The 55,462-nt window shown below is 58.9% G+C and carries 60 protein-coding genes and 2 tRNA genes (2 of these 62 cut by a window edge); 14 read left to right on the plus strand and 48 right to left on the minus strand.

Annotated elements, in window-relative coordinates; translation table 11 throughout:
• On the minus strand, nt 1-699 hold the 5' portion of the coding sequence (gene dinB / locus AC1DIG_RS23865; protein ID WP_477769279.1) for a DNA polymerase IV. The gene continues 363 nt to the left of window position 1, outside the view; the window shows 699 of its 1,062 coding nt (coding positions 1-699); it begins with the start codon at nt 697-699; its stop codon lies beyond the left edge, outside the window.
• Between the two features lie 299 nt (nt 700-998).
• Here dinB and AC1DIG_RS23870 point away from each other — a divergent pair.
• The 4 genes from AC1DIG_RS23870 to AC1DIG_RS23885 all read left to right on the plus strand — a co-directional run bounded on the left by AC1DIG_RS23870 (nt 999) and on the right by AC1DIG_RS23885 (nt 5,579).
• Nucleotides 999-1,075 (plus strand) — tRNA-Met (locus AC1DIG_RS23870).
• Nucleotides 1,076-1,287: 212 nt separating this feature from the next.
• Nucleotides 1,288-1,364, plus strand: a tRNA-Met gene (locus AC1DIG_RS23875).
• A gap of 277 nt (nt 1,365-1,641) precedes the next feature.
• Complete coding sequence (gene mprF / locus AC1DIG_RS23880) at nt 1,642-4,284, plus strand: bifunctional lysylphosphatidylglycerol flippase/synthetase MprF (protein WP_477769280.1); 2,643 nt, start codon at nt 1,642-1,644, stop codon at nt 4,282-4,284.
• Nucleotides 4,284-5,579, plus strand: coding sequence for a virulence factor family protein (locus tag AC1DIG_RS23885; protein ID WP_477769281.1), 1,296 nt, complete (start codon nt 4,284-4,286; stop codon nt 5,577-5,579). Before mprF ends, AC1DIG_RS23885 begins: the two co-directional genes overlap by 1 nt.
• Nucleotides 5,580-5,785: 206 nt before the next feature.
• Here the strand turns inward: AC1DIG_RS23885 and AC1DIG_RS23890 are convergent, their stop codons facing one another.
• The gene (locus tag AC1DIG_RS23890) at nt 5,786-7,627 is read right to left on the minus strand and encodes a potassium transporter Kup (RefSeq protein WP_477769329.1); all 1,842 of its coding nucleotides are present in this window, start codon (nt 7,625-7,627) and stop codon (nt 5,786-5,788) included.
• Between the two features lie 385 nt (nt 7,628-8,012).
• Here AC1DIG_RS23890 and rimO point away from each other — a divergent pair, with 385 nt between their 5' ends.
• The 5 genes from rimO (at nt 8,013) to tsaA (ending at nt 12,210) form a co-directional block, all read left to right on the plus strand.
• Nucleotides 8,013-9,347 carry a 30S ribosomal protein S12 methylthiotransferase RimO gene (gene rimO / locus AC1DIG_RS23895; protein WP_145017377.1) on the plus strand — a complete coding sequence of 445 codons (1,335 nt, stop codon included), beginning with the start codon at nt 8,013-8,015 and terminating at the stop codon, nt 9,345-9,347.
• Between the two features lie 115 nt (nt 9,348-9,462).
• The gene (locus tag AC1DIG_RS23900) at nt 9,463-9,936 is read left to right on the plus strand and encodes a GNAT family N-acetyltransferase (RefSeq protein ID WP_477769282.1); all 474 of its coding nucleotides are present in this window, start codon (nt 9,463-9,465) and stop codon (nt 9,934-9,936) included.
• 82 nt (nt 9,937-10,018) lie between these two features.
• The gene (locus tag AC1DIG_RS23905; protein WP_477769283.1) at nt 10,019-10,729 is read left to right on the plus strand and encodes an rRNA pseudouridine synthase; all 711 of its coding nucleotides are present in this window, start codon (nt 10,019-10,021) and stop codon (nt 10,727-10,729) included.
• A 67-nt stretch (nt 10,730-10,796) separates the two neighbouring features.
• Entirely contained in the window at nt 10,797-11,264 is a 468-nt protein-coding gene (locus AC1DIG_RS23910; protein WP_477769284.1) for a YehS family protein, read from the plus strand.
• Between the two features lie 247 nt (nt 11,265-11,511).
• Nucleotides 11,512-12,210, plus strand: a complete 699-nt coding sequence (gene tsaA, locus AC1DIG_RS23915) for a tRNA (N6-threonylcarbamoyladenosine(37)-N6)-methyltransferase TrmO (protein ID WP_103315475.1) — start codon at nt 11,512-11,514, stop codon at nt 12,208-12,210.
• A 204-nt stretch (nt 12,211-12,414) separates the two neighbouring features.
• Here tsaA and fpr read toward each other — a convergent pair whose 3' ends face one another.
• Nucleotides 12,415-13,194: a ferredoxin-NADP reductase gene (fpr, locus tag AC1DIG_RS23920; RefSeq protein WP_003189055.1), complete on the minus strand. Its 780-nt coding sequence runs from the start codon at nt 13,192-13,194 to the stop codon at nt 12,415-12,417.
• A 136-nt stretch (nt 13,195-13,330) separates the two neighbouring features.
• Between fpr and AC1DIG_RS23925 the strand changes: the two genes are divergently transcribed.
• A complete protein-coding gene (locus tag AC1DIG_RS23925; protein ID WP_024264819.1) occupies nt 13,331-14,257 on the plus strand; it encodes a LysR family transcriptional regulator in 927 nt (308 codons plus the stop codon).
• On the opposite strand, the gene AC1DIG_RS23930 is transcribed toward AC1DIG_RS23925, so the two are convergent.
• The 3 genes from AC1DIG_RS23930 to AC1DIG_RS23940 all read right to left on the minus strand — a co-directional run bounded on the left by AC1DIG_RS23930 (nt 14,254) and on the right by AC1DIG_RS23940 (nt 16,327).
• The gene (locus AC1DIG_RS23930) at nt 14,254-14,616 is read right to left on the minus strand and encodes a diacylglycerol kinase (RefSeq protein ID WP_123582450.1); all 363 of its coding nucleotides are present in this window, start codon (nt 14,614-14,616) and stop codon (nt 14,254-14,256) included. The two genes, AC1DIG_RS23925 and AC1DIG_RS23930, sit on opposite strands and share 4 nt — an antisense overlap.
• 75 nt (nt 14,617-14,691) lie before the next feature.
• Nucleotides 14,692-15,342 carry a response regulator transcription factor ErdR gene (gene erdR / locus AC1DIG_RS23935; protein WP_054595971.1) on the minus strand — a complete coding sequence of 217 codons (651 nt, stop codon included), beginning with the start codon at nt 15,340-15,342 and terminating at the stop codon, nt 14,692-14,694.
• Between the two features lie 226 nt (nt 15,343-15,568).
• The gene (locus AC1DIG_RS23940; protein ID WP_477769285.1) at nt 15,569-16,327 is read right to left on the minus strand and encodes a tRNA-uridine aminocarboxypropyltransferase; all 759 of its coding nucleotides are present in this window, start codon (nt 16,325-16,327) and stop codon (nt 15,569-15,571) included.
• 190 nt (nt 16,328-16,517) lie between these two features.
• On the opposite strand from AC1DIG_RS23940, the gene AC1DIG_RS23945 reads away from it, so the two are divergent.
• Nucleotides 16,518-16,943, plus strand: a complete 426-nt coding sequence (locus AC1DIG_RS23945; protein ID WP_019692124.1) for a PA3611 family quorum-sensing-regulated virulence factor — start codon at nt 16,518-16,520, stop codon at nt 16,941-16,943.
• Nucleotides 16,944-16,952: 9 nt separating this feature from the next.
• Here AC1DIG_RS23945 and AC1DIG_RS23950 read toward each other — a convergent pair whose 3' ends face one another.
• The gene (locus AC1DIG_RS23950; RefSeq protein ID WP_477769286.1) at nt 16,953-17,147 is read right to left on the minus strand and encodes a FitA-like ribbon-helix-helix domain-containing protein; all 195 of its coding nucleotides are present in this window, start codon (nt 17,145-17,147) and stop codon (nt 16,953-16,955) included.
• Between the two features lie 504 nt (nt 17,148-17,651).
• On the opposite strand from AC1DIG_RS23950, the gene AC1DIG_RS23955 reads away from it, so the two are divergent.
• Nucleotides 17,652-18,773 carry an LOG family protein gene (locus AC1DIG_RS23955; protein ID WP_477769287.1) on the plus strand — a complete coding sequence of 374 codons (1,122 nt, stop codon included), beginning with the start codon at nt 17,652-17,654 and terminating at the stop codon, nt 18,771-18,773.
• Nucleotides 18,774-18,815: 42 nt separating this feature from the next.
• Here the strand turns inward: AC1DIG_RS23955 and recX are convergent, their stop codons facing one another.
• The 40 genes from recX to AC1DIG_RS24155 all read right to left on the minus strand — a co-directional run bounded on the left by recX (nt 18,816) and on the right by AC1DIG_RS24155 (nt 50,777).
• Nucleotides 18,816-19,283, minus strand: a complete 468-nt coding sequence (recX, locus tag AC1DIG_RS23960; RefSeq protein WP_054595967.1) for a recombination regulator RecX — start codon at nt 19,281-19,283, stop codon at nt 18,816-18,818.
• 8 nt (nt 19,284-19,291) lie between these two features.
• On the minus strand, nt 19,292-20,344 hold the full coding sequence (gene recA, locus AC1DIG_RS23965; protein ID WP_477769288.1) for a recombinase RecA: 1,053 nt from the start codon (nt 20,342-20,344) through the stop codon (nt 19,292-19,294).
• Nucleotides 20,345-20,427: 83 nt separating this feature from the next.
• Nucleotides 20,428-20,928, minus strand: a complete 501-nt coding sequence (locus AC1DIG_RS23970) for a CinA family protein (protein WP_477769289.1) — start codon at nt 20,926-20,928, stop codon at nt 20,428-20,430.
• A gap of 82 nt (nt 20,929-21,010) precedes the next feature.
• Entirely contained in the window at nt 21,011-21,547 is a 537-nt protein-coding gene (locus AC1DIG_RS23975; protein ID WP_477769290.1) for a lysis system spanin subunit, read from the minus strand.
• Complete coding sequence (locus AC1DIG_RS23980) at nt 21,529-22,092, minus strand: glycoside hydrolase family 19 protein (protein ID WP_477769291.1); 564 nt, start codon at nt 22,090-22,092, stop codon at nt 21,529-21,531. Before AC1DIG_RS23980 ends, AC1DIG_RS23975 begins: the two co-directional genes overlap by 19 nt.
• Before the next feature lie 15 nt (nt 22,093-22,107).
• Nucleotides 22,108-22,755: a tail fiber assembly protein gene (locus AC1DIG_RS23985; RefSeq protein ID WP_477769292.1), complete on the minus strand. Its 648-nt coding sequence runs from the start codon at nt 22,753-22,755 to the stop codon at nt 22,108-22,110.
• On the minus strand, nt 22,724-23,815 hold the full coding sequence (locus tag AC1DIG_RS23990; protein WP_477769293.1) for a phage tail protein: 1,092 nt from the start codon (nt 23,813-23,815) through the stop codon (nt 22,724-22,726). The genes AC1DIG_RS23985 and AC1DIG_RS23990 overlap by 32 nt, the downstream gene beginning before the upstream one ends.
• A 21-nt stretch (nt 23,816-23,836) precedes the next feature.
• Complete coding sequence (locus AC1DIG_RS23995; RefSeq protein ID WP_477769294.1) at nt 23,837-24,277, minus strand: hypothetical protein; 441 nt, start codon at nt 24,275-24,277, stop codon at nt 23,837-23,839.
• A gap of 12 nt (nt 24,278-24,289) precedes the next feature.
• The gene (locus AC1DIG_RS24000; protein WP_477769295.1) at nt 24,290-25,501 is read right to left on the minus strand and encodes a carbohydrate-binding protein CenC; all 1,212 of its coding nucleotides are present in this window, start codon (nt 25,499-25,501) and stop codon (nt 24,290-24,292) included.
• A gap of 78 nt (nt 25,502-25,579) precedes the next feature.
• Complete coding sequence (locus AC1DIG_RS24005; protein WP_477769296.1) at nt 25,580-25,798, minus strand: hypothetical protein; 219 nt, start codon at nt 25,796-25,798, stop codon at nt 25,580-25,582.
• Nucleotides 25,799-25,810: 12 nt separating this feature from the next.
• Complete coding sequence (locus tag AC1DIG_RS24010) at nt 25,811-26,779, minus strand: hypothetical protein (protein WP_477769297.1); 969 nt, start codon at nt 26,777-26,779, stop codon at nt 25,811-25,813.
• 10 nt (nt 26,780-26,789) lie between these two features.
• Nucleotides 26,790-27,389 carry a YmfQ family protein gene (locus AC1DIG_RS24015; RefSeq protein ID WP_477769298.1) on the minus strand — a complete coding sequence of 200 codons (600 nt, stop codon included), beginning with the start codon at nt 27,387-27,389 and terminating at the stop codon, nt 26,790-26,792.
• Nucleotides 27,377-28,417: a baseplate J/gp47 family protein gene (locus tag AC1DIG_RS24020; protein WP_477769299.1), complete on the minus strand. Its 1,041-nt coding sequence runs from the start codon at nt 28,415-28,417 to the stop codon at nt 27,377-27,379. Before AC1DIG_RS24020 ends, AC1DIG_RS24015 begins: the two co-directional genes overlap by 13 nt.
• Nucleotides 28,407-28,805 carry a phage GP46 family protein gene (locus AC1DIG_RS24025; protein WP_054595959.1) on the minus strand — a complete coding sequence of 133 codons (399 nt, stop codon included), beginning with the start codon at nt 28,803-28,805 and terminating at the stop codon, nt 28,407-28,409. The genes AC1DIG_RS24020 and AC1DIG_RS24025 overlap by 11 nt, the downstream gene beginning before the upstream one ends.
• A complete protein-coding gene (locus tag AC1DIG_RS24030) occupies nt 28,805-29,314 on the minus strand; it encodes a phage baseplate assembly protein V (RefSeq protein WP_477769300.1) in 510 nt (169 codons plus the stop codon). The genes AC1DIG_RS24025 and AC1DIG_RS24030 overlap by 1 nt, the downstream gene beginning before the upstream one ends.
• 125 nt (nt 29,315-29,439) lie before the next feature.
• The gene (locus tag AC1DIG_RS24035; RefSeq protein WP_477769301.1) at nt 29,440-30,483 is read right to left on the minus strand and encodes a phage baseplate assembly protein; all 1,044 of its coding nucleotides are present in this window, start codon (nt 30,481-30,483) and stop codon (nt 29,440-29,442) included.
• 3 nt (nt 30,484-30,486) lie between these two features.
• Nucleotides 30,487-31,725 (minus strand): DNA circularization protein, encoded by a 1,239-nt coding sequence (locus AC1DIG_RS24040; protein WP_477769302.1) that lies wholly within the window; start codon nt 31,723-31,725, stop codon nt 30,487-30,489.
• Nucleotides 31,712-33,598 carry a phage tail tape measure protein gene (locus tag AC1DIG_RS24045; RefSeq protein ID WP_477769303.1) on the minus strand — a complete coding sequence of 629 codons (1,887 nt, stop codon included), beginning with the start codon at nt 33,596-33,598 and terminating at the stop codon, nt 31,712-31,714. Before AC1DIG_RS24045 ends, AC1DIG_RS24040 begins: the two co-directional genes overlap by 14 nt.
• A 130-nt stretch (nt 33,599-33,728) precedes the next feature.
• On the minus strand, nt 33,729-34,025 hold the full coding sequence (locus AC1DIG_RS24050) for a phage tail assembly protein (RefSeq protein ID WP_054595954.1): 297 nt from the start codon (nt 34,023-34,025) through the stop codon (nt 33,729-33,731).
• Complete coding sequence (locus tag AC1DIG_RS24055) at nt 34,022-34,369, minus strand: phage tail tube protein (RefSeq protein WP_054595953.1); 348 nt, start codon at nt 34,367-34,369, stop codon at nt 34,022-34,024. Before AC1DIG_RS24055 ends, AC1DIG_RS24050 begins: the two co-directional genes overlap by 4 nt.
• Nucleotides 34,370-34,435: 66 nt before the next feature.
• On the minus strand, nt 34,436-35,932 hold the full coding sequence (locus AC1DIG_RS24060) for a phage tail sheath subtilisin-like domain-containing protein (protein ID WP_477769304.1): 1,497 nt from the start codon (nt 35,930-35,932) through the stop codon (nt 34,436-34,438).
• Complete coding sequence (locus AC1DIG_RS24065; RefSeq protein ID WP_477769305.1) at nt 35,932-36,114, minus strand: DUF2635 domain-containing protein; 183 nt, start codon at nt 36,112-36,114, stop codon at nt 35,932-35,934. The genes AC1DIG_RS24060 and AC1DIG_RS24065 overlap by 1 nt, the downstream gene beginning before the upstream one ends.
• Nucleotides 36,111-36,695, minus strand: a complete 585-nt coding sequence (locus AC1DIG_RS24070) for a phage tail terminator protein (RefSeq protein ID WP_477769306.1) — start codon at nt 36,693-36,695, stop codon at nt 36,111-36,113. The genes AC1DIG_RS24065 and AC1DIG_RS24070 overlap by 4 nt, the downstream gene beginning before the upstream one ends.
• A gap of 205 nt (nt 36,696-36,900) precedes the next feature.
• Nucleotides 36,901-37,917 (minus strand): phage late control D family protein, encoded by a 1,017-nt coding sequence (locus AC1DIG_RS24075; RefSeq protein WP_477769307.1) that lies wholly within the window; start codon nt 37,915-37,917, stop codon nt 36,901-36,903.
• A 9-nt stretch (nt 37,918-37,926) separates the two neighbouring features.
• Nucleotides 37,927-38,139 (minus strand): tail protein X, encoded by a 213-nt coding sequence (locus AC1DIG_RS24080; protein WP_477769308.1) that lies wholly within the window; start codon nt 38,137-38,139, stop codon nt 37,927-37,929.
• Complete coding sequence (locus tag AC1DIG_RS24085) at nt 38,132-38,515, minus strand: phage tail protein (protein ID WP_477769309.1); 384 nt, start codon at nt 38,513-38,515, stop codon at nt 38,132-38,134. The genes AC1DIG_RS24080 and AC1DIG_RS24085 overlap by 8 nt, the downstream gene beginning before the upstream one ends.
• Nucleotides 38,515-40,716 (minus strand): phage tail tape measure protein, encoded by a 2,202-nt coding sequence (locus AC1DIG_RS24090; protein ID WP_477769310.1) that lies wholly within the window; start codon nt 40,714-40,716, stop codon nt 38,515-38,517. Before AC1DIG_RS24090 ends, AC1DIG_RS24085 begins: the two co-directional genes overlap by 1 nt.
• A gap of 128 nt (nt 40,717-40,844) precedes the next feature.
• Nucleotides 40,845-41,432: a phage tail assembly protein gene (locus AC1DIG_RS24095; RefSeq protein ID WP_477769311.1), complete on the minus strand. Its 588-nt coding sequence runs from the start codon at nt 41,430-41,432 to the stop codon at nt 40,845-40,847.
• A gap of 93 nt (nt 41,433-41,525) precedes the next feature.
• Nucleotides 41,526-42,032 carry a phage major tail tube protein gene (locus tag AC1DIG_RS24100; RefSeq protein WP_477769312.1) on the minus strand — a complete coding sequence of 169 codons (507 nt, stop codon included), beginning with the start codon at nt 42,030-42,032 and terminating at the stop codon, nt 41,526-41,528.
• Nucleotides 42,032-43,198: a phage tail sheath protein gene (locus AC1DIG_RS24105; protein ID WP_477769313.1), complete on the minus strand. Its 1,167-nt coding sequence runs from the start codon at nt 43,196-43,198 to the stop codon at nt 42,032-42,034. The genes AC1DIG_RS24100 and AC1DIG_RS24105 overlap by 1 nt, the downstream gene beginning before the upstream one ends.
• A 2-nt stretch (nt 43,199-43,200) precedes the next feature.
• On the minus strand, nt 43,201-43,407 hold the full coding sequence (locus AC1DIG_RS24110; protein ID WP_477769314.1) for a hypothetical protein: 207 nt from the start codon (nt 43,405-43,407) through the stop codon (nt 43,201-43,203).
• 102 nt (nt 43,408-43,509) lie between these two features.
• The gene (locus AC1DIG_RS24115) at nt 43,510-43,929 is read right to left on the minus strand and encodes a phage tail protein (protein WP_477769315.1); all 420 of its coding nucleotides are present in this window, start codon (nt 43,927-43,929) and stop codon (nt 43,510-43,512) included.
• Between the two features lie 9 nt (nt 43,930-43,938).
• Entirely contained in the window at nt 43,939-45,906 is a 1,968-nt protein-coding gene (locus tag AC1DIG_RS24120; protein ID WP_477769316.1) for a phage tail protein, read from the minus strand.
• Complete coding sequence (locus AC1DIG_RS24125; RefSeq protein ID WP_477769317.1) at nt 45,907-46,542, minus strand: phage tail protein I; 636 nt, start codon at nt 46,540-46,542, stop codon at nt 45,907-45,909.
• Entirely contained in the window at nt 46,539-47,534 is a 996-nt protein-coding gene (locus AC1DIG_RS24130) for a baseplate J/gp47 family protein (RefSeq protein ID WP_477769318.1), read from the minus strand. The genes AC1DIG_RS24125 and AC1DIG_RS24130 overlap by 4 nt, the downstream gene beginning before the upstream one ends.
• Complete coding sequence (locus AC1DIG_RS24135; protein ID WP_216741021.1) at nt 47,531-47,863, minus strand: phage baseplate protein; 333 nt, start codon at nt 47,861-47,863, stop codon at nt 47,531-47,533. The genes AC1DIG_RS24130 and AC1DIG_RS24135 overlap by 4 nt, the downstream gene beginning before the upstream one ends.
• A 10-nt stretch (nt 47,864-47,873) precedes the next feature.
• Nucleotides 47,874-48,485 (minus strand): phage baseplate assembly protein V, encoded by a 612-nt coding sequence (locus tag AC1DIG_RS24140; protein ID WP_477769319.1) that lies wholly within the window; start codon nt 48,483-48,485, stop codon nt 47,874-47,876.
• Nucleotides 48,486-48,505: 20 nt separating this feature from the next.
• A complete protein-coding gene (locus AC1DIG_RS24145; RefSeq protein WP_477769320.1) occupies nt 48,506-49,030 on the minus strand; it encodes a hypothetical protein in 525 nt (174 codons plus the stop codon).
• 158 nt (nt 49,031-49,188) lie between these two features.
• On the minus strand, nt 49,189-49,536 hold the full coding sequence (locus tag AC1DIG_RS24150; protein WP_477769321.1) for a phage holin family protein: 348 nt from the start codon (nt 49,534-49,536) through the stop codon (nt 49,189-49,191).
• A 506-nt stretch (nt 49,537-50,042) separates the two neighbouring features.
• The gene (locus AC1DIG_RS24155) at nt 50,043-50,777 is read right to left on the minus strand and encodes an XRE family transcriptional regulator (RefSeq protein ID WP_477769330.1); all 735 of its coding nucleotides are present in this window, start codon (nt 50,775-50,777) and stop codon (nt 50,043-50,045) included.
• A 200-nt stretch (nt 50,778-50,977) separates the two neighbouring features.
• On the opposite strand from AC1DIG_RS24155, the gene mutS reads away from it, so the two are divergent.
• Nucleotides 50,978-53,557, plus strand: coding sequence for a DNA mismatch repair protein MutS (mutS, locus tag AC1DIG_RS24160; protein ID WP_477769322.1), 2,580 nt, complete (start codon nt 50,978-50,980; stop codon nt 53,555-53,557).
• 142 nt (nt 53,558-53,699) lie between these two features.
• Nucleotides 53,700-54,023 carry a ferredoxin FdxA gene (gene fdxA, locus AC1DIG_RS24165; RefSeq protein WP_427544614.1) on the plus strand — a complete coding sequence of 108 codons (324 nt, stop codon included), beginning with the start codon at nt 53,700-53,702 and terminating at the stop codon, nt 54,021-54,023.
• Nucleotides 54,024-54,537: 514 nt separating this feature from the next.
• Here fdxA and rpoS read toward each other — a convergent pair.
• Nucleotides 54,538-55,462, minus strand: partial view of an RNA polymerase sigma factor RpoS gene (gene rpoS / locus AC1DIG_RS24170; RefSeq protein ID WP_477769323.1) — the 3' portion only. The gene runs 80 nt beyond the window's last position; only the last 925 of its 1,005 coding nucleotides appear in the window; its start codon lies beyond the right edge, outside the window; its stop codon occupies nt 54,538-54,540.

The following is a 55,462-nucleotide window of genomic DNA, read 5'->3' on the forward strand; positions in this document are numbered from 1 at the left end:
ATCATCGATCCCACGCGCCAGACTCCACAGACGCTCGCCAAAACTGCCAAATTCGCGCACCAGCGCCAACTTGTTCCAGTCACGCAACTGCAGGCAATCGGCAATACCGAGCTTCGCCAGCTTGTCGGCAGTGACTTTGCCGACACCATGCAGCTTGCTTACCGGTAACTGCGAGACAAAGTCCTCGACCTGATCCGGCGTGATCACAAACAATCCGTTGGGCTTTTTCCAGTCACTGGCGATCTTCGCGAGAAACTTGTTCGGCGCCACACCCGCCGAGACGGTGATATGCAGCTGATTGGAGACCCGGCGCCGAATGTCCTGGGCAATTCGCGTGGCACTGCCAGCGAAATGCGTACTTTCGGATACGTCGAGGTACGCCTCATCCAGCGACAGTGGCTCGATCAGGTCGGTGTAATCACGAAAAATCGCCTGAATCTCTTTCGATGCCTCTCTATAGGCCTCCATTCGCGGCTTGACGATGACCAGATCCGGGCACAGCTTCAAGGCGTGCCGTGAGGACATGGCCGAGCGTACTCCGTAAGCCCGGGCCTCATAGTTGCACGTCGCGATAACCCCGCGATGATCCGCCGAGCCACCCACCGCCAGCGGCTTGCTCGCCAGAGTCGGGTCGTCACGCATCTCGATGGCGGCATAGAAGCAGTCACAATCGACGTGGATGATTTTGCGCTGCGTCATATAAGGCGGTGTTCAATGAAGGAAAAGGGACTGCGGCGAACCGGATCGCCAGTATCTCACTGACAACTGTATATAGCACCAGTGCTTTGATTCTTCTCTACTAGTGGTAGGAAACGCCTTCACTGGATTTATTTTTTCAATCGACCCTAACCTGCCAATAGAGCTGAAAGCCTTATACAGCAAGCCCTCAAGCCCTATTCGACCTCCCAGCTGATACGCTAAGCGATTGAACAGGAACAGATTTTTCTGAATTAGCAATTGACAGCCCGGCGATCCTCTGTAGAATGCCGACACACAGACGCGGGATGGAGCAGTCTGGTAGCTCGTCGGGCTCATAACCCGAAGGTCGTCGGTTCAAATCCGGCTCCCGCAACCAAACATCAAAAAAGGCTACTCGAAAGAGTGGCCTTTTTTGTGCGCGCCTGTTTTTCACCCCCCTCTCGTCGCCAGAGCCAAGAAAAACCCTTTGCGCTTCTTATACTTAACTTAAGACCAGCGTCCGCTTGAGGCTAATTAACGTTAATTTGATCAAGCGAACCATTAACGGTTGACACTCAGGCGATCGCCTGTAGAATGCCGCCACACAGACGCGGGATGGAGCAGTCTGGTAGCTCGTCGGGCTCATAACCCGAAGGTCGTCGGTTCAAATCCGGCTCCCGCAACCAAACATCAAAAAAGGCTGCTCGAAAGAGCGGCCTTTTTTGTATCTGTAGAAAAGTCCTTTCGCAACAATGATCTGGCAATGTTCACGAACCTTTGGCGCCCTTCAGGGTCCACCAGATCAGGCTATGCTGAGTCGCAGGCAAGCCTCTCTACGATTGAATGTGCGTAATCCCCAATGCTCGGTGATACGCGTTAATATTTGTGATTATTTTTTTCTACAGGGATTGGTAACTTGGCTGGATACCCCCATCCTGTCGCGCACAATCCAAGAGGTGATTGATGCGCGCCAACTCGTCTGATTTACAAGACACCGTCACAGCGACACAACCGATCACGGCCACCCGTCTGCACTGGCTGGATCTGGTCAGCAAGTACCGTCAACCCATTGGCCTGGCGGTCACGCTGCTATTGTTCGCTATCGCGTTGATTGCCTGTCGCCATCTATTAAGCGAGCTGGATCTCTACGCCCTGCACGACTCGATTCTGGAAGTGCCGAAGCCGGCCCTGCTCGGCGCATTGGCTGCAACCATTGCAGGCTTCATCATCTTGCTCGGCTATGAATGGTCAGCCACGCGTTACGCTGGCGTGAACCTGCCGCCGCGCACCATGATTCTGGGTGGTTTCACCGCATTCGCCATCGGTAACGCCATTGGCCTTTCGCTGCTGTCCGGCGGTTCTGTGCGTTACCGCCTGTATGCACGTCACGGGCTCGGGGCAGCGGAAGTCGCCCACATGACATTGTTTGCCAGCCTGTCATTGGGCTGTGCTTTGCCGCCGCTCGCAGCCCTGGCGACACTCAGCAACCTGCCTGCCGCCTCTACCGCGCTGCACTTGTCACAACCGTTGCTGGGCACCATTGCAATTGCCGTGTTGCTGCTCTGCTCGGTATTGGCCATCGGCCTGTACCGCCGCCGCCTGCCAGAACAACCGTATACGGACAATCTGCTGGTTCGCATCGGACGACGCACGCTCCGCTTGCCGGGTCGTCGCCTGACCTTCCTGCAATTGGTGATTACCGCACTGGACGTGGCAGCCGCCGCGACCGTGCTGTATCTGCTGCTGCCGGAAGCGCCACCGTTCGGCGCCTTCCTGTTGGTCTATCTGCTGGCCCTGGCCGCTGGCGTGCTCAGCCACGTACCGGGCGGCGTCGGGGTATTCGAAGCGATTCTGCTGGCGGCCTTCGCCGATAAACTCGGCGCTGCGCCACTGGCCGCCGCCCTGCTGCTGTATCGCCTGATCTATGTGGTTCTGCCGCTATTGGTCGCTTGCGTCCTGCTGCTGATCAATGAAGCACAACGCCTGTTCAACACCCGTCAATCGCTGCGCGCCGCCTCGGGCATGGCCGCACCGGTACTGGCGATCCTGGTGTTCCTGTCTGGCGTGGTGTTGCTGTTCTCCGGTGCAACACCGGAAATCGACACCCGCCTGGAACACATCGGCTTCCTGATCCCCCATCGCCTGGTCGATGCCTCGCACTTTGGTGCCAGCCTGATCGGCGTGCTCTGCCTGCTGCTGGCTCAAGGTCTGCGCCGTCGCCTCTCTGCCGCGTGGATGCTGACCACCATTCTGCTGATGATCGGCGCCGTGCTCTCGCTGCTCAAAGGGTTCGACTGGGAAGAAGCCTGCCTGATGATCCTGACCGCCAGCCTGCTGGCGATCTTCCGTCGCTCCTTCTACCGCCCAAGCCGTTTGACCGAAGTGCCGTTCTCGCCGCTGTACCTGGTGGCCAGCCTGTGCGTGTTGGGCGCCTCGATCTGGCTCCTGCTGTTCGCCTATCAGGATGTGCCGTACAGCCATCAACTGTGGTGGCAGTTCACCCTTGACTCCGATGCCCCGCGCGGTCTGCGCTCGTTGCTCGGCGCGGCAGTCTTGCTGGTGGTAGTGTCCCTGACCTGGCTGCTGCGCACCGCGCGCCCGGTGATTCATCAGCCCGACGCCGCAGAACTGGATAAGGCGCTGAAGATCCTGATGGCCTCGTCGCAACCGGACGGTGGCCTCGCCCTGACCGGTGACAAGGCATTACTGTTTCACCCTAACGACGAAGCGTTCTTGATGTATGCGCGTCGTGGCCGCAGTCTGGTAGCCCTGTACGACCCGATCGGCCCGACCCAGCAACGCGCGGAAATGATCTGGCAGTTCCGCGACCTCTGCGACCTGCATCACGCCCGTCCGGTGTTCTATCAGGTACGCGCCGAAAACCTGCCGTACTACATGGACATCGGCCTGACCGCGATCAAACTGGGCGAAGAAGCCCGGGTTGACTTGCATCGCTTTGATCTCGAGGCCAAGGGCAAAGAGATGAAGGACCTGCGCTACACCTGGAACCGTGGCACCCGCGATGGCCTGTCGCTGGAAATCTACGAACCGGGCCAAGCCCCCATGGAGGAGCTGAAGGTCATTTCCGATGCCTGGCTGACCGGCAAGAACGTTCGCGAAAAAGGCTTCTCCCTCGGCCGTTTCAGCGACGATTACCTTAAGCACTTCCGTATTGCGATCATTCACTTTGAGGGTCGCCCGGTGGCATTCGCCAACCTGCTCGAGACGTATAGCCACGACCTGGCCAGCCTCGACCTGATGCGTGCCCACCCGGACGCACCCAAGCTGACCATGGAGTTCATGATGGTCGGCCTGATTCAACATTATAAAAATCATGGATATGCACGTTTCAGTCTGGGCATGGTGCCGCTGTCGGGTCTGCAACCCCGTCGTGGCGCGCCACTGACCCAACGCCTCGGCTCGATGGTGTTTCGCCGTGGCGAGCAGCTCTATAACTTCCAGGGGCTGCGCCGCTTCAAGGACAAATTCCAGCCTGACTGGGAACCTCGTTACATGGCCGTGCCCGCCGGACTCGATCCGCTGGTGGCACTGGCCGATACCGCCGCCCTGATTGCGGGCGGCTTGACTGGATTGGTGAAACGCTGATGATTCAACGCTCCTGGCGGTATGTATTGGCCACTCTGGTGGTGCTGGCTGTGATCCTCGGTGGCGGTTACTGGTACTGGAACCGCCCGGCACCAGAGCCCACCCTCGAACTGCTGACGCCCATTGATGGCCCGGCAATGACCCGTGTCATTCCCGGCACCACGCCGCGCGCCCAGGTGGTTGTCGCGGTGAACGAAGATCAGAAGCTCAGCGACAAGCAACTGATGACCCTGAGCCGTGGCGGTGCCGCGCAAATCGTTCAGGTGGTCCTGCCCACGGACTGCACCCAACAAGGCAATGCCCTGCAGGCAGCCTTCCAGCAGCTCAAGGGCCCTGCGACCCTGGTCAGCGGTATCGGCCCTGGCGCCATCCTGGCCTGGCGCTGGCTGGCCGAGCAGAAAGATGACAAGTCCCAGGCCGTTTCAGTAGACCTGGCGCTGGAAAAACCCGGCTGCACCCACTCGCTGCCAAAAAGCGCAGCTCATGGTCACTGGCTGGTCGCTTGGAACGATAACCCGGACGACACCAGCGCCGGCTTCGTGCGCGATCAACCCAATGCCGAAACCAGCATCAGCGACTACGACATCAACCTGCCGCAAGTCCTCAACAACGAACTGCGCAAGCTCCTCGTCGGCGCTGACAAGGGCAACGGTGGCCTGAACATTCCGGTGGTCGAAGTGCCTGCCGGCCAGGCCAAGGACACCGTCACCCTGTTCCTTTCCGGTGACGGCGGCTGGCGTGACCTGGACCGTGACGTAGCCGGTGAAATGGCGAAGATCGGTTACCCGGTGGTCGGCATCGACACCCTGCGCTACTACTGGCAGCACAAGAGCCCTGAGCAAAGCGCCATTGACCTTACCGAACTGATGCAGCACTACCGTCAGAAATGGGGCACCAAACGCTTCATCCTCACGGGCTATTCGTTCGGCGCCGACGTCTTGCCAGCGATCTACAACCGCATGCCGGAAAGCGAACAGCAGCGGGTCGATGCAATCATCCTGCTGGCCTTTGCCCGTACTGGCAGCTTCGAAATCCAGGTCGAAGGCTGGCTCGGCAATGCCGGCAAAGAGGCCGACACCGGCCCGGAAATGGCCAAGCTGCCCGCCGACAAGGTGCTGTGCATCTATGGCGCAGAAGAAATCGCCGAGAGTGGCTGCACCGACAAGACCGCTGTTGGTGAAGCCTTGAAGCTGCCGGGCGGCCACCACTTCGACGAGAACTACCCGGCCCTGGCCAAACGTCTGGTCAATGCGATCGAGAAACGTCAGAACAAGGACAAGGTCGCAGAACAGTGACCTGATCCGAGTTCAACAAAAAGCCCCCGCTGCCGCAAGGTAACGGGGGCTTTTTTCATGTCACGCCCGGCTCGACCGGACGGCACAGTTCACCTGTGGGAGCGAGCTTGCTCGCTCCCACATTGGATATCCATTGTCTTGACGCAATGCGCTCCCCCAAAGAAAAGCCCCCGCTGCCGCAAGGCAACGGGGGCTTTTTGTGAGGCTTACATTTCTACCTGTGTACCCAGCTCAATCACCCGGTTCACCGGCAACTTGAAGAACCGCAAGTTGCCGTTGGCGTTTTTCAGCATGAAGGCGAACAACACTTCGCGCCAGCGGGCCATGCCGACGAGCTTGGAAGTGATGACCGTCTCGCGACTGAGGAAGTACGTCGTACGCATCGGGCTGAAGTCCAGCTCATCGAGATGGCACAGCTTCAGCGCTTGCGGCACATCCGGTTCGTCCGTAAAGCCGAAGTGCAGGATCACCCGGTAGAAGCCCTCACCGTAAGAGTCGACCTCAAACCGCCGCTGCGTCGGTACCCGCGGAATATCCTCGTAAACCACCGTCAGCAACACCACCTGCTCATGCAGCACCTGGTTGTGCAGCAAGTTGTGCAACAACGCGTGGGGTACCGCATCCGGCCGTGCGGTCAGGAACACCGCCGTACCCTGGACCCGGTGAGGTGGCTGAACGCGAATACTGCTGATGAAAATCGGCAACGGCAGACCGCCCTCATCCAGCCGATCCACCAGCAGCTCTTTACCGCGTTTCCAGGTGGTCATCAGGATAAACAGCACAATCCCCGCCAATACCGGGAACGCACCGCCCTGCACGATTTTAGGCACGTTGGCAGCGAAGTACAGCCCGTCCACCAGCAGGAAGCCGACCAGGATCGGCACTGTCAGGACCGGTGACCATTTCCACAACAACAGCATGACCGCCGCCACCAGAATACTGGTGATCAACATGGTCCCGGTGACCGCCACACCGTAAGCCGAGGCCAGGGCGTTGGACGACCCGAAGCCCAGCACCAGCAAAATAACGCCAACCATCAGCGTCCAGTTCACCGCGCCGATGTAGATCTGACCTTGCTCGGCACTTGAGGTGTGCTGAATGTACATGCGCGGGATGTAACCGAGCTGAATCGCCTGACGGGTCAGGGAGAACGCACCGGAAATCACCGCCTGGGAAGCGATCACCGTTGCCAGCGTCGACAACACCACCAATGGAATCAACGCCCAGCCCGGTGCCAGCAGATAGAACGGGTTACGCGCGGCGTCCGGATTTTCCAGCAGCAAGGCGCCCTGGCCAAAGTAGTTGAGCACCAGTGCCGGCAGCACCAACGCGAACCAGGCACGGGCAATCGGCTTGCGACCAAAGTGACCCATGTCCGCATACAACGCTTCAGCACCGGTCAACGACAGCACCACCGCGCCAAGGATCGCGATACCTATGCCAGGATGAACCTCGAAAAACCGAACCCCCCAGACCGGATTCAACGCTTGCAACACTTCCGGATACCGGGAAATACCAAGCGCTCCCATGACACCCAGCACCACGAACCACAACACCATCACCGGACCGAACAACTTGCCGATACGGTCAGTGCCGTGTTTCTGGATCAGGAACAACCCCACCAGCACGATCAGCGACAACGGCACGACCCAGCGTTCGAGGCCCTCGAATGCCAGCTCCAGGCCTTCCACCGCCGACAATACGGAGATCGCCGGGGTGATCATGCTGTCGCCGTAGAACAACGCAGCGCCAATCAGACCGAGGATCACCAGTACCGATTGCAGCCGCGGATACGATGCCGAGGCTCGCCGCGCCAACGCGGTCAGGGCCATGATCCCGCCTTCGCCCTGGTTGTCGGCGCGCAGAATGAACAACACGTACTTGATCGAGACGACCCAGATCAGCGACCAGAAAATCAGCGCCAGAATCCCGAATACTCCGTCATGGTTGGCTTGCACCCCATAGCCACCGGTAAACACCTCTTTGAGGGTATAGAGCGGGCTGGTACCGATATCGCCATAAACCACCCCGACCGCCGCCACCAGCATTCCCAAGGGCTTTGCTGCCCCGGAATGCGCTGAGCCTACTGCCTGACTACTTGCCTGACCCATCAACCACTCCTGCCACCAAGACCGGGGCTTCATGTAAAAAGCACGACACGAACAAGCGCCTGAGCTTTGCCAATCTGCGCAGACTGCCGTGCAGCATGCGCTGTTTTACTTATTGATACAGGCGATTTATTGACTGAAAAAATACGCCTGGGTGTAACGGCGCGAAGCATAGCGCAGCACTCGTCGTATTTCCCTCCATAAAGCTGGTCAAGTACGCTGACCACCGCTAGAATTGCGCACTTTTTGATCAGAGGCGCGTCAAGCGCCCGTCTGTCGCCTTGCCGTTGTCGGCTGGAGGCGTCACAAAACACCGAGGTTAGACATGTCCACCACAACGCCGGCCAACCCTAAAGTTGGTTTCGTATCCCTGGGTTGCCCGAAAGCACTGGTCGACTCCGAGCGCATCCTCACCCAACTGCGCATGGAAGGCTATGATGTCGTGTCCACCTATCAGGACGCCGATGTCGTGGTGGTCAACACCTGCGGCTTCATCGACTCGGCCAAGGCCGAATCCCTTGAAGTGATCGGCGAAGCCATCAAGGAAAACGGCAAGGTCATCGTCACCGGCTGCATGGGCGTCGAAGAAGGCAACATCCGCAACGTACACCCAAGTGTGCTGGCCGTCACCGGTCCGCAGCAGTACGAGCAAGTGGTCAACGCCGTGCACGACGTCGTGCCACCGCGCCAGGATCACAACCCGCTGATCGACCTGGTGCCGCCGCAAGGCATCAAGCTGACGCCGCGCCACTACGCTTACCTGAAGATTTCCGAAGGCTGCAACCACAGCTGCAGCTTCTGCATCATCCCGTCGATGCGCGGCAAACTGGTCAGCCGCCCGGTGGGCGATGTGCTCGACGAAGCCCAGCGCCTGGTCAAATCCGGCGTCAAAGAGCTGCTGGTGATTTCCCAGGACACCAGCGCCTACGGCGTTGACGTCAAGTACCGCACCGGTTTCTGGAATGGCGCGCCGGTGAAAACCCGCATGACCGAACTGTGCGAAGCGCTCAGCACCCTCGGCGTCTGGGTTCGCCTGCACTACGTTTACCCGTACCCGCACGTCGATGAGCTGATCCCGCTGATGGCCGCCGGGAAAATCCTGCCGTATCTGGACATCCCGTTCCAGCACGCCAGCCCGAAAGTGCTCAAGGCGATGAAACGCCCGGCGTTCGAAGACAAGACCCTGGCGCGCATCAAGAACTGGCGCGAGATCTGTCCGGACCTGATCATCCGTTCGACCTTCATCGTCGGCTTCCCCGGCGAAACCGAAGAAGACTTCCAGTACCTGCTGAACTGGCTGACCGAAGCCCAACTCGACCGCGTCGGCTGCTTCCAGTACTCGCCGGTTGAAGGTGCTCCGGCCAACGATCTGGACCTGGAGATCGTTCCGGACGAGGTCAAGCAAGACCGCTGGGATCGCTTCATGGCGCACCAGCAGGCCATCAGCTCGGCGCGCCTGCAAATGCGCATCGGCCGTGAAATCGAAGTGCTGGTCGATGAAGTCGACGAGCAAGGCGCGGTCGGCCGTTGCTTCTTCGATGCCCCGGAAATCGACGGCAACGTCTTCATCGACAACGGCAGCAACCTCAAGCCGGGCGACAAGGTCTGGTGCAAAGTGACCGACGCCGACGAATACGACCTGTGGGCTGAACAGATCTAAACGCAAAAAATATGAAAAGCCCCGCTCTCTTCACGAGATGCGGGGCTTTTTTACGTCTATCGTATTGTTCAGCAAGAGGATTCAACCTCACTCACGGGATAAGGGGCAGGCGGGCATGCGCCATCATTCGGTCATCCACACACCGAAACACAGCGACTATGAAGAACTGACCCGAGTCTGGGAGGCGTCGGTACGCGCTACGCATGACTTTTTGCCGAACAGTTACATCGAGCTGCTGAAAAACCTGGTGCTCACCCGTTATCTGGATGCCGTCATGCTGATCTGCACCCGCGACCGACACCAGCACATCACCGGGTTCGCCGGCGTTGCAGCAGGCAAGATCGAAATGCTCTTTATCGCCCCCGAACACCGTGGCAAGGGTCTGGGCAAACAACTGCTGAACTACGCCATGGAACGCCTCAACGCCGATGAACTGGACGTCAATGAACAAAACCCGCAAGCCTTGGGGTTCTATTTCAAACAGGGTTTCGAAGTCATCGGACGCTCGGAGGTCGATGGCATGGGCCAGCCTTATCCGCTGCTGCACATGCGTTTGAAGCAGGCCAATCAACAGGCCCGGCGCGGCTAAAAGCCACACGAGGCAAATGGACCCGCGATTAACCGGCGCGAGGCAGGTACAATGCCTCCCCCCTTTTGTAACGGCCCCTGTCATGACTGACCCGATTCGTCTCTCCAAACGCCTCATCGAGCTCGTCGGCTGCTCCCGTCGGGAGGCTGAGCTGTTCATTGAGGGCGGCTGGGTCACCGTGGACGGCGAAGTCATCGATGAGCCGCAGTTCAAGGTCGACACCCAGAAAGTCGAACTCGACCCCGAAGCCAAGGCCACCGCGCCAGAACCCGTGACCATCCTGTTGCACGCGCCAGCAGGCATGGATGCCGACACCGCCCTGCAACTGATCGGCCCCGAGACCCTGAGCGAAGAACACCGCTTCAGCAAACGTCCGCTCAAGGGCCACTTCCTGCGCCTGACCGCCAGCGCCGACCTGCAGGCCAACGCCAGCGGGCTGCTGGTGTTCACCCAGGACTGGAAGATCCTGCGCAAACTCACTGCCGATGCCAGCAAGATCGAGCAAGAGTATGTGGTCGAGGTCGAAGGCGACATGGTCGCTCACGGGCTCAACCGCCTGACCCACGGCCTGTCGTACAAAGGCAAGGAACTGCCGGCGGTCAAAGCCAGCTGGCAGAACGAAAACCGCCTGCGCTTTGCGATGAAAAACCCGCAACCGGGGATCATCGCCCTGCTCTGCCAGGCTGTCGGCCTCAAGGTCGTCGCCATCCGCCGCATCCGTATCGGCGGTGTTTCCATCGGCAAAGTGCCGGTGGGCCAATGGCGCTATCTGTCTGCCAAAGAGAAATTCTAAGGCCGCCACACATTTCGGCGTCGCCGTTAACGGCAACGCCCACAGCTGAATGATCAGGACTGCACACATGATTCATAACGACGTACTGCGCAGCGTGCGCTACATGCTCGACATCAGTGACAAAAAAGTCATCGAGATCATCAAGCTCGGCGGCATGGATGTCACCCTGCCCGACCTGGTGACGTACCTCGACAAGAAAGAAGAAGACGAAGAAGGCTTCGTACGCTGCCCGGACGAGGTCATGGCGCACTTCCTCGATGGCCTGGTGTTCTTCAAACGCGGCAAGGACGAAAGCCGTCCACCGCAGCCGATCGAGCTGCCAGTCACCAACAACATCATCCTGAAGAAACTGCGCGTGGCCTTCGAACTGAAAGAAGACGACATGCACGCCATCCTCAGGGCCGCCGAATTTCCGGTCTCCAAGCCTGAGCTGAGCGCACTGTTCCGCAAGTTCGGCCACACCAACTATCGCCCTTGTGGCGACCAGTTGCTGCGCAATTTCCTCAAGGGCCTGACCCTGCGCGTTCGCGGCTGATCCCAGACCTGCGGTGACCGGGAACATCATTCCACTGGATGGCGGGTTCAGCCTCTGACGCTCTTGTGGCGAGGGAGCTTGCTCCCGTTCGGCTGCGCAGCAGCCGTAAAATTGGCACCTTAATTGATCGGGAAGGACTCGGTCACAGGTTTTGGGGGCGCTTCGCACCCCAGCGGGAGCAAGCTCCCTCGCCACAGAGGCAGCGTGGGTTATCATGCCCACCTCTTTTCCCTCTCGACCCCAGACCATGACCTACAGCGTTTCCCCGATCGGCTTTGTGCGCTCCTGCTTCAAGGAGAAGTTCGCCATTCCGCGTCAGCCACAACTGGCGCCGGCCGCTCGCGGCATTCTGGAGTTGGTGGCACCGTTCGATCAGGGTGATGCGGTGCAAGGCCTGGAGCAGGTCAGCCATGTCTGGCTGCTGTTCCTGTTTCATCAGGCACTGGAAGACAAGCCGCGACTCAAAGTCCGCCCTCCGCGCCTGGGCGGCAACAAGTCCATGGGCGTGTTTGCCACGCGCGCGACCCATCGGCCCAACGGCATTGGCCAATCGGTGGTCAAGCTGGACAAGGTTGAAGCCAATCGCCTGTGGATCTCCGGCATTGACCTGCTGGACGGTACGCCGATTCTCGACATCAAACCCTACGTGCCCTACGCCGATATCATCCCGGGCGCATCCAACGAGATCGCCAGCGCCGCGCCGCAACTGATTCCCGTGCAGTGGGCGGACTCAGCCTTGCAACAGGCGCATACGCACGCTCAGCGCCTTGAAGAGCCCTTGGTCGAGCTGATCGAGCAATGCCTGGCCCAAGACCCACGCCCGGCTTACCAGACCCCCGCACCCGAACGCGAATACGGCGCACAGTTCTGGGACCTGGACGTACGCTGGCATTACCCGCAAGCCGGGCTGATCCGCGTCCTTGAAGTCATCCCCGTCAACACATAAGCCCTATCAACGAAAAAAACCCGAAAACGAAAAAGCCCACGTTGCCTGGAAAGGCAACGCGGGCTTTTTGGGTCAGACGCATAACTAATGTGGGAGCGGGCTTGCTCGCGAAGACGGACTGTCAGTCAACATCATCGTTGAATGCTAAACCGCTTTCGCGAGCAAGCCCGCTCCCACACAAGCCCGCCCCCCCGAGGGATGCGCTTACTTCTCGACGAACGCACGCTCGATCAGGTAGTCACCGGGCTCACGCATACGCGGCGAAACTTTCAGGCCGAAGCTGTTCAGTACTTCGCTGGTTTCGTCGAGCATGCTCGGGCTGCCGCAGAGCATGGCGCGGTCGTCTTCAGGATTGATCGGCGGCAGGCCGATGTCGCTGAACAGCTTGCCGCTGCGCATCAGGTCGGTCAGACGACCTTCGTTTTCGAACGGCTCGCGGGTCACGGTCGGGTAGTAGATCAACTTGTCACGCAGGGCCTCGCCGAAGAACTCGTTCTGCGGCAGGTGCTCGGTGATGAACTCGCGGTAAGCGACTTCGTTGACGTAACGTACGCCGTGGCACAGGATCACTTTTTCGAAACGCTCGTAGGTTTCCGGATCCTGGATGACGCTCATGAACGGCGCCAGACCGGTGCCGGTGCTGAGCAGGTACAGATGCTTACCAGGCTTCAAATCGTCCAGCACCAGGGTGCCGGTCGGTTTTTTGCTGATGATGATCTCGTCGCCTTCCTTCAGATGTTGCAACTGGGAAGTCAGCGGACCATCGGGAACCTTGATGCTGAAGAACTCGAGATGCTCTTCCCAGTTCGGGCTGGCAATCGAGTAAGCGCGCATAAGCGGGCGGCCGTTGGGCTGTTGCAGGCCGATCATCACGAACTGGCCGTTCTCGAAGCGCAGGCCCGGATCGCGGGTGCACTTGAAGCTGAACAGAGTGTCGTTCCAGTGATGAACACTGAGGACACGCTCGTGGTTCATGTTGCTCATGTACGGGGGACTCCTGGAGATTTTGTCTGCGCATGCTCTGCGCCGAGAGAGCAGTGCGCAATTGCATCGCATTCTAATGGCAGCGACAATATCTGTTAACTGGATTATTAAGATAAGGGTTATCGGTTATATAGATATGCGATTTACTCTACGTCAACTTCAAGTCTTCGTCGCCGTCGCTCAGCAAGAGAGTGTCTCTCGTGCTGCCGGTCTGCTCAACCTTTCGCAGTCGGCGGCCAGCACCTCGATCACCGAACTCGAGCGTCAATCCAGCTGCCAACTGTTCGACCGCGCCGGCAAGCGGCTGAGCCTCAACGCCATGGGCAAACAACTGCTGCCGCAAGCGGTGGCCTTGCTCGACCAGGCCAAGGAAATCGAGGACCTGCTCAACGGCAAGTCCGGTTTCGGCTCGCTGGCGGTCGGTGCCACCCTCACCATCGGCAACTACCTGGCGACTTTACTGATCGGCAGCTTCATGCAGCGTCATCCGGAAAGTCAGGTGAAGCTGCACGTGCAGAACACTGCCAACATCGTGCAACAAGTCGCCCACTATGAAATTGATCTGGGTCTAATCGAAGGCGACTGCAGCCACCCGGACATCGAGGTACAAAGCTGGGTCGAGGATGAACTGGTGGTGTTTTGCGCCCCGCAGCACCCGCTGGCCGCCCGTGGCCAGGCAAGCATGGAGGAGCTGACGCACGAGGCGTGGATCCTTCGCGAACAAGGCTCCGGCACGCGTCTGACCTTTGACCAGGCCATGCGTCATCACCGAAGCGCCTTGAATATCCGGCTTGAGCTGGAACACACCGAAGCGATCAAACGCGCAGTGGAGTCCGGCTTGGGAATTGGCTGTATTTCGCGGTTGGCGCTACGCGACGCGTTCCGCCGCGGCAGCCTGGTGGCAGTTGAAACACCAGACCTGGATCTGGCGCGGCAGTTTTATTTCATCTGGCACAAACAGAAATATCAGACGTCGGCCATGCGCGAGTTTCTCGACTTGTGCCGCGCTTTCACCGCCGGGGTTCAGCGCAGCGACGAGATCGTTCTGCCGACGATTGCTTAAAGCAGAATAACCGCCCACACCATCACGATCATGCTCAGGGCCATCAACTGAGCAGCGCTGCCCATGTCCTTGGCATTTTTCGACAACGGGTGCCGCTCAAGGGAAATCCGGTCTATTGCCGCTTCCACGGCCGAATTGAGCAACTCGACAATCAGCGCCAGCATGCAGACGGCAATCAGCAAAGCGCGCTCGACGTGGCTGACGTTCAGCACAAACGCCAGCGGAATCAGGATGACATTGAGCAGGACCAGTTGACGGAAAGCGGCTTCGCCAGTGAAGGCTGCACGCAGGCCGTCGAGTGAATAACCACCTGCATTGAGAATGCGCTTGAGACCGGTTTGACCTTTGAAAGGCGACATAAAGTAGGCAACTGAACCAGAAGAAGTAGAAAAGCTAGATCAACAGAAGTTAAAAAAGCGTGAATGAAAGCGCCGTTAGTGGCTCGAAATTGACTCAAGTTGTTGCAACAACAACGCCGCCTGAGTCCGGGTACGCACCCCCAACTTGCGGAAGATCGCCGTCACGTGCGCCTTGATCGTCGCCTCCGATACACTCAACTCGTAGGCAATCTGCTTGTTCAGCAGACCTTCGCAGACCATGGTCAATACACGGAACTGCTGTGGCGTCAGACTGGCCAAGCCTTCGCTGGCAGCCTTGGCCTCGTCCGAAACGCTGACTGCTTCAAATGCCTGCGGCGGCCAGAAGACATCGCCATCCAGCACAGAGCGCACGGCTTGTTGGATCACTTCCAGTGAGCTGGATTTGGGAATGAAACCGCTGGCCCCGAATTCACGGGAACGCACCATGATCGAGGCTTCTTCCTGAGCCGAAACCATCACCACCGGGATCTGCGGGTATTGACCGCGCAACAGCACCAGCCCCGAGAATCCGTACGCGCCCGGCATGTTCAGGTCCAGCAGCACCAGATCCCAGTCAGCCTTTTCGGTCAGACGGGCTTCCAGCTCGGCAATGCTCGCCACTTCCACCAGACGAACCTCGGGGCCAAGGCCCAGGGTCACGGCCTGGCGCAGCGCGCTGCGAAAGAGAGGGTGGTCATCGGCAATCAGGATTTCGTATGTGGCCATTTTTCAAATGATCCTGTTTTTTATGGCAGACCCGATGCATTCAGGCCTCGCCAAGGCAACTCGAGGTACCGCCAGACAGCGGCACCAACAGGGCACGTTCAACGCCAAGAGCCCATAAAACCGGCGTTTCAATCTTCGGCCGCACCCTAATCGGCGCCAAGGATGCCCAGCGAAGCCTGGGTGGTCAAGCCGCAAGCCCGCGGTTACCTGTCAGTATGGGTGACTCTCAGGACATGACCGGCGCGGTGTGTTCAACGAAAGGCAGCAATTCTGTATGGGCCGGGGTCGAGACATTCATTTCCAGCTGATGCTTGGCATCGAGGTAATGCTGGCTGAACACATCGAAATAGGCATCCAGTGCCGATGCAGCGTCTACATCCCCTGCCAGATCCAGGCACAACGCGGCCACTTCCGCGGTGCACAGGTGTTCGCTGCGGGTAGACCTTCGCAGGCGGTACCGCGAGAGCTTTTCGGGGAGCAGGCTCAGAATCGGAAACCCGTCGAAATAAGGGCTTTTCCGAAAAATCTTTCTCGCCTCTGTCCAGGTTGCGTCCAGCAGGATGAACAACGGGCGCTTTTCGCTGGTAGCCTCGACGGTATGAGTCACGCGTTCGGGAGCAACGTATTCGCCGGGAAACACCAGATAAGGCTGCCATTGCGGGTCGGACAAAAGCTTGATCAACTGCGGATCGACCTCGGTACGCGACCAGATAAAGGCAAAGTTGTCCCTGACCACGTCTGCGATCAGCCAGCCGGTGTTGCTCGGTTTGAACACTTCCTTTTTGGTCATGATCAGGCAAACGCCGGCACGCGATTCGACCTGGGGACGCCAGTTACACAGGCAGTGACTCTCGATCACCCGGCACGTATGGCAACGGGGTGCCCGTGAACCGCGGGCCAGAAAAGGCTTGGTGCTCTCCTCTTCTCGCTCATCGCGCAGACGGGCTACGGCGTTCGTGGCAAAACGTGGGGCTGCATCGCTCATCGCAGGCAGCATCCGCAGGAAAGGGATATCGACACAAAAAACACTCGGCAAGGCAGGAAGTCGCGGCAGTTTACCAGAGCAGCTCGCCCAAACCTGTACCGCCTACCCCCCGCTCGCCTATAATCCGCCGCCACTGAACGCACCGCCATGTGGCTGGTCGAAGCACCAGTCACTGAACCAGGAGAGTTTCATGCTGCGCCTTATCGTCCCCACCGCTGCCCTTCTGCTGGCCCTGCCCTTCAGCGCTCAAGCAGCCTCCCTGAATGACTTGAATCTGGGCAAGATGCTGGAAAAGGTTGCTGCGGAAAGTAACGTCGGTCTACCTCGGGAAATCAATGAGAACCTTCTCGACCAAGGTTATACGGTTGATGGCAAACAGCTGATCGACCACATCAGCGTGCAATCAGCTTATGCCGACGAAATGCGTGCCAACCCGAAAGTGGTTTATCTGCAACTGGGCGCCAGCGTTTGCCGCAACGTGAACTACCGCAAGCTGATGGCCAAGGGCGCGATCATGCGTTACGACTTTTCGGAAAACAAAACCAATCGTCCTGTAGGCTCGGCCAGCTACCAGGAATCGGATTGCCCTGCGCAAACGGCACAAAAGAAAAAGTAATCACTTGAATCAGTGAGAACCTGCGCGTCGTTGCTCATCATCGGCGCGCAACTCCGCCACCAGCGCCTGCAAATAAGGCGAGCGCCACTCTTTGTCCTCCAGGCGCCGACGACATTCCTCTTCAAGGCTCACGTGATTACGCGCGGCCGCCGCCTGCAGCAATCGATACAGTTGCGCATCGACCTCCAGAATCACCAGGCTCATAGCCTGCCTCCTTGCACTTGATCGCCAATCATTGCGCGATGATCCCCTACAGCTCCTGAAGCCTTGCGCCTTGCCCTGGACGCAATGCTGTCGTGTTGTGTCTGTAACTGAGTAAATCAGAGCCTTGGCCGTCCGACAGAGGTTCTGACGAGCGGTGACACTCGGTTGTGAACTCGCAATAAGTGATTGCCAGCGAAGACTTTCGAGGACCATGATCAAGTCAGCGCAACTCACCACAAGCGTCTAGATTCAATGTATTGGTGTTTAATGTTCGGGGCAGAAAAGGGGCTGCCCATTCAGAGTCCTGTCGTGCGAACGTTTCTTTCATCCAAGGGATAAGCAGAACCCGTCTGGATGACTCGACCGCCACTTCAACGCTTCATGGTCAGGTCGAGTCGGGTGTAGTGCCCAGCCCTCTTGCGGGCTGAGAGCGACACAAGCGGTGTCGCGGCTCAGGCGAATTTCTCGTTCGAGCCGAAGGTTCTGTGTAGAAGGAGAAGTTGAATGCCTTACCAACCGAATGAGCTTCTGGTGCGCCATTTTCAAAGCATCGGCGTCGATCTCACCAGCAAGATCGAAGAGCAACTCAACCTGGTTTCACCCAATAGCCCAAATATTTCGATTTATCGCGACATGATGTTGACCGTCTTGCGCATGGCGCAAGAAGACCACAACCGCTGGAACGCCAAGATCACCCAGCAAACCCTGCGCGAACTCGAGCATGCCTTCCGTGTGCTGGAGCAGTTCAAGGGACGACGTAAAGTGACCGTTTTCGGCTCGGCACGTACGCCGGTTGAACATCCGCTGTACGCCCTGGCCCGGGATCTGGGCGCAAAACTCGCCCAATCGAACCTGATGGTCATCACCGGTGCCGGCGGCGGCATCATGGCCGCCGCCCATGAAGGTGCAGGTCGGGATAACAGCCTTGGATTCAATATCACCCTGCCCTTCGAGCAGCATGCGAATCCGACCGTAGGCGGCACTGCCAACCTGCTACCGTTTCACTTTTTCTTTACCCGCAAACTGTTCTTCGTCAAAGAGGCCGACGCGCTGGTGCTCTGCCCAGGCGGCTTCGGCACGCTGGACGAAGCCCTGGAAGTATTGACCCTGATCCAGACCGGAAAAAGCCCGCTGGTTCCCGTGGTGTTGCTGGATGCTCCTGGCGGCACGTTCTGGGAAGGCGCGCTGAACTTCATCCGCAATCAACTGGAGGCCAACCATTACATCCTGTCGAACGACCTGAAGCTGATTCGTCTGGTGTACACCGTCGATGACGCTGTGGCGGAAATCAATCAGTTCTACAGTAACTTCCACTCCAGCCGCTGGCTGAAACATCAGTTCGTGATCCGCATGCATCACAAACTCAGCGACCAGGCGCTCGAGCATATACAGGAGGCCTTTGCCGACCTGTGCCTGAGCGATCACTTTCATCAACATACTTACGCTGGCGAGGAGCACGACGAGGCTCAGTTCAGCCATCTGGTGCGACTGTCCTTCACGTTCAACGCCCGTGATCACGGACGCCTGCGTGAACTGGTCGACTACATCAACCTGCCGGAAAACTGGGCCACGGCTCAGCCGCCCCAGACGCCACAGCGCAAACGGGAACAGATCAAGGTTATTTGAGCAAAAAAAAGCCCGACTATTTCAATAGTCGGGCCCTTTCAGTCAGTCATCCATTCCTCGGCCGCTGAACAAGCGGCCAATCATTTCCATGGAGTATCCCCGATAGGCGAGGAAGCGCCCTTGCTTGGCGCGCTCGCGGGCGTCTATCGGTAAATGCCCGGCAAACTTGCGTCGCCAGGTCTCCTCCAGGTTTTCTTGCCAGCTGATTCCGCTTTCACGCAGGGCGAGTTCGATATCGGCACGCTGCAAGCCACGCTGGCTCAACTCTTCGCGAATACGCAAAGGGCCGTAGCCGGAACGGGCACGGTAGGAAACGAAGCTTTCGAGGTATCGGGATTCGGACAGCAGCCCCTCTTCCGTCAGACGGTCGAGTGCTGTATCGATCATTTCATCAGAAGCACCGCGCTGACGCAGTTTACGCGTCAGCTCGACTCGACCGTGCTCGCGTCGTGCGAGCAGGTCCATTGCGGTTCGCCGCACCGCGACGAGGGTATCGAGTACGGCGGTCATCGGATCAATCAGATATCAGCGTCAGCCAGATCATCTTCGGTCTCTTTGACCGGAGAAGCCTTGACGTCAGCAGACGGCGTCAGCAGCTTGTCGCGAATCTGCTTCTCAAGGGTGGCAGCGATGTCCGGGTTGTCCTGCAGGAACTTGGCCGAGTTGGCTTTGCCCTGACCGATCTTGCTGCCGTTATAGGCATACCAGGCACCGGATTTCTCAACGAAGCCGTGCAGTACGCCAAGGTCGATCATCTCACCGTTGAGGTAGATGCCCTTGCCGTAAAGAATCTGGAACTCGGCCTGACGGAACGGCGAAGCCACCTTGTTCTTGACGACTTTGACACGGGTTTCGCTGCCGACCACTTCGTCGCCTTCTTTCACCGCGCCGGTGCGGCGGATGTCCAGACGAACCGAAGCGTAGAACTTCAGCGCGTTACCACCGGTGGTGGTTTCCGGGCTGCCAAACATCACGCCGATTTTCATCCGGATCTGGTTGATGAAGATCACCAGGCAGTTGGCGTTCTTGATGTTACCGGTGATTTTACGCAGCGCCTGGGACATCAGACGGGCTTGCAGGCCCACGTGCATGTCACCCATTTCGCCTTCGATTTCAGCCTTCGGAACCAGGGCCGCCACGGAGTCGACGATGATCACGTCAACCGCGTTGGAACGCACCAGCATGTCGGTGATTTCCAGGGCTTGCTCGCCGGTATCCGGCTGGGAAACCAGCAGGTCGTCGACATTGACGCCCAGTTTGCCGGCATATTCCGGGTCCAGGGCGTGCTCGGCGTCGACGAATGCGCAGGTCGCGCCAGCTTTTTGAGCCTGGGCGATCACGGACAGTGTCAGCGTGGTTTTACCGGAGGATTCAGGACCGTAGATTTCAACGATACGGCCTTTTGGCAGACCGCCAATGCCGAGTGCGATGTCCAGACCCAGAGAGCCCGTGGAAATAGCCGGGATCGCCTGACGGTCCTGATCGCCCATACGCATTACGGCACCCTTGCCGAATTGACGTTCGATCTGACCCAGGGCCGCAGCCAAGGCTTTCTTCTTGTTGTCGTCCATTAAAGTCCTCACGTAATCAATAAGGCCTGACGGCCAACACCTGTATAAGTAGCCAGTATTATTCCACAGCGTTTCGGGATCGCCTACCCCTGATTTGAGATTTCTCCGGCGGCATACTGCAGCAACCCCTCTAGCGCGGCCTTCACCGTTTGTCGGCGGACCTCGTCGCGGTTGCCGGGGAAGTGTCGGCGCTCCGAATACACGGCATCTCCGACACTCCAGGCCAGCCACACGGTGCCCACCGGTTTGTTCGGCGTACCGCCGTCCGGTCCCGCAATACCGCTGACCGCCACGGTAAAACGCGCGCGACTCTTGTGCTGGGCGCCACGTGCCATGGCTTCGACCACTTCACGGCTGACCGCCCCGACCTCAGTGAACAACTCGGCGGGGACATTCAGTTGCTGGGTCTTCTGGCGATTGGAATAGGTGACATAGCCGGCCTCGAACCACGCCGAGCTGCCGGCAATCCGGGTGATCGCTTCGGCGATCCCGCCGCCGGTGCAGGACTCGGCCGTGCTGACATGGGCATTGAGAACCTGCAAACGCCGGCCTAGTTGCGCGGCAAGCTGGGTGATTTCGTTCACGACTCTCTCCTTGATCAGGCGGGCATGCGCACTACCGTACACGAGCGAATCACGCTTGCAAGACGCGGGCTAGATCAAAATGTTAATGAGCCAGGGCTCTGACATACGCCTGACAGGCCTGCAAGGCAATCAGTCCGCGGTCGCCTGTGTCGGTGATGCCGATAATTCGTTGAGCATGCGCCGGCTCAAGTCGGGCTCGTAGGGCTCCATGAACCACGCCGCCGGTGCCGGAGGCGGCTGACACACCACAACCGGCGTCGGCATCACGGGGGTCGACGAGGACTGACAGGCGCAAATCAGCAGTGGCAAGACGGTCGCGCAGGCGACCTTGATTACGTTGTGCATCACTCAGGGCCTTTGTATAGGTTTGGTCACTGGCCTGAAGACGCTGCTCCAGCGCCAGGCGCTTGTCCTGTTCGGCGCGCTGTTGATTCGCCGCCGCCAGGGTCAGTTGGTTCAGCGCCTCGCCGTGCAACCTGGCTTGTTCCGCCAGTTGCCGACCGTAACGCCAATCCTGAATGTGCCAGGACACTGCCGCGGCACCGCCAGCCACGATGGCCACCAGCACAGCAACGCCGATCACCCGGTACGGAAGTGGTATCAGACCGAAGGCTGGCATAACACCGCCCTCGCCCGTGTCCAGAGCTGCATACGTTCTTCCAGCCCATTCAACCCGCCGTTGATCCGGCGGGTGATGCTGTTGAACTGGTCACTATCGGCCAGTTCGTTCAAACCGTTCAGCTCCCAGAACCAGGCTGCCGACTCGGCGGCCCATTGCGGCTGCTCGAGCAACTCAGGCAGGGTCAGTAAACGCTCATCACCGAACAGCCCAAGGCTGCATCGACGATAGTTGTCGTGACCGGTGATCTGAATCAGCCCGCGCCCCCGATAACGCTGACCATCACCGTCAGCTTCAGGCGTGTTGCCCAAGCGGATGGCCAGCGCGCCGGTGTCGTACTTGCTGAGGTACTGGTCGTTGCCCAACTCACGCACATAACGCAATTGCCCCGACTCATGGCCGACTTGCGCAAGGAACGCGGCGATGCGTTTGGGGGTGTTGATCTGACGGTGGGTCATGGCAGTGTTGAGGGCAGAAACGAAAACGCCCGCTTGAAGGCGGGCGTTGGGCATGATCTTGAGCAGTTGCCCTTCTGTTACAGGCATGAGGATGTCCTCGATTTACTTTTGTTTAAGGCCGAAGAACGAGCGCAGTGAATTCGTCGGTTCCCTGGGTTCAGAAAACGTCAGAATCGGCCACTCGACTTCGAGGGGATACCCTGCTTGCTGTTCGATGCGGTTCAAGGCAACGCAGTAGCGTTTCCAGTCCAGCAGGGCCGATTGTTCCTGTTGCGTGGCATCACCCAGATCGACAGCATATTGAAGCGGGGCGATGCGCATGGCAGCGTCGCGCAAGCGGCTGTCTCGCTCTTTCAGAACACTTGCCAGTTCAGCCGCTTCTTTCGCCGATTGATCAAGTTGCCAGTCGCCATCGAGCCAAACGTAATGCTGACCGGGCCAGGGTTTCTCGGTGAAACCATCGGGTAGTTCACCCAACTGCTCCCAAGTGGTCGAAGCGCCTGTTTGGGTTTGAAATACGGTGCCACGGCGGTCACGCGCGGCCTCGGGAGCGCCTTTAGCCCAGGCCCATACAAAGCCGTTTTCAGGCTCGGCAAGTTCCTCAGGTAACTCGACGGCATTACTCGGTAGTTGCACACCAAGACCCGGCGTGACAAACAGCTCTACCGGGCCGTTCAGAACACCTGAATCGTCGACTAAATAATGAAACATAGACACCTCAGATAATCTTGATTCGACCTGGATAGGCAATATTTCGCGGCCGGGACTTAAAGGAGTAGAGCAAGGTATTAGCGGTATCCATCTGATAGGTAGTTCCTACAGGAAAAGTAGGCCCACCATTGACGACCGCAAAGTTGCGCACTTCTTCCTGCGTATCTGCACCAACCGCTGTAAGACTGTCGGACCATCGGGACCCCATGGCACCCGCGCCCTGAGCGCCAAACGCATAGGAATGGTAAGTACCGGATTGAGCCGATCCCGGTACACGTCCGGTATCGACCGTTCGTCCTTCGGACAGTATCCGCAAAAACTCCCCTCGCCCCTCAGGTCCGCGGAATGTCAGCGCACCATCACCGGTAGTCCATCCGCCTTCATTGCCGAGCCGACTCGCCTCGGTTTTCAGCATCCCGGACTGCTGGGCGTGGTCCCACAGCCATGGCCATTCAGCTCGACTCAACACAGAACCGTTTAGCGCACCGTACCCGCCTGGGCTCAGGAGCGTTGTCGTTTCAAAGAAGGGGCGCCCCAGCGGAACACCATCGAACCGCCCGACGGGCCACCAGCTACCGAGGCCATCGCTGCGCAAATGCCACCAGTCTCCCGCCCCCATCAACACCAGAAATGGATAACCGGTGGGACGAAGGTGGGTATGAAACTTGATCGTGTCCGTGCCTATGCATTGGACTGTCAGCCGATTACCGCTGTTATCCAGCCGCCTCACGATGACGTCACGCACACCCAGCGCTCCATCGGCGGCAGGCAGCAGCAAGGTGGCTGCATCCGTGCCGGCACTGACCAGCACGAGTCCCAACTCCTCGGCCAGCAATGCTTTGGAGCCCGAGACACTGGTCACCAATGAACGCATAGGGCTCGCCTTCGCCATTGTCACTTGCAATGCCTTGAGCAACTGGCCGTTGTCCGCTTCAGTCGGTGCCAGTCCCGCACTTGCGATAACCGTCAGCAGCTCCTGAGTAACACTGTTACCCCATGTCGCGGGAATCAACGATCCCGGCGTTCCGGAAACCACGTTTTCATCAACGAACTTGCCATTCACCAGCCCTACGCCGGGGACACTTTTTGGATAGTCCAATGTTCCACTCCTTATAATTCTCTATTGAGCGATGGCGGGCTCTACCGGTTTCACAGACTTCCTGACCCGTGCTTTCCTAACTGGAGCGGCCATAACGCTGACGGGGGCAAGCAATACCGGCCGCCCTGTCAGTACGGGAAACTCTTCGGTAGCCGGCCAATTGCGCAAGTCACGGCGATAGGTTTGCAAGCTTTCGTACTCTGCGGCGGATAACGTCGTTGCCCCGCCCGCCTCCAGTTCATCGCGATGCCTTGCAACCAAACCGTCGGTTTGAAACAGTTCGGAGTCACGCCAGGCGCGTTCAACTCCTTCCTGTCCAGGACTTGAGTTCATCGGAAGTGATTCACCACCGTGACTCAGCCACTCCTGATAGAGAATCCAGTCACGATTAGTTGAATCTTCAGGAATAAAAACCGAGTCAGCGAGACGAAAAACTCCGCTCGTCATTAATTGATAGCGCATCTTGCGTCACTCCTAAATTTCAGCATCAGCCGTAGCGTGGATGTAATAAGACTGGGTGACGACTGCCACATCGGAGTTATCCACCCATACACCTCGCGTAGACACTGCATAGGGCCGAGCATTGGCGGATGAAACCTGATCGCTGCCCGATCGCCATTGACCCGGTGTTCCGTTCGATGTGGGCCTATATAGACTGATGCTCGGCGTTGTTCTTTTTTCAACCTTGAAGGACCACTGCGCCAACGGTTGGGAGGCAAAGCCGGTCTGGCCCATTTTGACGGTCGATATAAGGGCTCCGGCTATCAAGTTTGTTGCTTCTCCTGGCTGAATATCCTGGTTGAAGGTTTTTTCGTAATAGCGCTGACAAAGCATCAACTCGTCTGCCGGAGTACGAAACTCAAAGGGCGTGGACACTGGACCTTCTTCAAGTTGGACCTGAGCCAGATCGATTGTCTGCAACACATTCAATGGGAGATCGAACGCCAGCCTGAGACAATCATTACCTGCAGCCCCCAGTGTCTTGCCAGCAATGGAAGGAACCTGAACGGTCGCACTGTATCGAGCCCAGGAACTGCTTAATTGAAAACTCCCGACAGTTGTCACAACAGGTTCCGAGCCTCCGCCAAAAAACTGCGCCACCGTTACAGTTACCTGGCGTACGATATCGGCTTTTGCCCAGAACGTTACTGTCGCCAACTTTCCTGCCAACGTTCTAACCGACTCAATAGCTTGGGAAATCTTGTGCGTATTGGCTCCAGCACCCGCGGTAATTTGCTGCCAGCGCAGAAAATACCGAGGTTCATTGGGAACTTCTGTCTGCCCCAGCACAAAATTCTGGCGGGAAATATTGACACCCGCATTGCCGTTCCAATCACAGCGGAAACGGTCCGCAATAAAGGCACCCGAATTGGGGCCCAGATTGGTAATGCCACGCTGCCAGATATCAAAATTTCCGTTAATAATAAGGTTCTTACGATAAACCTGAGCCGGGAAACGCTGCTGTGGATCAAGTTTCGCCAGTTCCTTGATAGCCAGTGTCAGCTGATTAGTTTGATTTTCTGCAGGCACCATCCCTGCCGCGCTGATTGCACTCACAATCTCCTGCGTTACCGCATTCCCCCAACTTGCCGGAATCAACGATCCTGGTGTCCCGGCCACGGGGTTTTCATCGACAAACTTGCCATTCACCAGCCCAGCGCTGGGTACACTCTTTGGATAATCCACCGTTTAACTCCTGATCTTTTTTGTGAACCAACCCATCAGTTGGTGTGACCTGCGCATAAGCGTTGGGCTTGACGTTGTTCAGCGCAAAAACGAAAGCGCCCGTTGGAAGACGGTCGTAGAGGAGGATTGACCAGCACTTGTGGCAACTCCCATTTTCTTCTTGAATTCCGTGTACCGCTCATCATCTATCGAAACAACACCCTGGTTTTCCCAAAAGCTCACATCTTGCAAAACCGAAAACTCTGCAACAATCGTCTTTCGCTCTTCACTGTCGAACTGAACGTTGACCACTTCCATGCCTCACCCCTATCAGTTAAATGAATAGCTGCTGATATACACTTCGAACACAGGAGCCCCGGCAGTACTCTGGCAGTGCATATAGACAGTTTGATTGTTGATTACCGGCATCGAATAGTTACCCGCGATGCCAGCCCCCGAACCAAGCTGGCCGGCAATAATTTGCTGCCCCAACCCTATACCATTAGCATTCAAAACCAGATTGATATAAGACATCGTGGTGGAACCATTGGAAATCACCATTTCACCATTAACTTCAAAAGCGTTCGGCGGAACAATACCTGCCAATGACAACGGTGAAGCATTCAAGATCGCCGAACCCAAATAAGCCTGTGCCAGCGAGATATAAACTTTACGCCCGCGCTGCGCGCCCACCTTCAACTTGCCTGATGCATCGGTTGCCCAGACACTGATCAGCGCCGAAGCGTTATATCCAGCCGGCATCCTGCCGCCGTCATACACTCCCGATGCGATGGTCGACGTACTGTTAACCGCCAGAATCCCACTGTCCCCAGTGGCGGAGTTATAGATTGCGTACAGTGCAACAAAACCATTTATCGGAGCAGAGCCTGCATCCATGCCTCCGACACCAGTAGTGGCCAGGTTGATGGACTTATTAAAGTTCGCCAGCCGATAACCCGCCCCTCCCATTGCGGGTTGAACCGTCAACTCATCTGCTTTAAACGTTCCGCTTAAAGACGCTACCGGTATCGAAAAGCTCGCATTCCTCAGCATTCCGGAAATACTGCCAACCCGTTGCGAGGAAGCATCCACCAGCTTATTAATCGCTTCCAGCAACTGTTTATTGTTTGACTCGGAAGACGTCAGTCCAGCCGCACCAATAACCCCCAATATTTCTTCAGTTACCCCATTCCCCCAACTTGCCGGGATCAACGAGCCCGGTGTCCCGCCAACCGGGTTTTCATCGACAAACTTGCCATTGACCAGGCCAGCACCAGGCACACTCTTCGGATAATCCATTTCCTATCCCCTAGTCATAATTGATGTGCACCAACGTATGCGCCGGTGCGCTGCGATGTATCAGGCACTCCAGCGCCGAGCCCGGGTTCATGCCAAAGCGTTCGCCCCAGTAACTGGCACCGAAGCGCCGACCCAGCAGCAAGCGGCCGCCGGTGTTGAGGGTCCACATGAACTGCGCCTGCCAGGTGCCGAAGTGCGCCGCGCCGAAACGCGAGCGGCCCATACGCGGGGCTTCGAGTTCGGTGATGGTGGCGTTCGGGTAGCCCTGGGTGCGGGCGATTTCGACGAAATAGCTGATCGCCTGGCTGCCGACCGCGAGCAGCCGCCGACGTACAGCGAGGCGGCGGTCGTCGAACAGCGGGGTCAGGCCCAGGCACGGATCGGGCAGGTTCATCACCCGCTCCCAATCCGGCACCAGTTCGCTGACGCCGGCCGGGTCCATTTCGTTGAGCAGGTCGGCGGCGCGGGCGTCGAGGCGAGCCAGTTCCTGGGAGACACCTTCCAGCACTTGCTCCAGTTCCGGCACCCGCTCCGGGTCCCAGGCCGGGCCGCTGGGCAGCAGGCTGCGCAGTTGGGCCTGGTATTGCTCGGCCGTTCTTATTCCAGCCATACGCAACCTCCGAACGTCAGCAGCTGATTGCTCGCGGCAGCAACGTCGGCGGCCGGTTCGACCAGTTTGTGATCGCTCTCGCCGGTGGCGCTGCTGATGGCTTCGGCAATATGGGTCAACAGCAAGGTTTCCCCGAGCCCGGCCTCACGGTTGTGCAAGTCGCGCAACTGCGCTTCGACGGCAGCGCGCACGGCGCTGGTGTCGGGGGTCAGGCGCAGACGGTAGGTCACCGGCAACTGCACCGGCGCCAGCACATGCAGCTCGGCGGTGACCGGGCGCAAAGGCTCGATGTACGCCTGCACCAACGCCAGTTGAGTCGCGTCCGGCACCGGTTGCGGGTCGTCGTCACGCATGACGAACAAACCGACAGTGCCTGGCCCCAGATAGCTGCCACGACACCAGGCGCGGGTGATTCCCGGGCACTCCAGCGCCCAGGTTTCATAGTCTTGCGCCGAGCCGCCGTGAGGGATGATGCGGTACGAGCGGATCACCCGCGAGCGCAGCGATTCGAGGCTTTCGCGGGCAATGCCGCCGGTCAGGCCCGGCGCCAGCACGGTGAAGACTCCGCCGATGCCCTGGATCGGTTGCACCGGGATCAGCGTCATGCCCGCATCGGCATTGCCGAGCGATCCGGCGTCCAGCGCGGCGACGGTGGTGCTGTTGAGGCCATTGCCGGTGGTGCTCGCAGCGGTCACTTTGTAGGTGCGACCGTCGCTCGATTGCAGCAGGGTGTCGACGTCCAGCACCGCGCCCGCCGTGGCGCTGAAGCTGACGCTGCCGCGGGCGGATTGCGCCGCTTTACGCGGCTGGTTGAGGCGTAGCGCGGCGATGCGTTCCAGGGTCGGTTCATCGGCCTTGTCCGGCAGAATCTGCTCGGCGATCCAGTCCAGATAGCCATACAGGCCAAAGGCTGCACCGCCGAGGGTTCGGGCCAGAACTTGCGCATCGGACTGGCGCAGCGAATCGCTGGCCAGGTCGCTTTGGGTGCGCTTGATCAGCACCGGCAGCGAAGGCGTTTCAAACGGCATAGGTCACCTGCCAACTGTGTTCAGGGTTGATGTCCAGACGCTCACCGTCGGCCAGGGTCAGGACCGTGCGCAGGTTCAAGCGCTGGTCGTCGAGGCGTTCGCTGAGAATCTCGATGGCGCTGCAATGGCCGTCGTCGATCAACCATTGCAGGGCTTCGCGGGCATAAAATTCGGCGTCAAGCTGGGTCTGCCGGGTGAGCTTGACCCGGCGCAACAACCACAGTCGCGAGCCGATTCGATCGTCGGCCACCGTGGGAAAACTGTCGCCCCACCAGCCGAAGCGTTCGTCGTCATCGAGGAAGTCATCGTCAGCTGCGCGGCGCCAGGTGAAGAGGCTGATCAGCACCGAGCGGGTCAGTGCGGTTTTGAGGTCATGACTGATAAACATCACTGGCCTCCTGCGGGTGCAGCGGTCTGGCCGTTGCCCGGCTGGACGCCCGGATGCACGTGTTTGATCTGGCTGATACCGCCAGCGACCTGGTCGCCCTGAGAGACGATCTTGCCGGTCTGGGTCAGGGTCGGCGTGTCGATGTTCACAGCGCTGCTGGCGCGGATGTTCAGCGTGGTGGTTTCGATGTCGATGATCCGTCCGCGCTTGAAGTGGACCTTGTCCCCTTCGTCGGTGTAGATCGCCACTTCACCGGGCGCCAGCGCCTTGAGGCGATAGCGGCGATCGGCGACCACCAGCACCACGGAGTGAGAGCGATCCCCGCCGAGAAAGGTCGCGATACCTTCGGCACCGGCCAGCGGGTTGCTGGTGAAACCGTAAGGTTCGAAGTGCTCCATGTCGTCGTTCACTTCGCCGGCAGTCAGGCGCATTTGCAGCGATTGCAGCTTGGTAGCCGAATTGGCGAGCACGACAGTGCCGCGCGCCAAGAGGCGTGTCAGTAGGCTCATTGGGTTTTCCTTGAATGGCGAGCGCGCTTTTTGTGGGAGCTGGCTTGCCTGCGAATGGGACGACGCGGTGTGTCAGGCAAGACGCTTTCGCGAGCAAGCCCGCTCCCACAGGTTCAGCGTCAACCTCAAGACTTCTTGGGTGGCACCGGGTTGGCGTCAAAGGTATGTGGCGGCGCCACTTGCAGGGTGGTAATGGAGCCCTGCTCAGAGAGCGAGTAAGTGACCTTCGAGATCAGCATGTCCTGATCAAAACCCAGCACCTTGTCGATCACCCGAACCAGCGTGTTGTGCCGCCACAAATCGCCGTTGGATTGCCGCCAGCCTTGCACGCGATAGGTCGTCGTCAGGGCCTTGCCGGTGCGGGTGGCGCTTTCCCAGTCGGCGCGTTGCTGCGCCAGTTCTGTCGTCAGTTGAGCGCTTTCGCTGATCACCGTGACCCGTTTGCGTTGGGCCGTAGCATCAGTCGCCACACCCGACACCTCGCTCACCGCGCTACCGCTTTTGCTGTCGCTGCCCTTGTGCTGGCCGATCACCCGGTACTCAGAAAAGACCTGGCTGAAATCCATCGGCGCGTTGGCCGAGAGAATGTTCTTGCCCAGTTCCAGCACATCACTGGCCCGCCCGCCGCTGCCGGGTTTCGCCAACAGCACACGGCCTTCGGCATCGTCGGTGGAGAACACCCGGTACAGGGTCAGCAAGCGGTCGATGGACTGAAACACCGTTTCTCCCGGGACGATGCTGTGTTTATTCAACTTGGCGGTTTGTGCAATCTCACTGACCACCCCCACGCCATAAGGCGACGCCAGGGCCTGGACGATGCTCAGCACGCTTTGTTCCTGCCATTGGCTCGGGCGGTTGATCGCCGCACAATCCACCAGGTCCCGGGTCAGCGAACTGCCCTCGATACTCAGGCTGATCTGCTTGCCGTCGTAACTGACCGGCGCCTTGTAGACATGCCCCGTGAGCACCAGATCGCAACCGATCCGCACTTGGCAACGCGAACCGGGTTTGATCGGCACCGCCAGGGTTTGCCCCGGCCATTGCCAGGTGATGTTGAGTGTGAAGGTGCGGAACTGACGCTCCAGGTCCGCACTGATTTCCACGCTTTTCCAGCCGCCATAATCCAGGCCGTTAACGGTCAGGCTGACGGCGTTTGCAAGGTCGGTCATGGTCTACTCCCGGGCGATTTGCAGGCCGCCCGGGGGCAGGAATCCAAAGTGAATCACCCCGTTGCGTTGCGTCACTTCACTCACCCGAGTGGCATCCCCCAGGTATTTGTAGGTAAGCACCAGTGCCGGCATGCTCTGATTGGGCGACAACGTGATCAGCCGCACACCGGAGGATGCCACCGCCGTCAGATGCCCGAACAGTTGCTGGCGCATTGCATTGAGCGCTTGATAATGCACGGCGTCCGCCTTGAGGGCGGCTTGCCAGATTGCTTCATTGAGCGCATCACGCAAGGTCAGCACATCATCGGCCACCGGCACGTCCACCCGCTGCACCGGCTGCACCGCTTGCTGCGCGAGGGACGGCGTGGAGTTCAATTTGACCACCGGTGTCGCCACCGGCATCCGCGCCACCTGATAACCGAGCTTCACCAACAACGCGTCCTGCACCAGATTGGCCATGGCCTGAGCCGCCGCCACCGTGTCCTTGCCAGTGGTGAGCTTGGGAGCGTCGATCTTTTTCACCGCTTCAACCTGCTGCGAAGCGCTGGCGAGCACGCCACGGTAACCCTCACGAGCGAAGTCCCCGAGCTCCTTGATGTCGCCCAGCAACCCCTTGAACTCCGCACTCACTTCACGAGGCAGTTCCTTGATCGCCTTGACCAGCAAACTGAGTTCCTTATAGGTCTCGATCACCTGCTTGAACTCGTGCTCGATGACCTCGTAGACGTCTTTGAGGCTGTCGCGCAGTTCCTTGATGCCGATCCGCGCTGCCTTGATGAGGCTCATGGCGTCTTCGAAACGCCGCACCATCGACCCCAACAAGCTGTCGGCCGACACCAGCAATTGCTCGCGAGTGTTGACCTGAGCGGTGGGGAACTGCAGCGGCTGGTCGGGGTAGAACTTCAGGGCGAACGTCACTAGCCCGCCGTCCTGACGGGTCTGGGTCATTTCGCATTCGCCGACCTTGACCTGCATCCGCCCCAGCCACGGGTGAACCAGTTCACCCGCGCCCTCCTCCAGCGCCTTGAGCAGTTTGTCACGCTGCTCCAGGCAATCCGGCCCGACGATAAAAGCCGTCAGGTCGTGGATCTTCGCCTGTTGGCCAAGGCCCTCGAAGAACGGCTGGTCACGCTGGGGATACTCATGCAACTGACCTTTCTGACCAACCGGGGTTTTCGCCTGATCGACCCAGAATCCGACGCCGCGAAACGACGCCGGTAACAAACGGTCACGCCAACTCATTGGAACCTCCTAGAGACAGTGAGCGATAGCCAATCTGCGACGTCACGGCCAGGCCAGGTTGATTAGTCTGTGGTTGATCGGTACGCATGCCGGCCGGTGCATTTTCAAAGCGCACCGTCAGGCCGCCCTCCAGTTGCGCACGGTTGTTGGCGGCGCTTTGTTGCACCAGGGCGTTGGAGCCTTTCGGCAAATCACTCGACAGCGACGATTGATCGTTACTGGCACCGAAAAACGCTGGCGCCAGTTCACCTTTGCCCTCGGCGTTGGTTTTCCGTTGCGCCTCGGTCAAGCCTTCGACCTTGCCGGTGATCTTCGCGATGAAGCCACTGACACTGCCGCCGAACAGGTCATTGATCGGTTCGATAATTGCCTTGAGCTTTTCCCACAGCCCACTGAACCACGCGATGATCGGCGTCCAGTGCTCGGTAATCATCGCCATCGGTGACCAGTCGAACAGCGTTTTGAACAGTTCCCCGACCGGGGCCGTGACACTGCTCAGCGAATCCCACAAGCCAGAGAAGAATTCACTCAGTGGCTCCCACGCCGCACTGACCTGCACCATCGGCGACCAATCGAACAGGCCTTTGAAGAAGTCCACCACCGGTTGAGCCATCACCTCCAGGGTTTGCCACAACCCCGAGAAGTAATTGCTCAACGGGTCCCAGGCTGCGCTGACCAGTGCCATCGGCGACCAGTCGAACAGGCCTTTAAAGAAATCGGCCACCGGTGCTGCCAGTGCCCGCAACACATCCCAGGTCGCCGAGAAAAAACCAACCAGTGGCTTCCAGTTGTTGAGCACCATGCCCAGCGGCGACCAGTCGAAAAGCTTCTTGAAAAAGCCCATCACTGGCACAGCCAAAGCCCGAAGCAAATCCCAGATCGCTGAAAACAATCCAACCAGCGGTTGCCAGTTGCTAACGATCATCCCCAACGGAGTCCAGGAAAACAGCGTCTTGAAGAAGTCGATCACCGGCACAGCAACGGCTTTGACCCCTTGCCAAAGCGAACTGAAGAAGCTGCTGATCGGACGCCAGTTGGCGATGATCATCCCCAATGGTGTCCAGCTGAAGATCACCTTGAACGCGTCGAACAGCAGTGAAGCCGCCGCTTTGATCACGTCCCAGAGCGCGGCGAACACCTGACTGATCGGCCCCCAGTTGTTGATGATCATCCCCAGTGGGGTGAAGGCGAACATCGTCTTGAAAAACTCGACCATCGGCATGACAACCGGTGCAATCTCTTGCCAGAGCCCGGCGAAAAACGCCGAGATCGGCTTCCAGTTCGCAACGATCACCCCGGCCACCAATGCAATGCCCATGGCAACCAGCATCAACGGGCTGGTCTTGAGCACCGTACTCATCAGGTCAAGCGCCTGCGTGGTAGCGGTGACCGCGGTTTGAATCGCCGAGAATGCAATAGCGCCCGCGGCAATTCCCTGGACCAGTTCCGGGTTGTCGTTGAGCAACGTCCCGACGCCATTGAGCAACGGTTCAAGACCGACCACCACCGCGCTGACCGCGGGCAACAACGCCGCATCAACCGCGACCGAGACCTTGTCCATCGAAGCGCTGAAAACGTTCAGGTTTTGTGCAGCACTTTTGGGCACGCTCGGCATATCGACGCTTTTTGCCGTCTCACCGACCTCAGCCAATTTGCCCTGAAACGCTGCGGCCGACTTGATACCTTCGACGAAGGGCGTGACCACGCTGCCGCCCTTGAACAAGCCGCTGATATCCAGCTTGCCCATGCCGGCCTGCTCAAGGTTGTTTTTGAAGCCATCGACTTTCGCCCGAAGGTCCTTGAGCTTGGGTGATAGTTCATCGATGCCTGTCAGCAAGACCGCTTTTTTCTCAATCTTTTCTGTCTCTGCCATCACTGCACCTGCTGCATCGCATTGATCCGTTGCGCGTGCTCCAGTGATTCGCGGAGCACGTCCAGTGGCCTGGCCATCATCTGTTCGGGGTCAACCTTCCAGAACCAGGCCAGGTCATAGGCGACAGCGATCAGGTCGGTGATGGCGCCGATGCCGCACTCATGAAAAAACTCGCGACAGCCCAGCTCAGCGCATTGAGGTCAGCCAGATCCAACTGGTTGACCGACGACGGCGGGATGCCGGCGCAGACTGCGATGTATTTGGCCGCGACATCCATGTCCAGGCTGACTTCTTCGCTCTTGTCGATCTTGTACGGCAGCGCCTTGATCGCCCGCACCTCCTGCACCGTCGGACGGCGCAGGGTCAGTTCGGTCAGCGGCTCGCCGTGGGCCTCGATGGCCACTTGCAGCTTCACGGCTTGAGTCATTGCCAGGTCCCCTTCACACCTTCGAAGACCAACGCGATAGACGCGTCATCGCCCTTGGAAATCGGCGCATCGACCAGGTAGGCACCGGCCAGCACGAAGACTTTGCCGTTGCTGAATTCGCAGGTGACGGTCATGTCGGTGCCGGCGATCAGCTGCTTGAGCGGGAAGTCCGGGGTGTGCAGCGCCGTGACCTTGAACGATGGGGTGATGTCGGTTTCCTTGTAGAAACCCGGCACCAGTGTTTCGCGTTTGGTGGACATCAGCGGCGCTTCGCAGCCACCGTTGATGGTCAGTTGAGCGCCGTCCACTTTGACGTAGCAGGTGCCCGCAATCAGTTGACCCATGGTGTTTCTCCCTTCAATAAAAAGCCCACGCGAGGTGGGCACAAATCACACAGTGAAACGCGGCACTCAGGCCGCGTTGTCGTACTGCAAACGGAATTGGTTGAGCAGTGCGAACACGCGCAGGCCGTTGATGTAATCCGGCGGGAACAGCACGTTGACGCGGCTCGGGTCCTGGCTGTCGCGCTCGACGATCAGGTGCTCGGCGAACAGCTCGGCGTTCTCGACGTGGCCTTCCAGTTCGAGCTTGGCGTACTGGGCGATCAGTTCACCGCGAATGGTGCTCGGGGTCACGATCGGTTGGCCGGCGCCGAAACGGGTGCCGTCGGCGGCCAGTTTGTGGCGGCCATACTTGCTGGTGATCACGCTTTGCAGGCGACGCACGATGAACGCCGACTGGTGCATGGTTTCGCTGTCCAGGTAGGAGTTGTCTGCCTGGCCATAAGCGTTTTTCTGATAGGTGGTGATCGCCCGCTGAATGCGCACGTAGCCGCCTTCGTAGTACGCGGTAGCGATGCCGTAGTTGAGCAGCGACTGGCGCTCGGTCAGGGTGAAACGCTCACTGGCCGGAGCCGGTTCGACACCCGGCAGGCTGCCGCTTTGAGTCGGACGGCTGGCGTCGGCAGAGATGAACACCGAAGTGCGCGCAGCCAGTGCGGCGGCCTGAACCCAGAACGGTTGAGGGACACCCAGCTCCAGCGCCTGAATGGTCATGTGCTGATCGTTACGGGTTTGACCGGCGGCGACCAGGGTGCCAACGGTGCCGCGTTTGGCGGTGTAGACGTGACCGAACAATTGCTTGGCCCACGACCAACGACCGACGCTGTCATCCATGACGGCTTGCCAGGTATTGAGGGTCGCAGTGTCAGTCCACGGCATGCAGATGAATTCGAACGGTTCATCGCCGAGCGCAGCGACTGCCGCCACCTGATCCGGCACGCCAGCGCCACCGGCCATTGGGGTGATGGCGGTGGTCAGGCCAGCCGGGGTATCTTCGCCATTGCTCTTGCCCAGGCGATTGAACTGCAGGCTGATGTCGTTGGCGCTGTCGCCGGTCCATTTCGCGGTCAGGGTAATCACGCCTTCGACCGCAGCGGCGGTAACCGGCAGATCGGCGCTGGCGTTGATTTTCAAGGCCAGTGCAGTTGCGGCCTGAGCCGCGGTTGCCGCATTAACGACAGCCGATTGAACACGCACGCCACCGACGTACAGGTTGAGCACACCGCTTTCGGTGGCGGTTCCGGTCAGGGTCAGCACGCCTTTGGCAATGCTACCTACGGTGTTGTGCACCGGCAGGCACCAGATTTCGCCAACCGGGTCGGTCTTGCGCCAGGTCTCGTACATCGAGGCCAGCATCGAGCCTTGGCCGCCGATGCTTTTGGCCAGCGCCACGCTGGACACCAGCACCAGTTTGCCGACTTCGGCGCTGGCAACGTTGTCATTGACCTGAGCGACGATCAACCGGCGCATGGCCGACGACGCGCTATTGGCTGCCGAATTGTCCATCTCGGCGTAGAACAGCGGAACACGAATGTCCGCAGGAATGTTGCTGAATCCGATCGCCATTATTTGGCTCCCTGTGGTTTTGCCGCTTCCACGGCGTTGGTAGTAATATCGCCATCGGCCAGACGTCGACGCCACCAGGCGTTGTCCAGCACTTCACGGCCTTCGAGAGGCAACAGATCGCCCGCTTCCGGGTCGGGCACGGCACGGCCTTCGGCCGGCAGCACAGTGATGCGTTTGCTCATTGCTTTACGTCTCCAGAGAAAGTCAGTTCCAGGCGCCCGTCAGGCCCCGGACGTTTCAGGTTGGGGTCCGCCGGGTCGATCGCATCGACCCGCACGGTCACCCCGGTAAAGGACGACAAGCCGTCCAGTTCACGCTCGTGCCAGCTCTCCGCAGGCTGACCTGGCAGATTGCGGCCGAGCTGAAACTCGGTAAAAAAGCGCAGGCGATAGAGCACACGACTGCTGTTGATGGAAACCAGTTCGCCACCGTCGTAGCCGATGGCGTCGTAACCATTACCGGGCTTGAAACCCACCAGTGCCCGCCAGAGTTCGGCGCGCAGGTCGTGCAACAGATCCAGCGCTTTTGTAGCGTCCGTGGTGTCGAGCACCAGGGTCACTTCGAAACGGTCGCGGATCGGTTGCAGCATCAGGTTTTGCGCCACGCTTTTGCTCGCCAGATCGGCAAGCGGCACGACGTAGGCGCAAGGGGTTTGCAGCGGTGCGTCGGTTTGCAGCGTGGCGAGGTCGATGCCGGCGGCCACGCGATTGGCCAGGGTTGGGCATTGCTCACGCAACTGCGTGAGGATCGGAGAGATCTTCATGGAGGCGCTCCAGAATTGAGTGAAAGGTGTGATTGAGGCCCAGGCGGCAACCACCCGATCAGATTCGGGCATACCTCAATACCGGCCAGTCAAATTGAGTTACCTGTGGGAGCGAGCTTGCTCGCGATAGCGGAGTAACCAACAACATCAACGTTGAGTATGAAATCGCTTTCGCGAGCAAGCTCGCTCCCACACGGGACTTGTGTTATGCCTTGGCGTCCAGGCAGGTCGCCTCGATCATGCAGCGATAACTCTTCTCGCGATCTCCGCTGGCGGTGACCTTATCGATAGACCAGCGACCGCGCATGAAATCGGGCCAAGTGCTATCCAGCAGCACCAGCCCTTCGGCGGACAATCCCGGATTACCAGGGCAGCCGATCTTCACCTTGAGTGCTTCGCGCATCATCCGACGGACCTCGCCTTCGCCGGCCGCCTGTGCATCGCTTGCGCTTTGGTAGCGCTGGCGCATCGTCTTGAACGGCGCGATGCCACTCTCGACCACACGTACTCTGCCGGCCGCCGCATCCCACCAGCTGGTCTTGCAACCCTGGTACTTCGCCCGGACGGTTTCATCCAGAGTGGCAGAAATAAAAGCCTGATCGCCTGGACGATTGTTGGTCGTTACCGACAGCTTTACGTCTGGCAAAACCTTGCCCGATAACGATTTCGCCTGACCCCGTCGTGCCAGCACATACAGCTCGTTGACCGGCTTGGCGACAGCGTCGTGAAGGTAGGCCAGTCGAGTCAGAAACCCCATATCGGTTTCGTTGGACTGATCGATGTGCTCGATTTTTATCAGCGACAGGTCCGGGGCCACGCGAGGGGAAAAACCGTGCCTGGACGTCAACTCACGAAACAGCGCCCCCAAGGTCGTCGGACCATGACTGACCGATCGGCGCTGCTTGAACCCGGTCTGATCCCCCGCACTGAACGGCGCCGCAGTGGCCACCAGCGTCAGACGCAATGGAAACAGGGTCGGCGTGAGCCGGGAAATGACGAACTCGCCTTTATCCACCAGCCCCGACTCCAGATAACCGACCAGCAGGCCGATTTTCCCACCGAGGCTGGGCAACCCTTCAAGACCTTCAAGATTGATCGTAAGCGTCAGTTGATCGGACTCTATTCCTGCCGCATCAACGTGCTGCCAGGAGATCAACCGTTCGTTGAGCAACGCAGCGTTCGCGCCGTAAATTTCCACCGCTGGCGTGAAACCAAGAGCCATAGATCCTCCTTAATCCCAGGCCGAAACCGCTGCGATCGCAACGGGTTTTGAGTCAAGCTCCGGCAGAACCACCCAGATACCCGCAGGTAATACCGGGCCCTGTTCGGCCAGCATCGGATTGAGGCGCCACAGCGCCTCTTCGGCCGCATCGTCGCAACGATTGAGCTCGCGGTAGAGCAACAGATTCACCGAATCACCGGCAATACTTCGAACCCTACGCATTGGCGAACTCCGTCAATTCGATCACCCAGCCAACCACCATCGCGGTGCCGTCATCAATGACGTCACTCTGGGTCTCCGAGACCTTGCTGATCTGCCACAGGCCCCAGTTGCGGCCGATGCCGTCAACCAACGGCACAGGGACGCGCAGCGCCTGCAATGCACGCAGCTCATCGAGCCGCTCCATGGCCGTCGCGTACATCGACTTGCCTGTTATCGTCAGACTTTGCAGGCCTTGGCCGATCTGACTGGATTTGGGTTTGCTGGTGAGGATGTCGATACTCTTCCAGCCGCCGTCCGAGGTGCGCACCAGGCTGTGGTAAGCGAAGTTTCTGGACAGGCCGAAAATGAAACTGCCCAACACCATTTGCTGGCGCATCAAGCCACCCCGTCGGTCAGGGCCGTGTCACGTCGCACGGCGAGTTGATTGGTCGTTGTCATCAGTCCGAACTGCCCGGAAATATGCTGCACCACCAGGTTTGCCAGTTGAGTGGCGCTGGCTTGATCCTGACCATTGATATAAATGTTCGCGGTCAGTGCGTTTTGCTGACTGGTTGTCTGGGTGTTGGTCAGGTCTTTGCTGACCTGGTCTGGAGCGGCAAGTTTGTCGGCGGGCGCTGCGAGTTTTTCACCCAACCAGGCACCTGACTCACTGCCCATCCAGCCGCCTACCAGCCCGCCAAGAACTCCACCGATGGCTGTACCCAGCAGCGGAACGACACTGCCCAAAGCGGCACCCGCGGCCGCACCGGCCGAAGCTCCCGCCCAGCCACCACCTGCAGCCCCCAGGCCTGCTCCCACCATCCGGGTGTTGCCGGCCAGTGCGCCCTCAGCCACATCAGCGACGGCAGCGACTCCTTTCAGTGGTCCGGGCAGTTTGCGGGTTATCGAACGCATCGAGGCCGTCACGCCGCCCCAGCGAGGAGTGCTCGCACGCGAGCCTCGCGGACTCACACGCACAGCCGGACCATTTCTGGGTTCTGGACTCCTGTTTGTCTCGCTGGCATTCGGCTTGTCCGTCCGACCTTTGTTTCTGAAATCGTCGGAAATCGCCTCACCCAATCGATCAGGGAGCCGTGCGGCCACCCCACCCAAGACTCGCTTGGCCATCCGATTGGTCAGCTCATCCGTTATGGCTTTGAACAGCGCCCCCACCAGCGGTTTGATCGCCGCTGCAACCAGCACAATTGCGGCGGTGGTTTTCGGAGATGCTTCAGCCAATTCACTCAAGCCGTCCACCAGCGAACCAAGCGAGTGGAGCGAACTATCCGTCACGGGCGCCAGAGCATTACCCGTGGCCACCGACAGACGATCATTGCTTGCACTCAAGACGTTCCACTGGCCTTGTCGGGTTTTCGACAGTGCAAGTGCGTCTTGCCGCACCGAGCCCTTGTCACCCAACTCCGATGTGGCGTACTGGGCTTTGTCTTTTACCTGCCAGAAGGCTCCATTCACATCGGTAAGGTTTTGCGCCATGTTCAGCGCTGCCTTATCACCATCGCCAAATAGCGTGGAGGCAAGCGTCGCGCGATTCTCGGCAGGTTGCGCGTTCAAGGCCGCAAGCACCGACATCACCGTGCCAGGCGCGGCGTCCTTGTCACGCAAGCCGCTCGCCACCGCTTTCGGCTCCAGACCCAGCTGCTTCCAGGCCGCTTGCTCGGTTACCGAGGCCTGATCACCCTTGCCCATGACCGTGGTGATGCTTTTTAGCGCTACGCCGGCATCAGATTTTTGCGTACCGGTATTGAGCAATGCTGCCGTCAACGCTGCGGCTAGCGCAGGGGAAAGGCCTGCCGCCGTAGCCGCTGCACCGTCACGCTGCAAGACGGCACCGATGTCAGCTGCTTTCGCACCATTGGGTATCTTGCCCAGATGGTTGGTTGCATCCGCCAAGTCAAAGGTTTCAGCACCGTTGAGCTTCATGGAGGTGCGCCAGCCGACCATCATCTCCGCGACATCCATGGCCGGCATTTTGAACGCCGATGCGGCGACGCCAGCGTCACTGGCGAAGCGCTGCAGCGCTAACTGTCGGTCCGAAGCATTGGGCAGATCGCTAACGATTCCTGCCCTGGCAACCAGACTTTCAATCTTCACCAAATCAACCGCCTTGGTCCCCCCGGCCGCCACCAGCGGAGCGCTGGCGATGTGCTGGGCTGACTGCGCCATCTCTTCGCTCTGACGCGGGGTAAATTGGGTTGCCTGCTTCAGATCGGCCATGGCCGAATCCATCGCTATTGCGGGTTTGAGCAAATCCGGCGGTTCGATACTGCTACCCGATTTTCCCGCACTCTTTTGCTCGCTGGCCGGCTCACTCTTGGCACCGGCTCCCATCGTTTGGGACAACAATCGTTGCGACGAAAGCTTCAAGGTCAACGACTCGATAGCCGTCGTCAGCAGACCGAGCTTGAGCCCGACGTTTTCCAGCGCCAGACCGAGGCCAGACATCTGATCCCTGGCGGACGTGCCCGTACCTTGTGCTGACACAACACTCGTGACTGCCGTAGTCAGGCTGGTATTACCGAACGCCAACCCACTGTCGTCGAGGGCCGCGTATTTGAGCGAATATCTATCGTCCGCCATCCCGCTCTACTCCTGTTTCACGCCAAGGCGAGTGATCGCGATGTCGTAGCGGCGCAATGCCTTGCCGGCGTCCCACTCCAGAATTTCCGCCTCACTTACCGGGTAAATGAGCGGCACCACATCGAGGATTACTTCGATGTCGCGTTCCGAAAGAAGTCCGCCGGTTTGTTTAAAAAATCGTCGATGCGCACCTGCAACTGGGTCCAGTCGGGCACGGTCAGCAGGTCCAGATCGGGAAGCATCAGCCCGGTGCAATGGGCGGTGATGAACTCGGCACGTTCCTTGGCCGTCTTCAGTTTTTTCATCGCCTTGGTCGCGCGCAGCACCGGCATTTCCAGGGTCAGCGAAGTCATGCTGCGGCCCGCCACAGTGAGCGGTTGCAGCAGTTGCACCTGATCGGGATCGTCGTCCGACGCTGCGTCAGCCTCGGTAGCCTGCTGTAGAAAGTATGACGTCGGGCGGGTCGACATTTCGTGCACGTACTGCGCAATGCTTACGTAGTCCGGGCGTTTGAGCTGATCCAGTTCCTTGACTGACAGGCCGGTGGCCAATTTGGCCAGTTCGAAGAACTGATCGTCCTCATCCTCGCCGGCGCGGGCCAGCGCCTCTTTCTGTGCGGCGTAGTACAGCGGCTTGAGTTGGATCTGCTCGATCTGCGACTCATCGTCACCGGTAATCGGCGACAACAGGACATGTTTAGGCGGCATCCAGGACATGAAATGAATTCCTTGCTCATACAAAAAAGCCGCCCGCAGCAAGCTGGAAAACCAGCAGGTGAAGACGGCGATACAGGAAGGTGTTGCAGTCGCTTAAGGCAGCAGCACGGCGCGGCGGGCATCGCCGAGAATGTCGACGCCATTGAGCACGAACTTCTGGGTGCGCACGTCGATGTCGATCACCGGGATGCCGTTTTCCAGACGGTTGTAGGTGCGGCAGGACAGCTCAAGGGTGGTCTTGGGCTTGTCGTTCATTTTCAGCGCGGTTTCCGCAAGGGATTTCAGCTTGCCGCCCACAGTGTGGTAGGTGAACCAGGTGTTACCGTCCTGATCCTGACCGGCTTCACGTACGTTCAGCAGAATGTCGTCGCCCAGTTTCACGCCCAGGGCGAGCATGATTTCCGGACCGGCGCCTTGCAGTACGAGGGTAGCGCCCAGCACTTTGCCACTCTTGGCCATTTCCTCGGCGATAAAGCGCCCGCCGGCCATTGCTTCCATTTCGAATTCGATTTTCGGCGGGGTGAACTCTTCAACAGTCGCCGACAACGGCAGGCCTTGCAGGGTGGCCGCGATGGCCTGTCTTACGCGGTTGGTAAACATTAGAGAACATCCTCCAGGAACTGCTCGATGATTTCATCGCGGGCGTTGAGTTGATAAACCATGTGTTCATTCGGCGCGTAGCGGCCGTAGTCGATGACGATGAACCAGGTGCCGTTCTTGTACTTCTCGACGCTGTTCAATTCCGGGTGCAGGTACACGCTGCCGCCGGGGATGGTTTCGTCGGCGACCAGGGTTTGCAGCCAGTCGTTGATGCGCTTGACCTCCTGATCCATGAACGACTTGGTCAGGTTCTTGGCCATGGCTTTCTGGCCGGCCTTGACCAGCTTGCGGCTGATGGCATCTTCCAGACCGACGTAGCTGATGAACTTGCCGGTGATGGAGCGGTTACCCAGCAGCGAGAAGCCGCCGAGGACGGTCCGTGCGTAGTAGCTGATGCCGTAGCGGTTCAGCAGATCGCCTTCGGTCGAGGTGTCGAGGATGTTGTATTCCACAACCCGCGAAACGTCTTCGGCGTAGGTCACCTGGTTGCCCGGGCTTTCCCACTGTTTGACTTTCGCCAGTGCCGCGATGGCCAGGCTGGAAGGCGCCAGAAACACGTTTTTCTTCGCTGCTTTGGAGTACACCGCCGGCATGTTGTGCACGACGAGGCAACGGTCGAAACCCAGATCCGCACCGCCCAGTTCGCCGCTGTAAGTCACCTGATCGGCAACCGAAGTGTCCTTGCCATCAAGCACCACACGGGCCTTGATGCGCTTGCCGAACGAGGCGAACTCGCTGGCCACCGCTTTGGTGCCGGTAAAGCCTGGAGCACCGATGATGGTCAGGTCTTCAGGCACACCGCTCAGCGCGGCCAGGCCCAGCTTGCGACCGGTCAGCGCTTCGTTGCCGCCGATCACGTTGTTCAGCGTATCGGCCGGGGTCGCGCCCTCTTCGACGATGACCACATACACCGGTACCTTGACCACTTTCAGGATCTGGTAAACCGCCTGATACAGCGTGCCCGCTTCGGCACCAGTCGGATCGAGCTGCGCGTGGGTGGTAAAGCTGTTGATGCGGAACGGGGTGTTTTTCGGGATCAGCGGATTGGCGTTCGGCGCCGTGCCGACCAGACCGATGACGTTGTCACCGAGGCCACCCATGGCCTCAGGGGATTCGGTGGCATTGACGGTAATGCCGTTGTGCTCGAAGTTCAAAACCTCAGCCATGGTTATTCAACCTTTTCGATGGTGGCCGTTTGGGCCGGATTGGTTGGGGAGGCCTCGGCCTCGAGGACGCTGGTCAGCTCCAGACGGCCAGCGCTGCGCAACGCGCTGGCCTCCACATCGAGCAGTTCGAGCTGTTGGCCGACACTCGACCAATGGCCACCACCGGTGGGGAACGGGAGGAGCACGGTGTACGTTTGGCGTTCTGCCATTTCAGGATCTCCAGAAGCGAAAAGCCCCGCATGAGCGGGGCTGTCAGGAATGTGCCGCGTTATGCGCAGCGGAAAAGAAAACGCCCCGTCAGTGCGGGGCGTTTATTGGAGCGGGTCTACCAACCAAAGAGGTGGCGGCGGACGATGATCAATCAACGGAAACTCTCCTGCTTCCGGCCAGTTGCGAAGGGCTCGCCGGAACCCTTGCAAACTCACGTACTGCACTGAGGTCAGGGTTGTTTCAATACCTTCCTCAAGTTCGTCACGGTGACGTGTAACAACTCCATCAGTCAGCGAAAGCTGCTTGTCTCGCCATACACGCTCAACGAGCGCTAACTCTTCTGCTGTGGGCAATGGTGGATCTTGCAATTCAGGACGGCCATCAGTCCCTATGCCTATGATCTTGCCCCCCCGCCCCGGCTCAAAGAGCACCGCATGCTCTTCGGCTGTTATCTCAATGCCCCCGTTATCAGTTTCATCGAAGGCAAACCGACTGTCTTCTTCAATCCATTTAGCGTACATATCCCCCCCTCAATAGCCGATGGCCAGCCAGTTGTAACCACCTGCAGTAACAGCAGCGTTATTGCCGGCCACATTGGTTAAATAGCCCGTGAACCCCGTACGGGTCGGAACTCCGCTCTGGCAAAGCGCCGGGTTGACCGCCGAACTGCCCCCGGCGTAGATGGCCCCCACAAACATGCAGGCGGTAGGAAATGCGACGGGGAACGTTACTTGCACCGTCCCTGTTGCGCCAATTGTTGATGCGTGCCCGATTTTAAATGTCCAGCCGCTTGGCAACACTTGATTGGCGTCGGCACCAAAGTTGGCGGCAAATAGCTGGGAAGTTCTCAAGCACTCAAGACTTGCATGGCCGCGCCACATAACCCCATCTGATACCAGGTACAAGTCCGACCCACTGGACATCGCGTATGGCGCCGCCACTGCGACGTTGTTCAGTGCGATCGAATCTCCAGCCTGAACAGCCAGGTAGACCGCCCCCGAACCAGTGGAGGTCGTAATCAGGATTGAGGCCCCTCTAGGCACCAAACTCGCTTTGGGTAGCGTGAGGGTGCCAGCTGCGTACATTTCAATCCGAGCGCCTATGTGCGCAGCAGTCAGCGTTACATTGCCCCCTGCAATTGCCACACTGTCAGAGAAGCTACCGATCGCTTTCTGCACGAACTCCGTCGTTGCTAACGCCTTGGTATTGCTGAACTGCGGCTGCGTTGTCCAATACGCGCCAGACATCATCGGCGAATACTTCAGCGAAGCGTCTCCAGCATCCAGGCTCCACCCGGGTGCTTGTAGCAAGCGCCGGAATACAGCAAAAGTGGCACTGGAAATTGTGAACGGACCATTCTGACCGCTCTGGGTGCCAAGGCTTTCCCCGCTCCTGGCTTTGACAGTGACCGGCGCACCACCCCCGCTAACGATGGTCAAGAGACCACCAGGAGGAACAGTTGCCCACTCTGGAAGCGTCACTGTCGCAGCAGTGGTTAATATTGAAAGTTTGCCGACATCAGCCGCGGTTAAAACAGTATCGCCCGCGTAGTTAGTTTGCCCCGCATAACTACCCAATGCGCGCTGAACATACTCAGTCGTCGCAATCGATTTATCACTACTGAACAAGCCTGGCGTTGGAGTCGTTGGATTTCCCAGCAAAGCCGGCGAATTGATTGGCGCAAACCCCTGAGTCACGTTCTGAAAAGTCAGCGCCGTAGTGCCCAGCACAATCGCTCCATCCGTGACCAATTGCCAGGTCGTATCGGCGAGCGTCGCCCCCTCCTCTACCGGAACACTCAATCCCGAGGTGACCTTGACGCTCGCATCGGCATCCTTAGCGCGAATCCATGCATCATTCGCGGCGACATAAATGCCGTTTTCTTTCGCGGAGGCTTGAGATTTAACAAGAACTCGATCACCTGCGACGACTGCGATTCCGTCAAGCGTTTGCGCACCACTTAAAACAATGTTGGCCGTCGTTGCCACTCGCACAGACTGCTTTCTGTCGAGCTTCGCGAGCTCGTCAGCGACATAGCTCGACACCCAGGCCCGAGTGGCCTTGACGACCGTATCGTCGATCAACAACGTCACCAACGCGGCATTACTGGTCTCGAAAATCGAGCGGATGTAGAACTCTTTCCCCGAACCCGACGTCGCTAATACCGGCTTGAACGACTCCGGGTATTTGACGATGGCGTACAGAATGCCGGTATCGGTCCAGAGCCCGGCTTCACGCACATACCAGCCGCCGACTTCGGGCGGGATGGTGACTTCGGCCAGCAACCAGCTGGGGTTTTTCTCGTCCTGGAACAGCGCGTTCAGTGGCCCGCGCCACACTTCGCGCTTGAGTGCTGTGTCGGTCGCGGCAGGGTTGTAAACCGCGCCACCGCCGTCACCGACCGAAATTTGTGACAACTTGATCGGTACGCCCGCCGCCTTGCAGGCAGTTTCGTAGGCGATCCCCGCATTCGTGAGCAGGGTGTAATAGTCGGCCATTTAGGACCCCTGAGGATAAATAGTGGATGTTTCGACGCTGTAGAGCCCGGCGGCCATAAAGACCTGACCCGAGGCTTCAAGCCCCTCGATCACGATCGGATAAACCGTGGTCAGCTCACCGCAAACGGTGGCTGCGCCGATGACGTGGTTGCCAAATGCGCTCAGGCCCACGGACACCGACAAGGTGTCGCGTTCGCTCTTTGCATCCGCCAGGCGTCGATCGAGACGCGCGTCGATTTCTTCGCTGTAGGGCTGCTGGGTAAAGGCCCTCACGGAAAAGCTATAGGGCTGGCCTGGCGGGGTCTGCTCGTACCAGGCGCGAATCTCGGGCACTAATTGCAAACCCTTGGCGGCGTTCTCCAGGGCCTTTCGCGTACCGGCCTGCCGCGCGGTTGACCACGCGAGTTCTACCGTTAAACGCTTTTCAGCCTCGGGTGCCTCAGAGCTCCACTCAGCAACCCCACGATCAGCCGCCAGATACGGCAGGAACGCCAACGGCGTGTTGACCGGGTCCATGAGCTCGGGGAACGGCAGCGCGATGCGATCGAGCAACTGGCCAAAACCGAGATCGAGGGCCTTTTCCAGTGGTGAGCTGTTTGCCGGCAAAAGGCTCGGGCGGTGCGTTTCATCACTCATAGCGTGAGCACCTCAACCTCGACACCCGTGCAGTACGGAGCCTGGAAGGCGGTGGTCACGATGGGCTCCACTGGTTCGAGGATCTCCAGCTGTACCGCGCCGGCGGTATGTATCGTGTAATCGATCCAGCTCGGATCGACCCGCCCTTCCAGCCGATGGCACGCATCGGCATACGCCTGCAACTGCTGCTCGGCAGCGACCTTGGTCAACCCCGAGTCCGGTCCGGCATTTATCTTCGCGACCACCCGGATTTTGTAGCGCTTGATTTCAGCGGCCTGCACCGTGACGAGATCCGTTTCGGGCCTCACGTCGGGACGGGCAAAGTGCCGGCGAACCCCGTCCAGCAGGTCCGCAGACGGCGTGCCGTCTGCCTCTCGCGACAGCACAGTAACCCTCACCTCGCCAGGCGCTGTTCGGCGCCCGTTGCCGTCCTTGATCTGCGCCGCGTAGCCATCCGGATCAAAGCTGTAGGTAACCGTCACCACGCCCGGGGCCGTGGTTTCGACCTTCACTGCGGGCCGTTCGCCCAAGGTGAATACCTCGCGGCGATACTGCATCCGCGAACCCGCTGCCGGTGCATGCGGCGCCAGGTAGTAGCGCAGTCGGGCATCGTCGTCGCTTTCATAAGTGGCTGGGATTGGCGGGAATGCCGCCGGGTCTCCCGGGTCCAGCAACTGGCGCTCAAGCCCCATGTCCGCGAGGCGGGCGTCGAGGTTACTGCCGGTCGCCCACCATGCAAGCATCTGCTTGATGCGGGCGTTGTATTTGCGTTCGTGGGTTTGCAGCCGCACACAAAAGGCCTCGAGCGCCAGGGTCAGCAGCTCGCTTTCGTTATCGAGGCTGATTTGCAGTTTGGCGGCAGTTTCCGGTGAACGGGCGGCCACGTAGTCGACGACAAACGCCTTGAACTCGGCGAGCAGCGCCTCGAACGCCTCGACCGTGACGATCGCCGGCTCAGCCAATTGGTTTTGACCGGGTATCAGCATGCTCATGTCACGACCTCGAATGTCTGTTTGCGGTTTTTCCAGGTGCCGGCGAAGCGCAACAGCAGCCCCGCCCCTCGACGACTGGCGACAATGACCTCAGGCTCAAAATCATCGATACCGTTTGCCTTGTTGTAAAACGCCTGTGCCGCATGGCTCTGCGCAAGGATCAACACATCGTCGCCGACGTTCTGCCCCAGCAAATCAGGGACCAGCGATCCATACAGCGGGCGCTTTTGACGAGTGCCCAGCGGCGTGGTCAGTGCGCGGGTTGCGCGCTGCACAAACTGGAGCCAGTCGTCGACCGCTGCTCCGGTGTTTCTATCGACTCCAATCATGGGAAGTCCCTTATGCCGTACTGATGACTCGCCCCTGGTGATCCACCAGAGGGCCGAGGAAGTGAACGCCAGAGGCGTCGAGCAACACGCCGACCGCGCCCAGTTTCAGCTCGATGGCCTCAGGGGTCAGCGCCAGCCGCGCCGGTCCGACAGTCAACTCGACCGACTCACGCGAGCCTTTGAACGTCGTCTGTCCATTGGTCCAGCTCAGGACATGGCTTGCGTCGTCGTAGCTGCTTTCGGTGCCATCCTTGTGGAGGCGACGTGTCAGCGTGGCGACGGTCGACACCGGCGGAAACCGGTTGCTGTTGAGGCCGAACAAGGCGACCGATTGCCCAGCGCCATCGCCACCGCCATAGTTCAACAGCAAGCACTGCTCACCCTCGGACGGGATGCGCGACTCACTCTGTTCGCCAGCACTCGGATTGAAGAACCTGATTGCCGGCGTCAGCAGATCCCCATGGCTGACCTTGCAGGTGTTGCTGGCGGCATCGACCTCTACACACACGCCGATGCGACAGAAGCTGTCGGCACGTCGGTGCAGGTCTTCGAACTCGGTCTCCATTTCGGCCAAACGCTCAATGATCGGACCAAGCTGCATACGTAGAAGAGCGTCAAACATGGGCTACTCCTGAGTGCTTGTTATGCAAGCGCTGTGTATTGATCCGGATCGTCGATGTTCGAGACCTGCGAGGTGAACGCGAACTTCGGTGTGCCCGTTGGCTCATCGAGCAACGACGGACCGAAATACAGCGTCTGGGAAAACGAAACCGTCCATGCGTCGTACACCTGCTCACCACTGGTGAAGGTCGACGGCACTGCCTCGATGCTCATCGGCAGGTCGCATTGCCCTCCCGATACGCCCCAACGGTTATCCGTGACGATGTCCTTCAGTGCGCTGGCGAGATTGCAGGCCTCAAACCCTGAATGCCCGCTCTTCCCGGCGACCACGCCTTGCAGCGAGATCGTCAGGACATGAGCGATACGCCCATCGTTGGCCCGGGTGCCTGCGGCATCGCGCTGAATCGCGATCAGGACCCAGGCATCATCGACAACCCCATCGAAATCCTGATATCCCCCAACCTTCAGGCCTGGATAAATCGGCCGAAGTGCCTCACCGATAGCGAGAATCAGCTCCGAGGGTTTGTTGATAACACTTGGAGACATAAGCGGGTTCCTGTTCGAGTGTCACAGTGTCAATTGTTGAGTTAAGGGAAGTTACCGCCGATGACCCGCATCCTTGCAGGTCGGGGTCGTTGTCTACGCCCCCCGTCAGCCAGTCCGTTGGACTTGTTCAGCGGTGATCCTCTTTGCTGCCAGTACCATTAGCGGTCCTGGCTGGAATCACGCGGCGCCATTTCATTGATCCCAATCCGCTTGGCTGCCCAGCGCTCATACAAGCCGATGGCGACATCGGCGCCGGCCATCGCAGTGAGGCAACCAAAAGCACCGGCGGTCCAGATCGACACGCCGGCGGCATACAGCAGCATGATGGTCGAGACGCCGCAGACCATGCAGGCCCCGGAGCGCAGCACCAGGCGCCGCAACAGTGGCCAGCCGCGAGCGCCCTCTTTGTCGGCGCGCCACATTTCGCCGGACACCCCGCCGACCACCGCCAGGGCGATGACCAGCCAGATAGGCATGTCCGCCAACGCTTGCTGCTCGTTTGTCATGTCACGCCTCCTGCGTTGATAAATAGGTGATGGGTTTGTGTGTTGTTCAAACGCTGTCTCTTGATGTGCCTGACGGTAGGTAGGCATTCCAAAAAGCCCGGCGCCTGCCGGGCTTTTCAGTAATGCGGTCCTGCTATCTGATCTTTCGGCGCTACTGGCGCGGTACGGATCCATTCAAATTGTTCCTCCGACCGCGACCCTGTCCGCCGGATAACTGCTTACGGTGCTTTACGCTGCACACCCGGGTCAGTTGCCAACCCTCTGAACCGTTGAGGCCGGTTCATCGCTGCCTTTGCTGTGGAACTAAAGAGCTTCGTTGCGAGCCGTTGTTGAGCGGCTTGAGACAAAGAATATGCATGGATGCATATACAGTCAATGCATAAATGCAATTATTTATGCATTGAAAATGCACAGGCGCATGAAAGCCCCGTAAACAAAGGGTGGGATGGTTTTCGTCAGGCGAAAAAAAACCCGCTTGATCGCGGGTTTTGTCTGGCAGCCAAGGGTTAGCGGGCGTACATGCCCCACCAGAAGACATGGCCGAGGATAACGATCTGCTCTTCCTGGATTTCCTGGAAGGTGTAGTCCTCATCCGGGTGTTCATCGCGATTGAAGCTACGCAGACGAATGCCGGTAGGCAGACGATAGAGCTGCTTCACCCGCAGCTGGCCGTTATGGTTGATGGCATACAGATCACCATCAACGATGTCGCCAATCCCGGACTTGCCGGCGTTGACCCCGACCGTGGCGCCGTCGCGCAGCACCGGCAACATGCTGTTGCCGCGCACGGTCACGCATTTGGCCTGGTCGAACTGCACACCGTTATGCCGCAAGCTGCGCTTGCCGAAGCGCAAGCTTGAGCGCTCGCTTTCTTCGATGACGAATCTTCCTGATCCAGCAGCCAATTCAACCTCGCGAAGAAAGGGGACCGAGACCTCGTCGTCATCGACGGGGGTATCGTCATCCCACAGGCTTATGTCCTTGAGTTCCGAATGCGACTCTTCGCGTGCAGGCGCGTTGGCCGACGCAACATCGGCGCGACCACGCAACAGGTCAGTGCTCACACGGAAGTACTCGGCGATCTTCGAGATGTGTTTATCCGAAGGATCGACGATCTTCCCGCTGAGAATCCGCGAGAGGGTGGATTGAGGCACGCCGGTGCGACGGTGAAGCTCCGTGGGGGAGATCCCGTGCTGATCGAGCAGCGCCCTTAAGACGGTAGAAACATTGCGTTTTTGCATAGCGTGCATAGTGCTTGTTCTTTTCGAAGATGACAAATGCTGTTTTGCATAACCAGTGCATAAACCGCTGAAATGCGCAGCTGGCCTTTCATCCCTGCGTAGGTCGGACTGCCCATGGTAACCTTGCGCCCATCGCGGAAAAGCCGGGCCGACGTCCCTCTTTTGCCCCACCCCTTTCAACGAATTCGCCTGATTACCTGATGAATAAAGCACTCTCCGATCTGTCTTCCCACACTCCGATGATGCAGCAGTACTGGCGTCTGAAGAATCAGCACCCTGACCAGTTGATGTTCTACCGCATGGGTGACTTCTACGAGATCTTCTATGAAGACGCGAAGAAGGCCGCCAAATTGCTGGACATCACCCTGACCGCTCGTGGGCAGTCGGCCGGGCAGGCGATTCCGATGTGTGGGATTCCTTACCATGCTGCGGAAGGTTACCTGGCGAAACTGGTCAAGCTCGGTGAATCGGTGGTGATCTGTGAACAGGTCGGCGACCCGGCGACCAGCAAAGGTCCGGTAGACCGTCAGGTTGTACGAATTATCACCCCCGGCACCGTCAGCGATGAAGCGCTACTGGATGAGCGCCGCGACAACCTGATCGCCGCCGTACTGGGTGACGAGCGCCTGTTCGGCCTGGCCGTGCTGGACATTACCAGCGGCAACTTCAGCGTGCTGGAGATCAAAGGCTGGGAAAACCTGCTCGCGGAGCTGGAGCGGGTCAATCCGGTCGAGCTGATGATTCCGGATGACTGGCCAAAAGACTTGCCGGCCGAGAAGCGCCGTGGCGTTCGTCGTCGCGCACCGTGGGATTTCGAGCGTGATTCGGCGCTGAAAAGTCTTTGCCAGCAATTTTCCACTCAGGACCTCAAAGGTTTCGGCTGCGAGAACCTGACCCTGGCCATCGGTGCCGCCGGTTGCCTGTTGAGCTACGCCAAGGAAACCCAGCGCACCGCCCTGCCGCATTTGCGCAGCCTGCGTCATGAGCGGCTGGACGATACCGTGGTGCTGGACGGTGCGAGCCGTCGCAATCTGGAGCTGGACACCAACCTTGCCGGTGGCCGTGAAAACACCCTGCAATCGGTGGTCGACCGTTGCCAGACCGCGATGGGCAGTCGCTTGCTGACCCGTTGGCTGAATCGCCCGCTGCGCGACTTGAGCGTGCTGCTGGCACGCCAGACCTCGATCACCTGCCTGCTCGACGGTTACCGCTTCGAGAAACTCCAACCGCAGTTGAAAGAGATCGGGGACATCGAGCGGATTCTGGCGCGTATAGGCCTGCGTAACGCTCGCCCTCGTGACCTGGCTCGCCTGCGCGACGCCCTCGGCGCCCTGCCAGAACTGCAAGTGGCGATGACCGAGCTTGAGGCGCCACACCTTCACCAACTGGCCGTGACTACCAGCACATATCCCGAGCTGGCCGCCCTGCTGGAAAAAGCCATCATCGACAACCCGCCGGCGGTGATCCGCGACGGTGGCGTGTTGAAAACCGGTTACGACGCCGAACTCGACGAGCTGCAATCGCTGAGCGAAAACGCCGGACAATTCCTGATCGACCTCGAAGCCCGCGAAAAGGCGCGTACCGGCCTGGCCAACCTGAAAGTCGGCTACAACCGGATTCACGGCTACTTCATCGAACTACCAAGCAAGCAAGCCGAGCAGGCGCCGGCCGATTACATCCGCCGCCAGACCCTCAAGGGTGCCGAGCGTTTCATCACGCCCGAGCTCAAAGCCTTCGAAGACAAGGCGCTGTCAGCCAAGAGCCGAGCGCTGGCCCGCGAGAAGATGCTTTACGAAGCCCTGCTCGAAGACCTGATCAGCCAACTGCCACCGCTGCAGGACACGGCCGCGGCACTGGCCGAGCTGGACGTCTTGAGCAACCTGGCCGAACGCGCGCTGAACCTGGACCTGAATTGCCCACGGTTTGTCAGCGAGCCGTGCATGCGCATCAGCCAAGGCCGTCACCCGGTGGTTGAACAAGTACTGACCACGCCGTTCGTGGCCAACGACCTGGACCTGGACGACAGCACGCGGATGCTGGTGATTACCGGTCCGAACATGGGCGGTAAATCCACTTACATGCGACAAACCGCACTGATCGTGCTGCTGGCGCATATCGGTAGCTTCGTGCCCGCCGCCAGTTGCGAATTGTCGCTGGTGGACCGGATTTTCACCCGGATCGGCTCCAGCGATGACCTGGCCGGTGGTCGTTCGACCTTCATGGTCGAGATGAGTGAAACCGCGAACATCCTGCACAACGCCACCGAACGCAGCCTGGTGCTGATGGACGAAGTCGGTCGCGGCACCAGCACTTTCGACGGTCTGTCGCTGGCTTGGGCTGCGGCCGAGCGTCTGGCTCAGCTGCGCGCTTATACGCTGTTCGCCACTCACTACTTCGAGCTGACGGTACTGCCGGAAAGCCAGCCGCTGGTGGCCAACGTCCACCTCAATGCCACCGAGCACAACGAGCGCATCGTATTCCTCCACCACGTACTGCCTGGCCCTGCCAGCCAGAGCTACGGATTGGCGGTAGCGCAACTGGCCGGCGTCCCCACCGAGGTGATCCTGCGGGCTCGCGAGCATCTGGGTCGACTGGAAGCCACCGCGCTGCCTCACGAAACGCCGCAGCCAAGCAAAGGCAAACCGGTCGCGCCGCAGCAGAGCGATATGTTCGCCAGCCTGCCGCATCCAGTGCTCGATGAACTTGCCAAGCTTGATCTGGATGACATGACCCCGCGTAAGGCGCTGGAAATGCTCTATACATTAAAGACACGGATCTAACGCACTTGCCTGCAAGCTGTTAGAATCTCGCGCGGTTTGGGATGCTGCAGGCAAATAGCCTGGCCTGCAGACTATCGCTCCCAAACCTGGCGACCCCACCGTGAAGGGGCGCAGCACGCCGCCGCCTGAGGAGAGAATTAGAATGACCTTCGTCGTCACCGACAACTGCATCAAGTGCAAGTACACCGACTGCGTAGAAGTGTGTCCGGTGGACTGCTTTTACGAAGGCCCGAACTTCCTGGTGATTCACCCGGATGAGTGCATCGACTGCGCCCTGTGCGAGCCAGAATGCCCTGCTGTGGCCATCTTCTCTGAAGACGAAGTGCCAAGTGAGATGCAAGAATTCATTCAGCTGAACGTTGAACTGGCCGAGATCTGGCCCAACATCACTGAGAAGAAAGATCCGCTGCCAGACGCGGCAGAGTTTGATGGCGTTAAAGGCAAGATCAAAGACCTCGTTCGCTGATCATCGCCGCGCTCTTGAAAAGGCCCCTTGCGGGCCTTTTTGCGTTTCAGGGGTTGCGATCCTTTTCTGCAGGCAAAAAAAAGGGGCGGTATGACCCGCCCACATTTTTTCCCTATTCCTTGTGTTCCTTTTCATCGTCCTGATGAATCACGTCCTTGCGATGTTCCTTGACCATCATCCTTGATGGCTGTGTCTATCCGTCGACACAGGGCTGATATTAAAGAGTTCCCCGGTAAGAGCAATCACCCGCCACGGGCAAATCCGGGTGAAACAGCCTGTTTAACTATAAAAAATATCATTATAAATCAATAAGTTATCTATTTTAGCCAACAAAGATAGATGACTACTACCGGGTAGAAAAACCGAACACTTACGAAAGAGTAAGCCATGGCTTACGTTAACCTGCGAAAGCGTCCGAATAGCTCTTACAAAGCTTGAACAGCACATTAATCGGCGAATAACAAAAAGCCCCGAAACAGACGGGGCTTATTGTTATCAGGCGAACGCGCTCCCGCTACTGGAACAGCGATTCGCTCGACAGGCCATTTTTCTCAAGGATTTCACGCAGACGTTTCAGACCTTCAACCTGAATCTGTCTGACCCGCTCACGGGTCAGGCCAATCTCCAGGCCTACGTCTTCCAGCGTACTGCTCTCGTGGCCGCGCAGGCCGAAGCGGCGGATCACCACCTCGCGCTGTTTGTCCGTCAGCTCCGAGAGCCACTGATCGATGCTCTGCGACAGGTCATCATCCTGAAGCAGCTCACAAGGATCGGTAGGGCGGTCATCGGTGAGGGTGTCCAGCAGGGTTTTATCCGAATCCGGACCCAGCGAGACGTCGACCGAAGAAACCCGCTCGTTCAGGCCCAGCATGCGCTTGACCTCTCCTACCGGTTTTTCCAGCAGGTTGGCGATTTCTTCGGGAGAGGGTTCATGATCGAGCTTTTGCGTCAGCTCCCGTGCTGCCCGAAGGTAGACGTTGAGCTCTTTGACCACATGAATCGGCAACCGGATGGTCCGGGTCTGGTTCATGATCGCACGCTCGATGGTCTGACGAATCCACCAGGTCGCGTAGGTCGAAAAGCGGAAGCCGCGCTCTGGATCAAACTTTTCCACCGCCCGGATCAGCCCGAGGTTGCCCTCTTCGATCAGGTCGAGCAGTGACAGCCCACGATTGACGTAGCGTCGGGCGATTTTCACCACCAGTCGCAGGTTGCTTTCAATCATGCGCTTGCGCCCAGCCGGATCGCCACTTTGCGACAGGCGCGCAAAATGAACTTCTTCTTCCGGTGACAACAAGGGGGAAAAGCCGATTTCGTTGAGGTACAGCTGAGTAGCATCGAGCGCTCGGGTGTAGTCGATGTACTTATGCTGCTTAAGTGTTGCGGAGTGTCTGGATTTGGCGCGAACTGAAGGTGTAGCGGATCCTTCATTCGACATC

It is taken from the genome of Pseudomonas sp. 05N431 (assembly GCF_056397005.1).

Coding starts and splice junctions, on each gene's coding strand:
- AC1DIG_RS23940 (WP_477769285.1), bottom strand. CDS start 16,327: ATGAGCGATGCAGCCCCACGTTTTGCCACGAACGCCGTAGCCCGTCTG.
- AC1DIG_RS23950 (WP_477769286.1), bottom strand. CDS start 17,147: ATGAGCCTGGTGATTCTGGAGGTCGATGCGCAACTGTATCGATTGCTG.
- rimO (WP_145017377.1), top strand. CDS start 8,013: ATGTCCACCACAACGCCGGCCAACCCTAAAGTTGGTTTCGTATCCCTG.
- AC1DIG_RS24025 (WP_054595959.1), bottom strand. CDS start 28,805: ATGTTTATCAGTCATGACCTCAAAACCGCACTGACCCGCTCGGTGCTG.
- AC1DIG_RS23945 (WP_019692124.1), top strand. CDS start 16,518: ATGCTGCGCCTTATCGTCCCCACCGCTGCCCTTCTGCTGGCCCTGCCC.
- AC1DIG_RS24155 (WP_477769330.1), bottom strand. CDS start 50,777: ATGCAAAAACGCAATGTTTCTACCGTCTTAAGGGCGCTGCTCGATCAG.
- AC1DIG_RS23885 (WP_477769281.1), top strand. CDS start 4,284: ATGATTCAACGCTCCTGGCGGTATGTATTGGCCACTCTGGTGGTGCTG.
- fdxA (WP_427544614.1), top strand. CDS start 53,700: ATGACCTTCGTCGTCACCGACAACTGCATCAAGTGCAAGTACACCGAC.
- AC1DIG_RS24135 (WP_216741021.1), bottom strand. CDS start 47,863: ATGATTGGAGTCGATAGAAACACCGGAGCAGCGGTCGACGACTGGCTC.
- AC1DIG_RS23925 (WP_024264819.1), top strand. CDS start 13,331: ATGCGATTTACTCTACGTCAACTTCAAGTCTTCGTCGCCGTCGCTCAG.
- AC1DIG_RS24120 (WP_477769316.1), bottom strand. CDS start 45,906: ATGGCCGACTATTACACCCTGCTCACGAATGCGGGGATCGCCTACGAA.
- AC1DIG_RS24150 (WP_477769321.1), bottom strand. CDS start 49,536: ATGACAAACGAGCAGCAAGCGTTGGCGGACATGCCTATCTGGCTGGTC.
- AC1DIG_RS24100 (WP_477769312.1), bottom strand. CDS start 42,032: ATGTTTACCAACCGCGTAAGACAGGCCATCGCGGCCACCCTGCAAGGC.
- AC1DIG_RS24145 (WP_477769320.1), bottom strand. CDS start 49,030: ATGTCTCCAAGTGTTATCAACAAACCCTCGGAGCTGATTCTCGCTATC.
- AC1DIG_RS24045 (WP_477769303.1), bottom strand. CDS start 33,598: ATGGCAGAGACAGAAAAGATTGAGAAAAAAGCGGTCTTGCTGACAGGC.
- tsaA (WP_103315475.1), top strand. CDS start 11,512: ATGACCTACAGCGTTTCCCCGATCGGCTTTGTGCGCTCCTGCTTCAAG.
- AC1DIG_RS23980 (WP_477769291.1), bottom strand. CDS start 22,092: ATGCCTGTAACAGAAGGGCAACTGCTCAAGATCATGCCCAACGCCCGC.
- AC1DIG_RS24010 (WP_477769297.1), bottom strand. CDS start 26,779: ATGGATTATCCGAAGAGTGTGCCTGGTGCTGGCCTGGTCAATGGCAAG.
- AC1DIG_RS24035 (WP_477769301.1), bottom strand. CDS start 30,483: ATGACCGACCTTGCAAACGCCGTCAGCCTGACCGTTAACGGCCTGGAT.
- AC1DIG_RS24090 (WP_477769310.1), bottom strand. CDS start 40,716: ATGGCGGACGATAGATATTCGCTCAAATACGCGGCCCTCGACGACAGT.
- AC1DIG_RS23905 (WP_477769283.1), top strand. CDS start 10,019: ATGACTGACCCGATTCGTCTCTCCAAACGCCTCATCGAGCTCGTCGGC.
- AC1DIG_RS23900 (WP_477769282.1), top strand. CDS start 9,463: ATGCGCCATCATTCGGTCATCCACACACCGAAACACAGCGACTATGAA.
- AC1DIG_RS24040 (WP_477769302.1), bottom strand. CDS start 31,725: ATGAGTTGGCGTGACCGTTTGTTACCGGCGTCGTTTCGCGGCGTCGGA.
- AC1DIG_RS24070 (WP_477769306.1), bottom strand. CDS start 36,695: ATGAAGATCTCTCCGATCCTCACGCAGTTGCGTGAGCAATGCCCAACC.
- AC1DIG_RS24005 (WP_477769296.1), bottom strand. CDS start 25,798: ATGGAAGTGGTCAACGTTCAGTTCGACAGTGAAGAGCGAAAGACGATT.
- AC1DIG_RS23995 (WP_477769294.1), bottom strand. CDS start 24,277: ATGCGCTATCAATTAATGACGAGCGGAGTTTTTCGTCTCGCTGACTCG.
- AC1DIG_RS24060 (WP_477769304.1), bottom strand. CDS start 35,932: ATGGCGATCGGATTCAGCAACATTCCTGCGGACATTCGTGTTCCGCTG.
- AC1DIG_RS24125 (WP_477769317.1), bottom strand. CDS start 46,542: ATGAGTGATGAAACGCACCGCCCGAGCCTTTTGCCGGCAAACAGCTCA.
- AC1DIG_RS24065 (WP_477769305.1), bottom strand. CDS start 36,114: ATGAGCAAACGCATCACTGTGCTGCCGGCCGAAGGCCGTGCCGTGCCC.
- AC1DIG_RS24055 (WP_054595953.1), bottom strand. CDS start 34,369: ATGGGTCAACTGATTGCGGGCACCTGCTACGTCAAAGTGGACGGCGCT.
- AC1DIG_RS24075 (WP_477769307.1), bottom strand. CDS start 37,917: ATGGCTCTTGGTTTCACGCCAGCGGTGGAAATTTACGGCGCGAACGCT.
- AC1DIG_RS24015 (WP_477769298.1), bottom strand. CDS start 27,389: ATGGCTGGAATAAGAACGGCCGAGCAATACCAGGCCCAACTGCGCAGC.
- AC1DIG_RS24030 (WP_477769300.1), bottom strand. CDS start 29,314: ATGAGCCTACTGACACGCCTCTTGGCGCGCGGCACTGTCGTGCTCGCC.
- AC1DIG_RS24130 (WP_477769318.1), bottom strand. CDS start 47,534: ATGAGCATGCTGATACCCGGTCAAAACCAATTGGCTGAGCCGGCGATC.
- AC1DIG_RS24095 (WP_477769311.1), bottom strand. CDS start 41,432: ATGTCCTGGATGCCGCCTAAACATGTCCTGTTGTCGCCGATTACCGGT.
- mutS (WP_477769322.1), top strand. CDS start 50,978: ATGAATAAAGCACTCTCCGATCTGTCTTCCCACACTCCGATGATGCAG.
- AC1DIG_RS24140 (WP_477769319.1), bottom strand. CDS start 48,485: ATGTTTGACGCTCTTCTACGTATGCAGCTTGGTCCGATCATTGAGCGT.
- erdR (WP_054595971.1), bottom strand. CDS start 15,342: ATGGCCACATACGAAATCCTGATTGCCGATGACCACCCTCTCTTTCGC.
- AC1DIG_RS23910 (WP_477769284.1), top strand. CDS start 10,797: ATGATTCATAACGACGTACTGCGCAGCGTGCGCTACATGCTCGACATC.
- recA (WP_477769288.1), bottom strand. CDS start 20,344: ATGGACGACAACAAGAAGAAAGCCTTGGCTGCGGCCCTGGGTCAGATC.
- AC1DIG_RS24105 (WP_477769313.1), bottom strand. CDS start 43,198: ATGGCTGAGGTTTTGAACTTCGAGCACAACGGCATTACCGTCAATGCC.
- AC1DIG_RS23930 (WP_123582450.1), bottom strand. CDS start 14,616: ATGTCGCCTTTCAAAGGTCAAACCGGTCTCAAGCGCATTCTCAATGCA.
- AC1DIG_RS23890 (WP_477769329.1), bottom strand. CDS start 7,627: ATGCTGGTGGCGGCGGTCGGGGTGGTTTATGGCGATATCGGTACCAGC.
- fpr (WP_003189055.1), bottom strand. CDS start 13,194: ATGAGCAACATGAACCACGAGCGTGTCCTCAGTGTTCATCACTGGAAC.
- AC1DIG_RS23975 (WP_477769290.1), bottom strand. CDS start 21,547: ATGCCAGCCTTCGGTCTGATACCACTTCCGTACCGGGTGATCGGCGTT.
- AC1DIG_RS24115 (WP_477769315.1), bottom strand. CDS start 43,929: ATGTACGCTAAATGGATTGAAGAAGACAGTCGGTTTGCCTTCGATGAA.
- AC1DIG_RS23955 (WP_477769287.1), top strand. CDS start 17,652: ATGCCTTACCAACCGAATGAGCTTCTGGTGCGCCATTTTCAAAGCATC.
- AC1DIG_RS24020 (WP_477769299.1), bottom strand. CDS start 28,417: ATGCCGTTTGAAACGCCTTCGCTGCCGGTGCTGATCAAGCGCACCCAA.
- AC1DIG_RS24050 (WP_054595954.1), bottom strand. CDS start 34,025: ATGACTCAAGCCGTGAAGCTGCAAGTGGCCATCGAGGCCCACGGCGAG.
- AC1DIG_RS24080 (WP_477769308.1), bottom strand. CDS start 38,139: ATGCGTAGGGTTCGAAGTATTGCCGGTGATTCGGTGAATCTGTTGCTC.
- recX (WP_054595967.1), bottom strand. CDS start 19,283: ATGACCGCCGTACTCGATACCCTCGTCGCGGTGCGGCGAACCGCAATG.
- AC1DIG_RS24110 (WP_477769314.1), bottom strand. CDS start 43,407: ATGGCAGAACGCCAAACGTACACCGTGCTCCTCCCGTTCCCCACCGGT.
- AC1DIG_RS24085 (WP_477769309.1), bottom strand. CDS start 38,515: ATGCGCCAGCAAATGGTGTTGGGCAGTTTCATTTTCGGCCTGTCCAGA.
- mprF (WP_477769280.1), top strand. CDS start 1,642: ATGCGCGCCAACTCGTCTGATTTACAAGACACCGTCACAGCGACACAA.